This window comes from Bacillus aquiflavi (assembly GCF_019915265.1).
Lineage (GTDB): Bacteria > Bacillota > Bacilli > Bacillales > Cytobacillaceae > Bacillus_BT > Bacillus_BT aquiflavi.
This window is the reverse complement of sequence record NZ_CP082780.1, coordinates 57,672-115,342: the sequence shown is the minus strand read 5'-3', so window position 1 is coordinate 115,342 and position 57,671 is coordinate 57,672. Positions and strand designations below refer to the sequence as shown.

Here is a 57,671-nt window from a genome sequence, read left to right as displayed (position 1 = left end):
AATAATAAAATATTTTCCTTTGCAAAGTTTAACGATTCCTCCTTCATTGCTTCAACTATTTCCCCCTTTTGTTGCTCATTAATAATCAAATTGTGAAAAAGAGTAAAAAACTGACTATCAACTTGAAAGAAGTAGTCTACGTAATAGTTTAAAATTGGCTTTTTATGATCAAAATTTTGCAATTCAAATATTCTTTCAGTTACTTTAATTGAACGTTCATTATCCATTGTAGACCACCTCTGCTAAATCAAATCTTTGGGCGACTCTCATTTCTTCGTCAAACAACTCCTCAATCGCTTTTCGATATTTCTCAATATATATAAATCCCCGCTCGACAGATTCATTTAGTTTATTTATTTCAACACTCATATCCATATTTCTCATCGGAGATATATTTTCATGAATATTTAATTTTGTTATTGTTCGATGATACATCGGAGAAAACCCGTATTGATGAAAAAGTCTTGTATAACTAGATGGGGACTGCTCCATATGGTCAATTTTACGAATTGTATTTGTCCTCCACTGATCATAGCATTCATATATTTCTCGATCGAGTACTTGGATAAAACGACTAACTTGTTGTTTTTTCTCTTCTAACATCGTTTTTCCTTTTACATACATATTAATAGTTGCAGAAATATTTACCCAAAGCTCTCTCTTCCGCCACGAGAAGTAGCAAGGAGCATATCTGTCCCAGCATATTTCTTTCCGTCAAACTGAAAACTTTCGAGCATTTCCGCGATACTATGACTATGACCAATCTGATTCAATATTTTTTTATATTTTTTTAAAGCTTCAAAATAAGCCATCAATGACTCATACTTTTTAAGTCCCTTTAAATAAGTTCCAACGTCTGTTCCGATTACCGCACTCATATATCCCGCATTTAAGGGAAGCTTCCTTACACTATCCATATGTCTAATACTTTTTTCCATATCTAATAAATCTTTCTCGATTCCCGCAAAGATCTCAATTAAATCATTCTTTTGTTCTTTTGTAATATAACCAGCTTTCATTAATTCAGAAAATATTTTATCACTATTGCCCGTGATGATTTGCACTGTTTTGAGTAAATCCGGCAGTTTTTTGTTCACATTTACAACCATTTCGGAAAATTCAGCTTGTTTTTTAAAATAAGTGGCTTTACTTTTCTTTATATTTTCCAAAAGCTTCATATCAATCCCTACTAAATCTTTTAATACTTGGTCGATTCCACCTGCTTTTTTTGAAGCAATTGTATAATCAATCGCATGGCGTTGGAGCTGCATCACAACATCATCAGGAATTTTTTCAATTAACTCTCTTAAGCCAGGAAATTTTTTGTTCGTATCATGTTTAATAATATTTCCGAATTCAAAAAACCCTCTGACAGAACTAGCAGCATATAACGGATCATCTATAGAAATATCTTGGTGAATATTTTTCGCTTTCTCTCCATAAAACTGTAAAGCTATTTTCTCGAGCTTTTTAGGATTAAGAGAGTGGATTTTAAAACGGTCTGTTCTCAAGATTGGATATAATTCGAATAACCTATTTCTAAACTTACGATCAGCAAAAAACAGCTGATAATAATTTGTTTGAGCACCGTTGACACTATACACACTTGTAAATGTATTATAAATTAAATGAGCAGTAGTATTATTATTATGAGCAAGTGAATGGGATAAACCTATTACAGGAATGGGATAATCCTCCTTTTTAGGGTCAATCTCAAAACCAAACTTTTTTAATGCATCCTTTGTAAATTTATGAGTTGCCCTAGCTTGCGCAGCATCAAGCCCTGCAAGCATCGCTTTCAAATTATAATCCCAATCAATTAAACCTTGCGATCCTTCAGATACGACATAAACTTCGTTAATCGTCTTATCTTCAGAAACAAAATGAATCGCAGTACCATCATATCCTGATGGATCATTCTTTAACGCTTCAGATTCTGACGAACTCATCAGCTCAATCGTTGCCGGTAGTCGCTCGCCCGTCTCTTCAATATAAATCCGTTCAATTTCTTGAATATACTTTTCTTTCGGCAAATCTAAATATTCTAGCTCTATAATACGCATACGCATTTCTTTCGTCAGCAATACTTGCGGTTCCATCAGTTTTCCCCCCCTTTCTGTTTTCTCATGAACAAATTTTACCGAGGTAATCCACTTATATGCTTGTTTTAAATCTTTTTCTTTTAATTGTTCACAATTTTTTTGACAAAAAGATTGGTATAATAGATCAATGCCACCAGCATCTCTATCGTTTTGTAAGTAACCTACATAACCATATATATCATCATCACTTTCAGCTTCCTTTTCATCTTGAAAAAAAGATACATATAAAGTTTGCCCATCCCCTTTCACTTCTTCAAAATTTAATTCCGTCCCCATCATTGCTTCTAATGCTCCCTTATCTATATCCTCGTGCCCAGGATTAAAATAACTATAATATTTAACTTGTATATCGGCAAAAATATCAGCGTCTTCTTCCCAAACAGCGATATTTAAAGATTCTTGGTTTTCTCTAGATGCATACGCTCTTTCATTCGTTAACCCTTCCCGTGGAAACGCCATTGTATATTTCCCGTTTTGTGATAAAAATGGGTAGTACCCAGGCATCATTTCTTCTGTTGATTGGAGAAAGCTTCTTGTGGACTCATCTTCAAATGCGCGGCCTTTTGGCAAATCTTTTGGATCCATATCTTTTGGTAACAATGATTGTTCCTTTTTTTCCATTTGACATCCTCCTAAAAAGATCAACATAATCAACATGATGAATGGGATTTTTTTGAGTTTTAGCATACACAAACCTCCAAAATTGGTTTCATACTGATAAATATCGTATCATCATTTATGATAAAATATTTTATTTATTGGTAAAATAGGACTTTATTCACACTGGAGCTATCATTCTTCTAAAAGGAAGGGGGCTTTCTATTGAAATAGGCTGACAGATTGATTGTTGTTGCAACGGGAAGTATACATTGAGGGGGAGGAGCTAAGATGTGGCTTATAGATTAAAGGATAAAATAAATGGCCAAATGTGATGGTGATTTAGTCATATCTTATAATATGAGTGGCAGTACCATCATATCCTGATGGATCATTCTTTAACGCTTCAGATTCTGACGAGCTCATCAGCTCAATCGTTGCCGGTAATCGCTCGCCCGTCTCTTCAATATAAATTCGTTCGATTTCTTGAATATATTTTTCTGGCGGTAAATCTAAATATTCCAGCTCTATAATACGCATACGCATTTCTTTCGTCAGCAATACTTGCGGCTCCATTAGTTTTCCTCCTTTTCTGTTTTCTCATGAACAAATTTTACCGAGGTGATCCACTTATATGCTTGTTTTAAATCTTTTTCTTTTAATTGTTCACAATTTCTTTTACATCTTGATGTATAAATTAAATCGATCCCACCGGCATCTCTATCGTTTTGTAAGTAACCTGCGTAACCATATACGTCATCATCACCTTCAGCTTCCTTTTCATCTTGAAAAAAAGATACATATAAAGTTTGCCCGTCTCCTTTCACTTCTTCAAAATTTAATTCCGTCCCCATCATTGATTGTAATGATATTTTATTGTTATTTTCATATCCTGGATTTAAAAAACCATAATATTTAACTTGTATATCGGCAACAATATCAGCGTCTTCTTCCCAGACAGCGATATTTAAAGACTCATGGTTTTCACCAGATAGATAAATTCTATCACCAGTTAATCCTTCCCGTGGAAACGCCATTGTATATTTCCCGTTTTGTGATAAAAATGGGTAGTACCCAGGCATCATTTCTTCTGTGGATTGGAGAAAGCTTCTCGTAAACTCATCTTCAAATGCGCGGCCTTTTGGCAAATCTTTTGGATCCATATCTTTTGGTAACAATGATTGTTCCTTTTTTTCCATTTGACATCCTCCTAAAAAGATCAACATAATCAACATGATGAATGGGATTTTTTTGAGTTTTAGCATATACACAAACCTCCAAAATTGGTTTCATACTGATAAATATCGTATCATCATTTATGATAAAATATTTTATTTATTGGTAAAATAGGACTTTATTCACACTGGAGCTATCATTCTTCTAAAAGGAAGGGGGCTTTCTATTGAAATAGGCTGACAGATTGATTGTTGTTGCAACGGGAAGTATACATTGAGGGGGAGGAGCTAAGATGTGGCTTATAGATTAAAGGATAAAATAAATGGCCAAATGGATATTTTGATCATATATTATTCGTTAATCGCCTTATCTTCAGAAACAAAATGAATCGCAGTACCATCATATCCTGATCGATCATTCTTTAACTCTTCAGATTCTGACGAACTCATCAGCTTAATCGTTGCCGGTAATCGCTCGCCCGTCTCTTCAATATAAATCCGTTCAATTTCTTGAATATACTTTTCTTTCGGCAAATCTAAATATTCTAGCTCTATAATACGCATACGCATTTCTTTCGTCAGCAATACTTGCGGCTCCATTAGTTTTCCTCCTTTTCTGTTTTCTCATGAACAAATTTTACCGAAGTAATCCACTTATATGCTTGTTTTAAATCTTTTTCTTTTAATTGTTCACAATTTTTTTGACAAAAAGATTGGTATAATAGAACAATTCCACCAGCATCTCTATCGTTTTGTAAGTAACCTGCGTAACCATATATATCATCATCACTTTCAGCTTCCTTTTCATCTTGAAAAAAAGATACGTATAATGTTTGCCCATCCCCTCTCACTTCTTCAAAATTTAATTCTGTCCCCATCATTGATTGTAATGATATTTTATTGTTATTTTCATATCCTGGATTTAAAAAACCATAATAATTAACTTGTATATCAGCAAAAATATCAGCGTCTTCTTCCCAAACAGCGATATTTAAATATTCTTGGTTTTCTCTAGATGCATACGCTCTTTCATTCGTTAACCCTTCCCGTGGAAACGCCATTGTATATTTCCCGTTTTGTGACAAAAATGGGTAGTACCCAGGCATCATTTCTTCTGTGGATTGGAGAAAGCTTCTCGTAAACTCATCTTCAAATGCGCGGCCTTTTGGCAAATTTTCTGGATCCATATCTTTTGGTAACAATGATTGTTCCTTTTTTTCCATTTGACATCCTCCTAAAAAGATCAACATAATCAACATGATGAATGGGGACTTTTTTGAGTTTTAGCATACACAAACCTCCAAAATTGGTTTCATACTGATAAATATCGTATCATCATTCGTTCTAAAATATCATTTCAAAGTAAAGAAACGTCACTCATAAACTGAGTAACGTTTCAGACTATTGACAGACGAGGCTCGTGAACGACTGTTTATCTAGTTATTTATTTTTTTTTTTCGCCAAAAACTATACTTGCCAAGCAACATTAATATAGAAGGAATAAGTAACGGTCGAACGATGAATGTATCGATTAAAATTCCAATTGCCATAATGAACCCAAATAATTTCAACTCATATATCGGCATTGTAGCTAATACTAGAAAGGTCGCCGCCAAAATTAACCCTGCTGAACTGATGACACCGCCTGTCTTTTCAAGTCCTCGTCGAACAGCATCCTTAAATGGCATCAATTTAATCTCTTCCCGTATTCTCGCGATTAACATAATCGAATAGTCGACCCCAAGCGCTACAAGGAATACGAATGAATAGAGCGGCAGTCTATAAGAGATCGCATCTACATCCAAAAATAGTTTAAACAAGAAAATTGAAAGCCCCATTGTCGCAGCGAACGATAATAAAATTGTGCCTACCATATAGATTGGCGCAATGACGGAACGCGTTTGTAAACCTAGCATCACTGTAATTAAAATTGTCATTGCAATCATAACAAGCCAAGTATCATGCGCATTAATCTTAGTCAAATCTGCATTCTTTGCAGTTTCTCCCGCTACGAAAAGCTGTGTATTTTCAAATCCGGCATCCTTTAGTATCGCATCGCTTTCGTCCCTTAATTTATTGACAGTTTCAAATGCTTTCTTCTCATATGGATTACCTTCGAACGTTACCGAAAACTTAGCGCTTTTGCTATCGGCTGTTATCGGATTTCCTTGGACTGTCACTTGATCAATACCCGGTCTGTCTTCAATCTTCTTAACAACTTCTTGAAGCTTTTGCATGTCTATTTCCTTGTCGGAAACAAAAAGTAAATTTCCAGGCGCTAAGTTCCCTTCTGAAAATGCCTCCCCAAGGCGTTCATACCCAACGCGGGATGAAAGATCTTCAGGGAACGATTGAATAAGATCATACGATTCCTCCAAATTGCTTGCATTCCAAGTCCCTAATAAGAGCAGAAGCATAATTGACACCATAAATATAATTGGCTTCTTTATAACTGCATTAGCAACTTTACCCCAAATCGTCGTCTTTTCAACTGTTGCCTCTCCATATTTAGGGATAATCGGCCAAAATGCTTTTCGGCCAAACAATGCGAACATAGCTGGCAACAACGTCAAACCAGCAAGTAACATTACTACTGTCGCAATAATGAATACAGGCGCGAAATTACGATACGGTTCATAAAAGACGAAAAATAACGTCGCCATACTAGTTAAGATTGTACTTCCACTGAAAAAGATAGGTTCCCTCACGCCACGCATCGTAACATGCATAGCCTCATTCACCGACTCATGCGTTTTTAACTCTTCCCGATAACGAGAGAAGATAAGCAATGAATAATCTGTCACAACCGCAAATAATAAAATCGTCATAATTGAGAGAGCTTGGTTCTCCACGTTAAACCAATTCCACGAAGCAGTCAGTCCGATTAACCGATCCACTATTGCATACACAATTGCGGCTCCAAGCAGTGGGATCAGTGTCAACAACGGTGAACGGTAAATGATAAGAAGCAACACTAGGATAAGACCGATCGTTGATAACAATAAAACAACATTTGCCGAGCTAAATAGTTCAATTGCATCAGTTGCAATACCAGCTGGACCTGTCCAAGAGACTTCTACATCATGATCGATTTTTTTATTAAAATCTTTTTTTATTGACTTAATAAATGTATTTAATTCTTTCGCTTCAAGATCATTAGGAATTGTAACAGGAATAAAAAATGTCTTTTTGTCTTCGGATATGAACGATGCACGTTGCTCCGGCTTCAATTTAGTTAATGGAATGACTTTAGCCGTACCATACGGAGACTTCATATCCATTTCTTCCAATGCCGCTGCATACTTAAGGATTGCCTCTTCTGATAAGCCCTTTTCGTCATGAAATACTGCAAATAACGGCATCCCCTCATCTTGCGGAAAATATTTCTCCAACTGACGATCTGCAATAATCGATGCTGAATCGGCAGGCAATCCGCTGTTTTTTAAAGGTTCTGCAAATTCCTTGCCACCCGGAGCTACACCGGAAAGTACAATCATCACGACAAGCCAGATGCCTACGGACCACCACCATAACCGTTTACCTTTTAAACTACTATTACTCATTCGTCACACACCCTTCTCTTCTTATACATTTAAAGCAGCAATATAAAATCCGCTGATTCAAATGAGCCATTTGCACGGATAGCAATCAACTAAAGAATAAAATCAGATCCCAAACGGAAAAGCTAGCATCCTCCATTCGAGAATCTAGTAAAACTAAATAGTCTCGCTATACAAATAAACTGCATCATGATTTCCCCCTAAATTTGACAACAGCTTTATAATAAGAGTCCAACATTAACAAAATATTAACTAAAGGTTACAATTTTCGAAGGGGGAACATTTGGAACTGCCGAATCTGTGTTTTTTGGCATGTAAATACGAACACATACTTCACTATCTTTTTCGAATTAGAAATGATCGGTATATATTTAGCTCATCACCGAAACCTAGGGTTGACAATAAAGCTTCGGATTCATCATCAAAAAAAGCTACATATTTATCTCATTTTATTCTTAGAAATCTTTATGTTTGACAATGAAGCATACTTTTCAAGTAGAATCCCCCCTGACTTTAGGTGATGAATCTATATATTTCATAAAATCCAAGATATTTATCAAATATTATTAAAAATACTTCTTGTTATTTGAAAATATAGTAAATTAGTTTCTTAAAACAAAAAGAGGTATTTATTATGTCTATCAATTTCAATCATGAAAAGAACCGTACATCTTATGCCAAGAGGCAAGTTGATGAAACATGGCTAACGAAACTAAGGGAGCTCGTTAATACCAACATTAAGAAGGTATTAGATATTGTTATGGTGGCGGAATTTATTCAAAAGCGTTAGTGTCTGAAGTAACTGCCGTTGATTTCTCATAGCAAATGCTTAGTGTAGCAAAAAAAAATGGTAAGGAGTACCGAAATATATCTTTTGCCGTTGGAAATGCTTTAGATTCTCGTTTACCTAATGAAGAATACGATATTATATTAGACAGGGCGTTGATTCATCATATTGCTGATTTAAAATCATGTTTAGAAGAGGCTTTTAGATTATTAGTAAGGGCGAAACTTTGATCGTACAAGATCGTACACCTGAGGACTGCTTACTAGAAGGTAATTGTAACCATAGAAGAGGATATTTCGTACCCAGAACTTGCAAAAAAGGAAACATCTCATAGACATACAACTGAAAAAGTAAAAGAGAAGAGTAACTTGTCAATAAAATTGAACGATCACATCACATATGTGTATAACTTTTTATCTTTTATTTTATATAATGTTATCATGTAATTATCAATTTATTTATATTCGGGTAAATAAACAAAAAACGGTTCTTCGCCATTTCCTATATAAATCACTCATTTTCAGGCCTTGTTTAAGTTATAGATTTTCTCTTTGCTAACCAATTCAGAAGGTAATGGAGCGAAAGAAATGAGAAAAACTCCAAAGACACCACGAATCGTCATCGGAGCTCTTCAATCCCATTTTGTCTTTAATAAAAAATGGCAAAAAACAGCTTGATAGCCAGTTTTGAGAGCATCGTTTTTTCCATGCAAAAATGTTAGCTTAGCAATATTTTTATATTTTTTAGCATCTGAATGATTAAGTCTAATATTGTCATAATAGCTTTTTGGAGACTTTCTTCACTTTCTCTTTTTCTTTTTTTTTTCCTTCTGCCGCACCCGGTTGGATAATGAACCCTTCTTTCCCAACAACATGGCTAATCTTCCTTGTCATGTCGTTATTATCGATCGATGAATCTATCAAGAGGGGTGCATCCACAGGCTTTATTTCCCGATACCAATTTCCCTTAGGATAGACAATAACTACACATTTGTCCTGACATCTTCCATTACAACGTGTTCTCGTAGTGTGAATTTGCTGATCAAGATTACGATCTGCTATTTCTCCTCTTATTGCTTGGGTTACTTCCTCCGCACCTGCATGATGACAGCTACTGCCGTTACAAATAAAAATGTGATGCTTTGTTTCACTTAAATTCCAAGTCGCCAACTTTCAACCTCTCCTTTTTATTTTATAAAGTTTTTGTCTTTATTAATTTGATAATTGCCTGCCATGGCATTAAAGCGCAATTATACCTTGCAGGAAGTTCATGAATATCCAAGCTTATCGCAGACTATCGTCGACTTCTTTCCCTTTCACGATCATTTCTTCCACTAGACGAGACAACTTCTCCAATTGTTTAATAGATTTACCTTTCCGATTGTTGTAAACATCGAAGAAGACACCATGCTGATCAAGCACCCCTCACCAATAAATGAGATATCTTCTGCAGTATTCTCTTTAATCTGGCATACATTGTTATAACAGCACCGCATGCAGGATTTTTATCATGTATTTTATGTGAAAAAAAATCATTTCAACGTGGTTTCTCCTTGTTTTGCGTGATTGATGTTCACATTTTTTTCAAAATCGTTAAGGTTCATTTTTTCTCCTCCTCATTGTTAAGTATAACAAAACGTAATCATCACGATTTAAATATACTATTTATTTTACCATTTATGCAATGATGATTGTCTATTTAATAAACTTTATTCTTGATTTTTATAATAACCAATAACATAATAAATAGGAATCATTACGATTAAAAGGAGATAAAATACTATGCGAAAACTTTCCCTACCATCAAAAAAAGAACGGCATCGTTACTTCGGTTCCGTTGATCCTATAAAGGGTACGAAACCTACAAATAAAGAATGTATGAAAGATTTGCAAAACATAGAGCAAGATTACTTTTTCAACATTGATCAAGTAGGAATAAAAAATCTAACGTATCCAGTTAAAATCAACTCTAGCTTACAACCATTTAAACAGCAGTCCGTCGGCTCTTTTACTTTGACGACCGGTTTAAACCGTGAACAAAAAGGGATTAACATGAGCCGCCTTCCTGAAGTCCTGCATAAATTTTACCAAGAGGGATTACAGATGGATTTCTCAACGTTAAAAGACTTGACGAAATGCCTAACAGAACGGATGCAACAAAGAAGCTCCACCATCCAAGTTGCTTTCCCTTGGTTCTTTGAAAGAAAAAGCCCACAAATGGGATTAACCGGATTAATGAAAGCGGATATCCAATTACAATTAACATACGAGGAAGGACTAGATTGGTCAGAAAAAGTAAAAATGACCACATTGACTACTACTCTTTGTCCATGTTCAAAAGAAATTAGTGAATACAGCGCCCATAACCAACGGGGAGTCGTAACGGTGGAAATCGAAACATACAAGCACACATCCTTCCCAGAAAACTTTAAAGAAGAACTGTTAGAAATAATCGAATCCAATGCAAGTGCGAGACTGCATCCTGTATTAAAGAGACCCGATGAAAAGAAAGTCACTGAACAAGCTTATGAAAATCCAAGATTTGTAGAGGATCTTATCCGTCTCATTGCGGCAGATTTGTATCTGACAAACTGGGTGCAAGCCTTTAAAATCGAATGCAAAAATGAAGAATCGATTCATCAACATGACGCTTATGCGCAGATGGAGTATCGGAAAAAAAATCTTTAATGTTTCGCTTTCGCTTTATCTATCCACCTTTTTCTCCCTTAAATAATCATTATTTTATCTTATTTATCCAGCAAAAGGAGAATAAACGAAAAGAAAAGGGGAATTTCTTTTCGTTTTGTAAAAATTGTAGTTTATAATAAGTTCAATCATCTCAAAATAATCATTATTAATTTATTTAAAAGCCATCATTGTTACGGTATAATTCACTTAAGAAGAGATTTAGATTTCCTAGGTACTACCTATTTCAGATAGCTAACTTTCATTTTTACAAATGCGAACTGAAAATTTGTAAACTCTTTTGATCGGATGATTTTTATAGGTTATTTACATAAATAACATGAACTTTTAAGGAGGATGAAGATGGGATTTCTAAGCGGTGTAATTGGAAATGCCTCTACGTACAGTAAGGATGAAGCAACAAAAGAATTAGCTCCGTTATTAGCTAAAAACGAGGAAATTGAAGCTGGGTTTAAATTGATTAGGGATATGATTGTGTTTACGAATAAACGTTTATTGTTAGTGGATAAACAAGGCCTGACAGGCAAAAAAATCGAATATCATTCAATTCCTTATAAAAGTATCATTCATTTTAGTGTTGAAACTGCCGGACATTTTGATTTAGATTCAGAATTAAAAATCTGGATTTCAGGTCTTTCAGAACCTATTACGAAGCAATTCAAAAGAGATGACAGTATTTATGATGTACAAAAAGCACTGGCAACAATGTGCGGTTAAAGTGTTTGTAAGAGGTTTCTCAACAGTTTAACGAACTAACGGGAGATCTCTTTTAAAAATCTACATTAACCCATTTATTTACATAAAAAACAAAGTATAAAAAATAAAGCTGAAAAACCCATTACAAAAACATATTATTTCGGTATGTTATATCTACACCGTTATTTCTTTAAACGGTGCTTATTTAATAAATAGAGCCATTCAACCATAAAATTGTTTCATAGTCATTTATTTGTATGATGGAAAGAATGATTTTGCACAATACTTCAAAATAAAACCTATGGCTTTTCCAACAGAGCAGAGTTGGCATCTTTACCGAATACGCTTTATGTTGATCAATTTAAAGTACTAGAAAATTCTTTACAGCCTGCCTTCTTCTTTGGTGTATGGCGCTTTATTATTAAATCATTGATTATAATAACATTTTTTCGGTTAAATACCTCATCATAGTTCTACCTCAATTATCTATCCGCTAAATTCCGTAAAGTATGATCACCATGATTGAATAAGTCTTTCAACTCATCTAAAAAATCTTAATCGATATCCTTCAATCCAACACTAATTTGATAAACACGAAATGATTCAATAATTATAAATCATCATAGCTTCTATTCATAGTTTTTTCCTAATGCTTATGAAAAACATTGTATAATCTCATACAACTTATCACATAATTAATTTAAAAAAAGGATCTTTACTTAAGCATTATCTTCGAAAACATTTCTCTTTCGTTTAGGCAATGCTTCATTTTCTTTCACTTTTAATATTACATTTATTACCTCAACAATATACTTTGTACAAAGTAATTAATTTATTATAATAAGAGTAGAGAAAGGAAAAGGAGGAGAAAGTATTGGGTAAATTAGAAAATAAGATTGCTTTTATTACTGGCGGAGCATCAGGAATGGGAAAAAGGATGACAGAGCTTTTTGTCGAGGAAGGCGGTTATGTGATCGCCGCGGATATTAATAAAGCAAAGCTTGAAATTGTAAGTCGTCACGATTGTGTAGAAGGTAAAATATTGAATGTTACCTCAGAAGCTGATTGGCAAAAAGCCGTTGATGAAGTCATTTCTGATCATGGAAGAATAGATATCCTCATTAATAATGCTGGGATTTCCAGTGAAAAGCCAATGCATGAGATAACAATTGATGATTGGGATACGATGATGAGAGTTAACAGTTTCGGTCCGTTCGCAGGAATGAAGCATGTGTTGCCACATATGGTAAAACAGCAATATGGGTCGATTGTAAATATTTCTAGTTATACGGCCTTAATTGGAATGGGTACAAACACTTACACTGCTTCAAAAGGTGCTGTTCGAGCGATCTCAAAAGCAGCAAGCGCCCAATATGGAAAGGATGGAATAAGAGTAAATGCTGTTTTTCCAGGGATTATTAAAACACCGATGACAGAAAAGTTAACAGAATCAAGTGAGATTTTAAAGCGATTAATTAGTGCAACACCGCTGCAAAGACTTGGCACAGCGGATGACGTTGCCCGTTCAGTTTTATTTTTAGCTTCAGATGATGCCTCCTATATTACTGGAGCAGAATTAGTTATCGATGGCGGTTTCTCTGCTCAATAAATAAAGTAGGGAAGCCATGAGTATGGGTTCCCTATTTTATTGTATATAATTAAGTTAATTTAAGCGTTCCACCATCTACCATTATCGTTTGACCAGTAATATAAGAGCTGCTTTCACTGCTTAGAAATACAGCTACTTCACCTATGTCTTTTTCCGGATCTCCCATCCGTCCAAGCGGGATACCGCTGACAACTTTTTCATACTGTTCGGGAAACTTCTCTCTCCATTGTTGTACACCTTCTGTTTTTGCAATCGGAGAGATTAAATTAACATTAATTCCGTCCTTAGCCCATTCGTTTGCGACGGTTCTAGTGAGTCCCCGTATCGCTTCTTTTGCTGATGCATAAGAGGATTGATTAACCTGACCAGATATTCCAGCTCTAGATGCAAAATTAATGACAAACCCTTTATTTTTTTTCAGCTGTTCATATGCTGCTTGCATTAAATTCACTGTAGGGTAAAATCCTGTATGAAAGGATAACTCAAAATCCTGTGGTGTCGTTTCAATAAATGGCGCCTGCCTTGATGCATGGGCATTATTGACAAGTATGTCTAATTGACCGAATTGAGCAAGTGCTTCATTGATTATTTCACTAGCAGACTCTCTTAAAGAAATATCTTTTTCCATAAAATGAATCGAGCCAAACTCACTCAACTGACGTTGCGTACTCATTCCTGCTTCTTTATTAATATCAACAATGACAACTTTTGCACCATGTTTAATCATTGCAGTGGCAATCCCTTTACCGATACCGCCGGCACCACCTGTAATTAATGCAACTTTACCTTCTAAGTTCATAAAATCCCCTCCTATTGATTATAATGATACTAGTTAATATACTTTGCGCAAAGTATAAAGCTTATGAAAGGAGAAAAAAATAATGTCTATCCAAATTATTATTCTCGGCCTTTTAGAAACAAATTCTTACCATCCTTATGAAATAAAAAAAATTATTTTAGAAAACAACTGGGATAAACTCATTCCCGTCACAGACGGAAACCTTTATCATGCTATTCGGAAATTGAAGAAGGAAAATTGCATTATTGAGGTAAAACAAGAGCTAATCGTCCAAGCAGAACCGTATATCAAATTACTCCTGAAGGGAAAAAACAACTGTCAGATAAAATATATGAAGTTTTTTACAAACGGATCATGGAGCCTAAATCCCTCTATCCAGCATTAATATTTATTCGGTCTGCTAACGTATGCGTTATAACAGATTTAGTAAAATCGTGGATTTTAGAACTAAAAGAAGAAAGTGAGGGAAGAACTAACTATTATGCTACGATTCCAAATCTTATACAAGAACACTATTGGGGATTAAACGATTTCAATATGAATTGGTTAAGTAAAATTCTCTATGTACTAAAAGATATCATAAATGATGAAGATTAAAACACTCCCTTATTCTCTTTTATCGTAAAGATGCGAGTCTAGTACAATATCAAATTCAACCCTTGGATTTTACCTAGAAAATTGAAACAACTCTATTTTATTGCCAAATGGATCTTCTATTACAGTAAAACATCCTGGTGGATATTTTTGGGGTACAGCAAATAAAGTTTTTACCCCTTTTTCCTTTAGGTTGCTCATTTCAGATATTTTATGATCCGTTTATCAACTTATTATTACTTCTTGCTGTAAAAATATTAGAATCCATATATATCAAATGCTCTGCCTGCTTTATAATTATCAATTGCTCTTTGAATGTACGGAATTATGATTCGTCGAAGTGGTACCATTTCAGTTCATCACATTTGTTTGGTTCCATATTGACAACTTCTCCTTGCCATTTATTTGCGGTTAAAAAGAAGTCGATACGTTCTTCTTTAGCTTTACGGTGCATCACACCCACGATTTTAAAGTCTTCGTAGGCGACATTAATCCCGCCTTCTTCTAAAACCTCCCGTTGTGCAGCAGAAATCACGTCTTCATCGCCATCTAAGTGACCAGCGAGGACGCTATATTTTCCGTCTTCGTAACCTGTGTTGTACCTTCTTAATAGAAGGATTTGATTATCTTTTACTAAGAATATATGTACAGCAGGAATTACTTTAAATCTTTCTTTCATCATGATGAATCACCTCTAAATGAATTTCTACATTATATACATCTTCCTTATGTGTCATTATTACTCAACTTTCGCAGTGTAAAAATAACATATAATCGTTATCCGGTATAAGACATTCAGTACTTCATTATGTTCCTTGACAAAAGTATTTATAAAAGAAAAACACCCCAACCTTTGGTATAGTTTAATTGTCGAGAAAAAAAACTACCAAATAGATGAGGTGCCTCCTACTATGATAGCGAATAATGACCAAAATAATCAACTACCAAATGATTTGAAATCTGCATTTAATGAATTACAGATCCTTAAACACTTACGGAATGCTGGAATTACAAAAGACTTCGGGTTCTCTTGTGCATATCTTTTCAAGCTTGTTTTTTGTTTGATATTTGAACAAAAAAAAATTGGTTTCGTCTACTCGAGAGTAAGAAATCTGAAAACCTTCCCGAGAAAGATACTATTTATCGCTTTTTAAATCATTCCAAATTTTCTTGGCGTCGATTTTTACTTTTACTAAGCACAGCAACTATTTATAAAGTCAATCGCTTGACCAAAAGTGACCGTCCAAAAGTATTGATCATTGATGATTCTTCATATGAACGAAACCGTAGTAAAAAGGTGGAATTGCTTGCGCGCTGTTTTGACCATGCATCTCATAAAATGCGTTTTTATAAAGGCTTTCGTATGCTTACGCTAGGCTGGTCTGATGGTGCTACCTTCATGCCAATTGATTTCTCGTTATTAAGCTCAAAGAAGTCTAGAATAAATGACATCTCGGATAAAGTAGACAAACGCACTTTAGGTTATAAAAGACGTGTAGAAGCACTACAAACTGCGCCAGAACAGATACCATCTATGATTTCCCGAGCACTTTCTGCAGGAATTGATGCTTCTTACGTGTTAATGGACAGTTGGTTTACCCAACAACCCCTTATTCAATCTATCGTGAAACAAGGCATCGATGTCATCGGTATGGTTAAGGCCACGAATCAACGTTATCTAGTAAATGAAAAGCGAGTCGGGTTAAAAGAACTTTACCGCCTAGCGACACCTACATCAGGAAATAAAAACATCTTGCGCTCCATTCGTACAACGATGGCAAATGGTGTCCAGGTAAAAGTTGTATTCGTCCGAAACCGTAACAAAAGAAGTGAATGGTTAGCCATTTTAAGCACAGATTGCACGTTAACAGAGACAGAAATCATACGAATTTATGGGATGCGCTGGGATATTGAAGTCTTTTTCAAGGCTACAAAATCGCTACTAAAATTACAAAAGGAATTTCAAGGCAGGTCTTATGATTCACTTATAAGCCATTCAACCATTGTATTTGCAAGATATATTCTTTTATCATGGCAAAATCGCTGCAGCACAGATGACCGCACACTTGGTGGTATGTTTTTACGAACTTTGTGACGAAATAAATGAGCTTGATTGGGCTGTTGCACTTCAACAACTTATCGAGCTTCTTGAAGATGCCTTGGAAAAAACAAATAAGAAATTCAAAAAGTTAATCAAAAGTCAACTACAACAATGGTTTGCCGGATTGCCTAATTATATCAAGGCGTACCTGCCTAATTTGGGCTGCGAAAGTTGAGTTATTATCAATAAATAATACTAACTAGTCCTTTTTATTACAAAATAAAAGTGGTTCTTACTGAGTTTTGGTAAAAAAATTGATACTGTTAGTTAAAAATCTAAATGTTATTAAGAAGAATTTTATAGAAACGATATTGAATTTCCACTTTCCTTACTAATTTTTATAATACCATTATGCACTTATTAGGACTTTATTTAATTTGACACTTTATTGCTAGTGGTTGAACCAATTTAAACGAGAAATAATGATCATTCTACTGAACAAAACCCAACAATTACGTTTGGCAATCAATTATGAATATTTTTTTAAAGGTATACTTCTTTTTATTTTGGTAAGATCACACCGTTTACACCCCTGTTCATATTGGGTGCAATCCAAGTAAATGATTGTTCCATTCACTAAACGAATGAAAGTCTCTAGAAATATAGTTTTTTAAAAATTAAAATCCCTAAGAAGGAAAATCCTTCATATCACTGTCATGCAGGCATGGTTACCTTATACCGCTCATAATTGAAGCCTTGTCCTTAGCTCATGTATATGACGTAAGTTTATTTCATAAAGCAGCTCTTTATATCATCTTCATCTTCTAATTCCTTTAACAGGCAAGCATCTGTAAATCCAAATTCGGAAATTAATTCTACATAAGCCTCGCTCATTCCCGCATCTCTCATTATATTTAGTGCTTTAACTAAATGTTCCCAATTAAGATTTTCCTTTGAACGAAGCCAAATACTATGCTGATACATAGTTAAATCAACTTCATTTCTTCCATAGGTCTCATTAAGGCTCGATGAGACATCAAAATTCAATCCCTCAAGTTTTTTCACGATTTCATCCGACATCGCCTCGTTAGATTGAATAACTGCTAATTCATCAGCTAAAACTTCCACCATCTCTTTTGCATTATCCAATTGATTAGAATAAATCTCAAGGTTAATTTGTTTTGTTCCTAGTTCGCTGTTAGAATAATCCTTTGTTTCAACGTCAAATGCCAGCGAAACTTCAAAAGGGACATTCTCTAAAATTTTGGAGCCCATGTCACGAAAGAGACCTAGCATCTCCTTTGCCTGTAAATCACTATTTTCATAAGAAGCCTTGAAAAGGATATCTTCATTTCCGCCAGTAACTTCAATATCTTTTATTCCGTGTTGCGCCAGCGCCTCAACCTGCTTTGCGTAATCCTTATCATTTTCCACTAGCCATTCATACTTTTTATCGATGTAATTATCACTATATGAGTGAATCTCTCCTTCCGAGCAATAAGCATCAAAAGTAATTACTGGCTCGTCGGTCGTTTCCAATACTAAATCATAAGATTCACCGCCAAAAAATCCTACAACCCCACTAATGATAATAACAAATATAGAACCATAGACTTCTTGCGGTTTCATATCTATAATTTCAGCTTCAATTCCGTACCGCTCATTAATGTTTTCCTTAACATAATTGGCGATCTTTTTTTCGCTTGAGCAGCCCACTACTAACAAACATATCACGACAAACAGAAGAACTATCTTTTTCATACAAAACCCTCACTCTTTAATTAACACTTCGTTACAACAAAAAGAAAAATTATTTGCAAAAGTGGCACTGCTTACTCGTTAAAGAATCGAACACTCGAGATCTATTAAGATGTATGCAATTGCTTTACCTTTCTTTTTGCTATTTTTACTTTTTTAGATTTCTAAAAAGATTTAATTGATTTACTCAAACTGAATGGAAAACTGTCGGTAAATGGAAAACGAATAGAGCATATGATTCATGAACTTACAACGAGGAATGCGAGCGTTTATCAACAGTCAGAGAGACACTCAAAAGCATCTCTTTTTAACTGTGAACGCTAATCAATTGTATCTTTCATATACTTTTTATGTGAAGGCTCTGTTAAAATTTTATGTTGGTAATCCCATAATATAAAAGCAAAACCTTTATTTGTTAGTTTTTCATTTAGTTGAATAAGCGACAACTGCTGTCGAGTATTGCCTTATAATATTTATTACAATATTTCTTTGGGGTGGGAAATATTATTAATTACCATTCCGATGATAGATTATTTGCACAACGCCAGAAGAGAACGTTCTTATATTAACCATTTTTAAATTTATTCTCTGTTTTATATCAATAAACAACGGTTTGCCTTCTCCCAAAACAACAGGATGAATCGATAATCTAAATTCATCAACAAGCCCTAAATTTATAAAGGTTGTAATGAGACTGGCTCCACCATATAGCCAGATATCTTTACCAGGCTTTTTCTTCAATTTATTTACTTCTTCAAAAATATTATTATTTATAAATATTGCTTGATTATCAGTCTCTTTTCGTGTTCTAGAAAACACATATTTCTCTTTACCATGAACCAATTTCCAAATTTCCTTTTCGGTATCAGAGTCTTCATTTTTTGGAGTATATTGTCCCCATAAATCGTAGCTTTTTCTACCATATAAAATAGTATCAATCTGATTCAAAAAATCAGTGAACCCCATATCAGGGTCCATAATACACCAATCAACTTCTCCATTTTTCCCTTCAATAAAACCATCTAAAGTAACTGCTAAATCTAAAATTATTTTTCTCTGTTTTACGTTATTTGTCATAGCTTTTCATCCTTTTATCATTCAAAATTTCATTTCTTCTGCCCAGTTGAATAAGGATAATTTAGATAATCGTAGAATATTATAAATTGCTTCATTTCAAATACAAAAGACGTTAGTAGAAATTGTTTAATATGCGAATTATGCTTGCGTTACAACGACTATCGACAAATAAGAACCGAGCAAGGTAATTATTTGTAGCCACGCCTTTAAAGCGGTCTATCCATCCATTAGGAGACCATTGAAGTTTTGAATGTGATACAAGCCGTTAATAACGTGTTATGCTAACTATAAGCTTGCATGAAAATATGTGAAAACAAAAAGATTGATTATTTCTGTCATTCTTTCTCAATTAAATTACCAATTGATTCAATATAATAGTCTTATTTAATAAAATTGTTTATTAGTTTCTCTGTTGTAAGTATTGTAGCAAATTCGTTATGCAACGTAGCTAGAGATATAGTGTGTATCGTTTCTGCATCATAATACTTTTCATTTTGGTCCTTCATACCAAAGGCTGCTGTTGCATCTGAAATCAAGTATGTATTGAAACCTAAGTTACCACTCATTCTTGTAGTTGTAGATACACAATGGGGTGTAGTCAAACCAGTTATCACAACTGTTTTTATTCCATTTACTTTTAGAAACTCTTCTAAATTAGTACCAATAAAACTACTATTTACTTTTTTTGTTATAATCATTTCTTCATCAATTGGTTTAACTATTTCTTTTATAGCAAAGCCCTTATTCTGCGGATAAAATAAAGAACTAGGATCATCTGACGTGTGTTGTATGTGTATCACTGTCCATCCTTTTTCTCTCCATAATTTTAGTATTGTACTAATGTTTCCCTCTGCATTTAGATTATTTCGCTCCCCCCATTTTTTATGATCGAAAGCTTTTTGCACGTCTATTATTATTAAGGCTTTTTTCTTTTCATCCATAAAAGAACCCTCCTTGGAATTTTATATTTCTTTAAGATACGATTTTCTTTTCTTATCGGCAAACAGAAACATACCCAGTTTCTTTGCACCAAAAGCTATGATCCCAGTGCTTATAAGTTAAAACTACAACATAGTTGTTCACGATCTTATAATTACCCAGTTCGGCTAGAAAAAATTTGGCATGATTTTTTGAGTCCATCTAAGATTAAAGTTTGCTCAGCGTCACATATTGTGAAAGGATTGGACAGCATCTGTTTGATGGCTATTCAGAAGAAAAATTAATGCTATTGGCTAATTGTGTTAATTTATTCCCCATTATATCACTAAAATCCTTTTCTTTACTCTTAGTCAATAATTTTTGTTAATGTAGCAAGTACATGTCAGATGTTACCCGCTCATTGCGAATGATATTAAAACATCATAACTTCCTGTTGCGGAGATAACCCATCACTCTCCAATTGTTGAGCCTCTTTTACTTCCTGTGAAACTAATAACTTAAACTGATCAAATTTCTCATTAATTTGTTCGATGACTTTCAATATTTTTCCACAAACTCACACGCTGTTTGATTTCAGTAACAAATAGTTATAGATTACCAGATCACCAATGATTACAGCAACATCGGAATAGCACCTTAAAGTTAAACAGTAGCAATTTATAAAAAGAGCGTCGAACCTACAAGGATCAAGGGTTTGTCTTCACTTGCTCAGAGGGATATCCTACAATTAAACAGTTTTCTAACCATCTTCAACCTTTACTATCTCGTATGCCAAATCTAAATAAGCATATAACGCCATACGTATGCTTCACTATCTATTAAGCAAGTGTGAACATGAGAGTTATATTACACGGGTTAGGTCATTCATCCATCGCAACGGCAGACGAAATATATACGGACATCTAACAAGAGGACTAGGAAAAAAGGTCTTCAAAAATTCTATGAATTAATGAAAGACCTCCATATTTAGAGTAATTTTACTGGCGCTTATGACCAATAAAACGACCATGGTTTGATGAAATGTGCTCTAACCCTTGATGCATGTTCTCCTTACATCATGCTGCCCATTAGGTAATAGTGTATCAATGTATGCGAAAAAGCGGTATATCAAGGTTATTGCAAATCCAATGGTATAACGAGATTGTGTCACTCTTTACTTTTTGCATTAGCAAAATTGTTAGCGTGTCTTCCCTTGCAAACATTCCTAACTTTCCCTTTTGAACTAACTTCATACATTTCCCTAAGAACTTGATGCCAATGAAAAATTAGAATCCATTTTCCACTAACCATTTCATAATGCTTTCTTCTCTTTTCTTAATATCGCCATGCTGCTTATCGTATTTACTCATTTTCTTCTCTGCAACAAGATTTCCATCTACCATAAATAATACTCTTTCGGTTTTTGCTGCCACCTTTGCATCATGCGTAACGAGCATGACGGTTGTTCCCTTTTTATTAATCTCTGCAAGAATTGTCATAATATCTGCTGTCGATTTGGAATCTAATGCTCCGGTCGGTTCATCTCCAAATATGATATCTGGATCATTGATCAAAGCTCTGCAAATAGCAACTCTCTGTAGCTGTCCACCAGAGGCTTGAGTGATACTATTATTTGCTAGTTTTTCAATGCCTGTCATTTCTAATAGTTTTTTTGCCTTTTGATATACCGTATTTTTATCCGCATCTTTTGATACAAGAGCAGGAAACATCACATTGTCAATTAGTGAGAGATTCTTTAATAGATTAATATCCTGAAAGATAAATCCCATGTGATTCAGTCGAATCTTCGCCAGTTCTTCTTCTTTTAGTTTGCCGATTTCACGACCTTTAAATTTGACCCTACCAGAAGTAATTCTATCCATACCGCTTATATTATAAAGCAGTGTTGATTTCCCGCTTCCGGATGGTCCCATGACCGAGACGAATTCACCTTCTTCTATCTTCAAGTTTATATCTTTTAAGATATGAAGCTCATTATCTTTTGCTAACTCTACTTTTTTGTTCATACTATTTGCTTCTAATATAATGCTCATGTATATTCCTCCAATGTCAAATATATATCCACAGAGACACCTAGAATGCCTTTGTTTTGGAAATCCATATCGATGCCTTTACGCAGGAAATTTTTCCACCTTCGCAGATACGCTTCTGCCTAGATCTTTTTCGGCAGTTCTAGCTTCTTAAAACGACAGATATATCATCCTCTACTGCTACCTTACAGGATACAGATATAGTAAATCCGACTGCTATAATTAGTGCTAATGGACATAGCAGCCAAGTCTGCCAGACAACATTAACTAATTCAATTTTTGCAGCTCCCATAGAGGACATGGCCATACTTACTAAAAACTCCCCTAAATAATTAGAAGCTAAAACCCCAAATATGATTCCCAATACAAGTATCATTAAAGTACCTGCCATATATTGATGGCTAATTTTTTTAGAAGTTAATCCCATACTTCGCATAATGGCAATCTGAGACATATCCTTTGACAATAACATCCGAAGGAATAATGCAGTAATCAATACAATAATGATGACTGCAATGGCAATTCCACCTATGACAATGGTGCTCATCTGATCAATAATATTTCCAAGAGTCTGTTGTGTATATTCTTTAATATCATTTACTTGTGCAGAGTCATAGGCAGTCTGATAGTAGTTCATTTTCTCTTGAGTATCAACGCCGGGAGCCACATCCATGCTCACAATATACCAAAGAACGGCCTCTTTATTTATACCAAGACTCGTATGTGCCTTTGCTGTTTTTCCGCCATTTGTAATATCTTGATAAATACCAGTTACTTTTAACGTCTTTTCTTTCCCGCCAGCCTTTACTACTACTTCATCTCCTACTTTCTTATTTAATGCGTCCTTTGACGCATTTGCATAAGATAGTGAGATTTCTCCTTCAGCCTGCGGTGCTCTTCCTTCTAGGTATTTTAATGGAAATACGGAAAAATCTCCGAGTTCAATATTAATATAGTCCCAGGAACCTTCCGCATTTTTGACCTGGTATGAACTTGTGATGTAGGCCGCATACTTTTCAACATCGGAATCATTCTTCAGCTCTTCCTGCAGTTTTTTAAAATCTTCTGTTATCGTATCTGTCTTTCGAAGATCGATTCTCATATCGGATTTTCCTATTCCCATGTATGTCGAAAATTCTGGTGAATTCATGGTGTTATAAATATTTATAGGAAGTATGACAATAAACGTACATACGATAAAAATAAAGAACAGTAGCCTGTATAATTTGAATCGTTTCCATACATCCCTCAGTCCCATATAGATATTGGTGCTGAAAAATTTGTTCTTAAGCAGTGGAAAACTGTATTTTCGATTCTTTCCACGCTCCATAATATTTGAACGTAAGGCTTCTACCGCAGAAATCTTATCGATTCTTTTCAGTACTTTCTTACAGTACATCACAATCATGAAATAAATCATTAATGGAGCGATAAGAGAGAGTACATATTTTAAATTTCCTGATAAATCTGATGAGATGTAAAGTCTCATATTACCGTTAAACAGATTTACTACTGCAAAGGAAAGCAGATAGCCTATAATACCTGCTATTACTGACATAATTCTGTATTTGTTAAGATATACTTTCTTTATATCCTTTTTGGATATACCTATTGCTTTCATTACACCGATTTCTCTTAAATCTTCATCAATCGTTGCCAGAAACGTCAGTCTGATACAGAGTGATGCAATAATAATTAACAGAATACTAATAAGTATAATGACCATTGCCACTGCCGCATCTGACATGGCATTAAATATTAAGAAGATCTTTCCTCCGACTGTAGGACCATTTGCTGGGAGTCCAGCTTCGATATAAGCAGTCTGCACAGCCTGGGAATCCCCGTTTTCATTTAGTTTGAATTCGATGAGATATTCTAGTTCGCCTGCCTGCATTTTACGCATTTCGTCATAGTCAGCCTGATTCAGAACAAACCGTTTTGAAGAAGTGAGGGAAGAGTTCATCTCATAATCTCGTGCATAATCTGAAATGACAAACTCTTTTTCATATTCTCCATTTTTCACTGTAATCGTCTCGCCGATTTTTAAGTCATATTGTTGCATGAAATAGATGGGAACCGCGACTTCCCCTTCCATTACATCCAGCTTTTCATTATCGAGATTTAATATAAAATCAAATTTTTAATTCTGTACAACAAATGAAATATCCTGTACAGTTCCTGCCATCGTTTGATCTTCACCAAAATGAATATTACTTCCATCAAACGTTAGAAGAACCATCGTCTCTTGCATCGCTATATTCTCACGCTGTTTTTCGGTAAATTGATCGATTTCATCCTGGTCAAATTCTCCAGAATGCATCTGCGTAATATCAGCTGGGACTGCACGTTCCTGTAGTTCTGACATCGACTGAATCAGATTGGCAATGTTGTTAATAGCACTTGCTGCCAAAATAACTGCCATCGTAATAAATACAAATACGGCCGTCGTTACAATTTTGTTCCTTAGAAAATCGTTCTTTACAATTTTAAAAAACATAATTTTCCCCCTGCCTGCTGCATGCCTTTTCTTCAAAATTTCCCATTATTGAGATAGTTGTTCTGACTGCAAACTGTCTTCTGCACCTTTATGTGTTTCCATTTCACGGATGCCCTTTGATTTAGATACGAATAATGCCGTAATGATGAGACCCAGTCCTGCAAGAATGATTAACAATCCGATTCCTCTTGTTTCACCAGTTCCAATGATTTTTCCAACAGTATCCGCAAGCACTCCTCCTTCTACAAGTGCCGGGTTAAATACATAATCTGCAAGAACTCCTGCAATAACATAAGCGACTACAAATCCTAACTGAGAAATCAAAGAAATAAGTCCCCATGCTCTGCCCTGTTTATCATTATCAATCGATTTTCTTATGAGAACATCAATACATGTAGTCGCAAATGGCAACGATGCAAAGAATAAAAACCCAGAAATAATAATAACCGGAATACTTGTTGTTGCACCAAATCCTGCCATCGTAATCCCAGATACAATAAAGCTTCCTACCATGACATTCACAAAGTTTCTCTTTAGGATTCCTTTGCCAATCAGGATACTGGACACCATCATACCGCAGGCAACAATTGTCTGCAGAATTCCTGTTGTTTTCTCATTGGTAAAGGATAAGATCATTGGTTTTGACAGCACCTGGATAATCCCCATATAAAACATTAAAACAGAAACAAGTACAATTAATAGCATGACTCCTTTGGATTCGACAATAATTAGCCATCCTTCTTTTAAATCCTTGAAAAAATCCAATTCTTTCTTAACCTGTGCCTTTACCGCAAGAGATTTTCTTACAGAAAGAATAGCAATAACCGTTACAACAAAAGTAAGAATATCTATAATAAGTATCACTTCCATACTGGAAACTGCTAAAATTAATCCACCAATAATGGGTGAAATCAAAAACTTAGAAGAGGATGCAATTCCCACCATTCCACTCGCTTGTGCATATTCTTCCTCTGTTAATAAATCCGTAATCGTTGCTTTATATGCTGGGTCTAACAATGCTGAAAATACGGAACTAAATCCCACACAAAGGCAGATTTGCCACACTTGAATATCTCCTGTGAGCATAAGCACGAGCATCACAATTAGTCCAAACCCCGATACAATATCTCCCAACATCATGAGCAATCTTCTATCAAATCGGTCTGCAAGAACACCCGCAGCTGGAGCTAGTAAAATCATCGGCAAAAGTGCTGCCATTTCCACCATTGCGACATCCACCGCTGAATGTGTCATCTGCCACACATACACTCCAAGACCAAAGGCTGTTAATCCAGAACCGATATTAGATATCAGTTCACCAAACCAGAGAATTAGAAATTTTTTAAACCCACCTTCTATTTTTACCTCATTCACTATATGCAATCTCCTCTCGATACTTTTAATCTGCTATTTTTACTTCATTCACTATAGACAATCTCCTCTCGATCACTCTTATTTGTTTGAAAGCTTTTTTACGATCTGATTGCCTGCTTCTAATCGCTGAAATCAATTCTTCTAAGAAGGAATTTTCTGAATTATTTATTACTGCCTTCATTTTCGCTACCAAACATCTGCATTACGTACATAAGGCTTCCGCTTTCGGTACCAAGCAACCTTTCTAAGTTGAAAATAAACGCATGTATGCGTGATACGCGCTCCTCATTCGTCATCTTGACGATATCATCATCAAAAACGGTATTCATATATGCCACAACCATTTCCATGCATTCGTACGGGAACGGCGTGTTGAACAGTCCTTGCTCAATACCCTCGCGAATTATTCCTGTCAGTATGGGGGGAACGCTGTTAATTATGACCTTTTGTATTTTCTGATGCATAAGCGCGTTCTGCGGTTTATGAATGTGCTCTTTGATTTCCTTGCCACTTCCGCCACTTACGTTTAGAGCCATTACAACACGAATAATGCGCTCATTTAAGGGTATACTCTTGTCTGCGGCAATTTCCTGCGCCACGCTTAAAAAACGGGCACTATACCGCTCAATCAGCGCATCCATTATTGCCTCCTTCGACTTGAAGTGATAATACAGCGTTCCCCGTGCAATTCCTACCTTTTCGAGAATATCTTTTGTACTTGTGCCGTCAAAGCCTTTCTGAGCGAAAAGCTCATCCGCTACGTCAAGTATTTCGTTCCTACGTTCCTCCGCTTCTTTTACAACTCTCATTTTTACATCTCCTTGTTTTCATAGACCGACTGTCTGTCGGTATTAGAATAACATACCATTTTGAGTTGTCAAGAGGGTATACTAAATTTATGTATACATGTTTCTACACTTTTCGCTACTTGTCGAAGCTAGTGGCGCACTCGAACAAAACATGGTCAAGGCTTGGTCATTCATATAATGGAATAACGAAAGATGTATATTTTCATGTCAACAAAATATCAGTAAATCACTTTCACCTTACATACAAATCCTTGATATCAAAAGGATTGAAGGCATTATTCCGCCCTACCTAATTGTTCTATATATCCAATTAATATTTTTAATTGTTCTTTGTATAACCTCTTCTTATCCCTTATATCTTTTATCGTATCATTAGGCCTTTTAAGGTTAAGGTTTGTTATCTTTTTCTATTTTTTCACTACTAATGTTAATATATATTTTGATGTTTACTTTTGCATGAGTGAGAAATCATCATTTACAAAGATTTCGAGAATCAATTCACATGTTAATGGACGACGAAGGAGGAAGAGATCGGATTCAATTTGAAAACGGTCTCTTCCATATTAGACAATATTTGATTGTTCCATGATATGAACAAAAGGAATAATCAAAAGTACTTTTTAATGAATTTCCTTTTTCATTCTTATTAATAAGATAATAATATCTCAGCATTGGCAGGTGTTATTTATTACTGCACAATGTAATTAAGAATGAATGGAGTTTTAAACATGGAACTTTTATACGCCAAAATTGTTTAAAGAAGATTCTAAGAGATTTGATAATGATTATATTTTTGCTGTTATTTTTATTATTGAGCGACTGTTAACAAAATCTGATGGATTAAATTTCATTACAAATATAGAAACACTTATTGAAGAAAATACTGAATATACAGATTTTCATCATCTTGGCTTCCCTGAAAATTGGAAAGAACTATTGGAAAAAGTTAATCATAAAAAAGTTGAATAATAGACTAGAGGGGTTGTCCAATAAGCCCTAAAACAAAGCAGGTGGAGAAAAACAAAACATCTTTTTCTCCACCTGCTTATATAATTTTATTGTTTTTCTTTGAAAGTGACTGGCGGATGACAACTACTTTCAAAGGATTGTGGGCCATTGCTATCTATTCTTTTCAAGCATAGACAGCTCACTTTCTTTCCATGTTTCAGTTGATTCTATTTGAAGAACTCCCCTTTTTTAGATGTATCCCCCGTCATCCCAATACTTTTCTCAGTTAATAAATTAAGTATCCTGCACATGTAGCTTTTTTTCATTAAACTCCTCAAAAGTTTGCTGAATGACATCATAATATTGTTTAGACTTAAAACGTGCTAAATCCCCAACAACATAAAATTCTTTTTTCGCTCGAGTAGCTGCCACATTTAATAAGTTCGGCTTCATACACGACCAATTCGCCGCTCCATCTGTTTGAGTATCTGTACCCGTGACAAAATAGACAATATCAGCTTCTTTTCCTTGAAAAGTATGCACTGTTCCAATCGAACGATCAACCCATTTGCTAATATTAGCGATTTCTCCTTTCAGTTGCTGTTTCAACAAGTTTTTAAGTCCCTCTTTCACCGCGGTGAATGGTGTAATGACAAAAACACTTGGCGTAGAATCTTCTCCATTTAACGTGGCAAAATAACCTCTTATTTTCTCTACTATGAAATTGCCTTGCTCTTGTACATACTGAGCTTGTACAGCATTACCAGTGCAGTCATACCAATGCCCTTCACCGATTTTTTTTCCGGCTAACACCATTTTATTCTGATAAGCAATTCTGTTTGCAATAGAGAACATTGGTTCAATGCAGCGACGATGGACCCAAAGTGGAATGCCGATACGTTGGCGATCCTCACCTTCCCCTTTATACGTCCCGACCGGATTAGCAAAGTCCGCTAAGGTTTGGACAGACGCAGCCGTGCCAATATAGGCATCAGAAACTTTGAAGGCTCGGCGAATATCATGCAAAATTGTTTCATCTATTGAAATAACCGGCTCAATTTGTATCGGATCTCCGACGATAATCGCACGTCTCGAGCGCTATAATGCTCCAGCCGATTGTTGTGGACTAGCTTGACCAGCTTCATCTACAATTAAATAACCGATAAAGTCTTTTTCCACTCCTCGATACATTGAAATAAAACTGGCAAATGTTGTACTTATTACTGGAAATATCAAATGCATGACATTCCACATATTGGCCACGTACTTTTTATTTTCATCAATGTTCAAATTAATATTTTGTTTATTCGAAAATACAGCTAACGCCGCTTTAATTGACTTCGCATTTATCATTAAAAATGTTTTATGTACTTTTAATGCTTTTAAAAACAGGAGACCTCGTTCAAAGTTTAATTCATCTGTTTGCCATAAAACCAATTTTTGACGTTCTTCATACATCTCTTTTTTCCAAAAATCCTCGGTCGGTAAAACTAATTGTTGATTGTTGTATCTTTCCTTCGATTCAGCGAGTTCCGCTAACCTTTTTTTAAACTTTTGAGCTTCTATTTTTAATCGTTCAAGTTTTCGTAGGTGATCATGAGAACTTTCCACTAATCGCTTTTGCTCTTCAATGAGTAAATGAAGTTCTTGTCTTATTTTCTCTTCTTCTTCATTACTTTTTTTTTTTTTAGAAAGTTGAATGAATTTCTCCCACACTGTAGGCGTTGGCAAATTACTTAACTGTTCATTCACCAGTTGCTTTTGCTTTTCGACTCTACCGATATTTTGCTCAATTTGCTGCTGTTTCACTTCAGTTTTCTCTAATTCGATAATGGTTTGCTTCTCATTTACAATCATGTCCTCTACTTGCAACATGAGCTTCGCAAACTGTTGTAACTCCTCTTTTTTACGCTCAACCGATTGTCTCAGTGCTTTGAATTCGCTCACTACCTCATGCCACCTATTATTTGGCAAAGGCTGTTCAAGTCTCTCCACTAATGATATTAATTTTGGTTGTCCTGCTTTAGCTCGCACACCGTTTAAAGCTTTATTTACAGACGTTATATTCGATGAACGACCTAATGCTGCAGAAAATAAGCCCCACGTTTGTCCTTCTTGAATAACCTCTGAAGATAAATCTGAAAATAAATCCAAAGCAATCGCTTCTTCACCATATGCTCGTTCACACTGGTGCTGGTAATATAAATCTGCTCCCGAACGAGCAAGCTCTTCACGGCACTCTTTTTCAGTCGGCTCTTTACTATCACGAACAATTGAACCCAACTTCGGTAAATCCTTGGATATATTCTCAACAGCTCCGTTGTTACTTGAAGCGACAACTATTGAATACTTCGCAATTTTCTCATCCAATTCATACATATTATAATTAAATTTATCTATTTTAAGCTTTCCCATTTTACTGAACGCTCTTGTTGGATCCTGATAAGAAACCATCTGGATCGTCCGATCTATAATAATTTGTGCAAAAACGTCTTTCAATAACGTTGTTTTTCCTGTTCCAGGCGGTCCATTCACCGAACAAATCTTCTCGTTACCATTCAAAATTTGATTTACTGCTACTTGTTGCATTAGCGATAGCCTGTGTCCAATTGGAGACGGCCATCGTCCTAAAGATAAATTTTCAGGAAATAACATCTTCTGAATCGCATTTTTATTTTCATCAATATCTAGCACTAATGGCTTTCCTTCAATAAATTGTTGCAGAGTCGAATTTGGACCTTTTTTCAAAATTCGTTGTAAATCCTCTAAATAAAAACTATTAAACTGTGAAGTTCCTTGAGGTTTTTTCTTATTTTCTAAGATAATCTCAACATAACTGAAATTTGCATTCTTATAAGGGGCACTAAAATATTGGTAAAAAATTCGACGAAGTTTTTGAATCCCGTCAAGATGAACACCATTACTAAAAATAGAATTTTCAGCTTCTTTTACTCTGTTTTTCGCCTCATGATACCGTTCAATAAACGTATCATAATGAATCAATGTAAGCCCGAACTATAAAAATATGCGCACCTTCTGGTGCGCATGACAATTAACCGTATTTCATGATCTTTTTGGTCAAAATACGGCTAATTTCATTTATTTACTACATTTATTTACTACATTCTGCCTTGATCATTTTCGACCATGGCATATATTGATCTAAAATTTCAGGGTTCTGATGGATACTACAATTTGGTAGATCGGTCAAAAGCTTTTTTATATATTCGTAGAAAAATCGATGCCGTTACTTTTGGCTGTTTCTGCGATACTCAAACAAATGGCGTTGGCTTTTGCCCCAGCTTCGCTGACCGAAAATAGCCAATTTTTTCTTCCAATGACATTGGGTCGGATGGCATTTTCCGCGGGATTATTATCAATTTCAATCCGGCCATCATATAAGAATGCCTTTAATCCATCAGCTCTATTAAGTGTATATTCTGCCGCCTTCGCAAGGGCATTTTTTCCGAAGAATGGCGATGTTTCAACCCAGTTAAGGAATTCCTCCACTATTGGCTTTGAAAACTTTTTGCGTTTTTTTCTACGTTTACTCGGGGACAAATGTTTAAACTTCCTCTCGAGCCGATACAAATCATCGCAATACTTCACACCAATTCGGCCATTTTTGCTGTCTGCTTTCAGCCAATAACGCCGAACATGAGCCCAACAATTCGCAAAGCTGATTCCTTCAATTTTGTCATATGCAGAATAACCATCACAGATAATCGTTCCTGAATAATCTTCAATAAAACTTTCAAGAACTGAACGTGCACGTGATAATGAACTTTGAAATAGAACTATCGTTGGCCCCTGGCAAGGTATACTTCGGTAGACCCAGTTATAGGCATTGGCTTGACCCGGTTTACCGTCAGAACGATTGATAATTTTTGCATACGTTTCATCAATATGTAAAACGGATTTTGCCATCATGATCGTTTTCATTCGTTCATAGATAGGAAGTAGCCAATCACCTGCTACACACGAATGACCCAATTGGAAAGGTTTTTGTCATTCGTATCCAGTCCATAACGAACCCATTCCTTCACCTGACGGTGAAGGGGTAAGTACTGCACAAATTTATCATAGATAACTTTGGCAAGTACACTGGGACTAGTAATACTGCGTTGAATAACTGGTTGTGGTGCTTTCCCACGTTTTATTTGCGCTGGTTGGGATGAATCCCCCTTACATTTTGTACACCCATAAGCATGTTCAATGTGTTGAATTTTCTTCATCCTTGCTGGAATGAATTCTGCCTCTTCACGTACGATTGTGCTGCCGATCTCAATCATTTGCCCTTGGCAACACTCACAGATTGTATTTTCTGGATGATGATGAATGTCATCTACTTCAATGTCATCATGTAATGAATCGTTTCTTTTTTTCTTTTGAACTTTTCGTACAACAGTATAAGAAATCGTCTGTTGGCTTTGTTCTTCTGTGTGCTCAGAATCGCTAAAAGACGAATCATCATCAAATAAAGAGGCTTGCCCGTCTGGCGCATTGTATTTAGATTTCTCCGTTTTAGAACCATATAAAGCTTTTGTTAGCTGGCGAACTTGCTGTGATAGAGAATCAATCTTCTTCATTAATTCTTTATTTTGCTGGTTCGAATGAGCCAATTGTTCTTCGAGTAATTGAATTAATTTGTCCTTTGAAGAAGAGTCTTTTCCCACAATGTTCACCACTTTTCGTCCATTTTCGTACTCCTATTATAATCATTTTAAACCTTGAAATAAAGGAAAAATAGGTAGAAAAAGTTCAGAACGCGCCTTTTGGCGATGGTTGAATGGCCTTTGGCTGCTGAATGGATAACCCCTCAAGCAACCACCTGAGCTCCTTCTGAGATAGATTACGAACTGCTTGTTCATCTTTAGGCCATTGTAGCTTACCATTGTCCAGTCGTTTATAGAGCATGGCGAAGCCATCCCCATCGAAATACAGACATTTATATCTATCTTTCTTCCATCCGGCAAATAAGAGAATATAGAGTCGCCATAGGGGTCTAATTCAAAAAAATCTTGAATTAGAGTAGCCAATCCGTCAATCCCCTTCCGCATATCCGTTTTCCCACAGATAATATAGATATTTTTCACATCCGTATAATCATGTTTCACCAATGTTTCAACTCCCTCATGATTGCTTGGATGACGTGCTCCTCTACGCCGTTGAAGAAGGCAATTTCCGCAGCTGCTGTTTTAATCATGCAAGCAGGTTTTGAGGAAAGCTCAGCTGGAACTGAACTAGAAGAATTATTGTTTTCGGTATGTAATGTAACGGGGACAATAGTCAATTTTTGTTGTGGCATTTGAAAAGCACCTCCTTTTTTAATAGATACGCTTATCGTACCAGGAGGTGCTTCTATTTTATATGCGTTGTTTTGAATTCGGGCTTACGAATCAATTGCTTTGTTTGAATATCGTGAATGATCAATTGCACATGTGGAATAAAAATAGAGTCCTCAACGTATTCTCCCAATTCATTTACCTTAAAAGCAAAACTGTAACAAAGCTTAGAGTTTCGGTTTACAATTTCTTCATCACTGTTAAAAAAGGTCCGAAACAATTGAACAAGATGATCCTGTTCATAACAGTCCAAATAATAACTAAACGTAAGGGTGTATTTTTCCTGATTCGCAGGTCGGACCGTCTCCCACAAATTATGAGAAACGGCCAGTGGATTCACACGCTTTCGATCTTGACGATCCTCAAAATTGTAACCTTTAATCTTATCATTAAACGAAGGGACTTCACCTGGTAAAATCGATTCTAAAAAAGCCCAAGATTCAATAATATTTCTCACAATGACACCTCTTCCGTAATTGATGATAGACTCTTCCTTCTAGGCAAGCGCCTTTACAGGGATACCTTGCTCCTCCAAGCAAGAGAGTTATTTACATACGCGACAATGATTTAACTACAACAAACCATTAGAAAAATCGTATCCCATGAAAGAAGCGAGACATCTAACCTGCTTTTAAAAATCATAGTGTTCCAGTTTGATTGCCCCCACTAGATCACCGATTTTATATACTTTTTTTTATCGTAGCACAATTTATGGAATGTTCACATGATTCACAATTGAAAAAGGGCCTCTCCGAAGCCGCAAGCGGCTCAAGAGAGGCCCTCTCATTATTTTGATTTATTTAACAAGATAGTATAGCGGCTAAATTACATCATACCGCCCATCTTTGAGGGGATATTTTATATAAACATACCACAGCAAAAGTACGATATTACAAGCATTTTTCTATCTTAATATTCCATAACATTCAATGGAAATTAAAAAGTAGTTAGCAAAAAGTTAGCATTACATATTATTAGGTCTACATTTTTTATAGACACAAACTAATACTGCTGGTCTTAGTCGACACAACACTTGAACCTTTAATATATCTATGGTTTTAATTGCTATGTGTAAAAATTGTAAAATCATTTCAAGCCATTGACTGGAACCTTTTCACTTTAAATACTATTGGAATAAATTTCGTTTTTAATATTTATTCTTTTGGTATTTAAATTATATTTTGCAAATTTATAACGTATATACCTAGATACTTCTTCTTCATGAGTAGACATTATTATCTGTTTTTCCTTAAATTCATTTCTAAGTATCTCAGTCAATGAAGCAATGTTAATTTCATCCATTGTTTGAACTGGATCATCTATCATAATTAAATCGATAGACTTCTCTCCATATACTTTGTTTAAAGCTAATGTAAGTGCAATTGCTAAACCAGATAACTGTCCCGAAGATAGATAGTTAATAGCATCATGATCAAATTTCATATCGGAAACAAATCTGATACTTTTTTGGCCAAAATTGTCACTTTCGCTTATGAATAAGCCACAGCCTTTTTGATAGTTTTGTATAATCTTACCACTGTAAATATAAAATGGTATTTCAATATCTCTAATGATGTTTTTCCAATGATCAAGTATTCTTTCTTTATATATATCTATAATTGCTTCGAATTTTTGCTGAGCTAATATTAACTTACTCAATTTCACAGATAAATAATCAATTTCTTTCTGTAGATTATTTATACTTTCAGTACTATTATAATAATATTGATACTCTATATATTGAACTTTTTTAATTATATCCTCCAAGACGATTTTAAAAACTTTCTTAAGATCATTCTTGAAAACTGAACTCAATATTTTCACATTGTTTTTATGGTTAGAATAACTATCTACCACAGGTTTTATCTGTTGTAATAAGTATTCGATAAGTCGCGATAACCTTGTTTCTAAATCATCATCTTGCTTTTTGAATCCATTGTTTAAAAATATATTAATATCCAAATTGTTATTTTTACACCATTGAACAAATTGATTTATAGAGGATTTATTAGGTATAGCACTAACCAATTCTTTATAAAAGCCTTCATCCACAATATTATCTTCTGTCGATAAGTATCCTTCTATTAATAACAAAGTATTATTAACATATTTAAAGAAAAACTCATTATAAAATTCATCATATTTTTTTGTATATTCATCTAACATTTCTAAAAACCGTGTTTTCTTCTCATCAATTGAAGCAATCAATTGTTCATACGATTTAAATTGGCTTCCACACAAAGGGCATTCTGTATTTTCGAATTCCTCTTTAATTTTATTAAACTGAACTAATAATGATTCCCTCGTAAGATTCAACTGATGAATTAACTCAGAAACCTCACTCATTCTTGATTTATAAACTTTCAGACTGTCTATTTCATTTAGAATGTCATCAGTATTTATCGAAGTGTCTAATATGTTGTTTAATTCCTTGAAATAAGTAATATTTAAGTTATCCTTCAAATTCTCTTTACTAAGTTTATTTTTTATTCTTTTTAATGACACTTCATTATCTCTTAATTTTTTTATTCTTTGGTAATTTTCAAGTTGATTATATGTAAGGATAGTTTGTTTAAGAAGTGTTTTATTTTCTATAACTTTATAAATATAATTATTAAATTCAGTATCCCTAAATTTTTCTCGATCTTTAACAAGAATATATATTTCTCTTAGTTCCTGTAAGAACTTATCTCTACTTTCTTTATTTACTATCGTTAACTCTTTATCCCACTCTTTAATATTTTCCTTTTCTTCCAAAAGTGAAAAAAACTCTACTTCTTTTATGTTTTCAGATCTTATCTCTTTTAACCCATTTCTCAATAATTCTATGGTTTTTTTTCTATCAGCTAATAATCCTTTTGGTCCATCTATTTCTCTTAATTCACTGGTTATTTTGTACTTCAATTTCTCTAACTTTTCTAACTCTTTTTCCTCTTTATATGTATCAAATAATTGCGAAATATCATCCATTCTATCTTTAGCATCCTGCTTTAAAAATAAAGTGTTTTCTTCTTGTTGCACATAATAAAATAGACTAAAATATCTTTTTAAGTTGTCTATCGATAGAATGCTTCCAATTTCTTCTTGGGTAATAATTTTTCCTTCTTCAATAGGTATATTAAAGTCGGATAATAGATATGTTTCAAAAATATCCCAGTTATCAGGCTTTTTATCTACAGCTTTAAAGCTATTTTTAGAATTAATTCTTTTGCCAATAATCAAGTTCTCAATCTCACCTGAAAATTCGACTTTGATTTCAGTGTCTACATCATGATTATTCGAAAATAGAACCTCACGGTATCCATACCGCCCATCAACTGTGTTCTTTATTCGACTTATTACTCCTGTTAATATTAATTCTATAGCATCGAAAATAGTAGTTTTACCAAATCCATTAGGCCCATCTAATACAATCAAGTCTTTTCTTGAAAAATCCAATAACAGCTCTTCAATATGCTTAAAATTTTTCAAATAAATTCTACTAATTTTATATCTATTCATCACTCAATACCTTCCTCTATTAAAGTAAGAATATTGTCTGATATTTTCTCATTATTTTCATCAAGGTTAAGTAGGGTATCTTTAAATGTAAATAGTTCTTTTTGTTGCAATTCTTCATTTATTACTGCACTTAGATCTTCCATTTTTTCTAGTCTCTTTTCAAGCCTTAAAAAAGGTATTTTAATCATTAACTTTGTGCATATTTCATATAAAATGGTAGTGTCATTTTCTTCATTCTTTTTAAAAGCTAAAAACTTATTAGTATCATTAATAGTTCTATTTAATATGCTATTGGAACTTTCGTCCTTTCCTCCGAATAACTTTTCTAATTGTTTATAGCTATCCATATTATAAGTAATTACATATTTTTTAAAGTAATAAGGATCCTCTTCAATTTCAAATATTTTATCAGTTATATTTTTTGTTTTACTAGTGGTCGTATTCACACAAACAATCATCGATAGATTTTTATCCATTTTTTCATCGTATCCATTTTCTAATTTCTTTATAGAATTAAAATATGTCGGCACTTCATTAGATAAAAAATCTTCCTTTATATCATCCACATACAATACTAAATAATAATTTACAGCATACTTACTGTTATTCACCCAAAAATCAACAAGGTTCCCTTCGAAGGGAGTTTCTAATTCAATATTACTAAAACCATTATCATAAAATATTTGTCTTATTATCTTATTCAATTGATTATTTCTCCCTTAGCGTTATTTAAATCTATTAGGCTAATATTTTTAATTTTGGTGATCCTATCATGGTAATCGTTTGATCTTTGCATCTCTAAATCTTCTGGCTCGGGGACATTTGAATGAAATTTAGTATCCTCTAACGTATCCATATTGATAGAAGTTGTAATAATCTTATCTACTTCATTTAATAATTCTGGATTTGCATTATTTAAGATAGCTTTAGCCAATTTTTGATTTCGAACTGGATGATTTTTATCAATTATTGTTGATGGTAAGTATGTAACATTTATTCCTTCCTGATTTTTTTGATTGTAGACCCACATATTTTCTTCCAATTCCTTTTTTACTTGTTTTGTTATTTCGAAGAAACCATCATTTAATCCTGTTCGGTTTAAACATTGCTGTATCATTTTTACAATATGGTCAGGATGATCTTTATTAACTTCATTGTTTGGTGTAATTTTTAAACAAAACTCTAAGAACTGCTCATCACCCAGTTCATAAATCTGTTTAATTATTTTATTTACTAGAAGTATTTCTTCAGACGATATTGTTTCCATTTGATATTCTTCTTGTAAATCATCTAAATAACTTTGAGAAATACTATTAAATTCATTCTTTAAAAAAAACGCTACATATTCATTACTAACTGATTCAAAATTATGTTGCACTACTTTTTGAATTTCTATAAAATTAATTGATACTTTTTCCACTTTATTTCCCGATTGAATATCAATTTGTCTCTCTCGAATATTCTTATCTATTAAACCTAATAAAAAGTGATACGCTCTATCCACTCTTGTCTCTGTAGCTGCAGTTCCAATAATTTGTTTTAATCTAGCTTTAATAAGTTCTTCTATCTCTTCAAGTGAACAAAAATAATTACCATTTTCGTACTCATATAAATCAAATTTTTCAAACAAATCATGATACTTTCCGGACCCAATAACTTTATCACGACATTCTATTGGACTAGCATATTTTTTACCTTTTGGTTTAGCTTTACCTGTCTCCTTTTCATTCATTGTATACGTTAGTAATTTTTCCTCGAGTTTTTCAAAGTTTGTTAATTTTTGCGTGACATGTAAATAAGCATTTTCGAGCTCTTTTATTTCTAACAATTTTGCTAATAATAACCAAGTTGCTTCTTTGTATGATGATGTAGCTGTGTCTGACATTGTTTTTACTTGGTGTATAGAAATATATCTTCCCTCTTTTTTAATAGAAAAATCTTCAAGCCATTCTAATTCTATCTCAAATTTTTCTATATCTCCTTCAGGGATTTCCTCCATCAACTTTAAAGCTACATAAATCGCTACTTTACCTTGATGATTATAACCGTTCCAACTAGGACTGGCATCAGTAGTATATGGAGCCATTACCTCGAGCATGGTCATTTCTTTTACCTCCTTTTTAAAATAGTATTTCTAGTTAATCTATAAAACTATGTACTTATTAGTTATCTAATTTAATTTTCTTCTACAAATTCTATCGTGATTTTCTTTAATCGTTTATTGTTATATTACAATTTCTTTACAATAATCATATCAAGCTATTCATTATGTAACAAGTTAATGACTAACTCAATAAAATAGTTTGTTACTAGAATTATGTAAGTATCCTCTTGTTTAGGTGAATTTTTGATTGCTTCACATATATAAATTATGTCCTCTCTCTAGGTATTTCAGTTTCATTTTTAGCTAACTCATTTATTTAATTTATTCTTATCTTTTAATGTCATATTACTGCTGGAATACTTCTTTCTTAAACTTATGTTTAATGCAAAATAAAAGTTAAGAGTATTGCAACCAAAATGTTAGAAGGTTGCACATATAAAAAAGGCTTGCCAGCCCTCTCAATATACCCTACCGTTATTGGTGTCTAATCAATTAAAGGTGGGGGGATGAAAGGATGCTAGCAATGCCTGAAATTAATCATATCAAAAAATTAAGGAATATAAAATCCTTGTCAATCAACGAAATCTCAAAACGCACTGGTTTTAGTTGGACAACTGTCAAAAAGTATGCAGATGAAGATCAGTTACCTGAAGAAAACGTAGTTGTAAAAAAGGGGATGATGTATGAGGAAAAGTGGGGAGAAATTGTCATTGATTGGCTAGTTGAGGATTATGCACTTAAAAAGAAACTAAGAAGGAATAACACGATTCTGTTTAAGCAATTACAGAAGTTAGATTTTCCCGGTTCTTATCGAACCGTTTGTAACTTTATCAAAGAAGAATGGAAAGAAAAAAAAATGTTGGATGAAGCGGATGAATGGAAAGTAGAATACGAAAGACTGACTCTCCACCCGCTGAAGCTCAAGTAGACTTTGGAATTACAGAGGCAATCGAAGATGGCAAAGTGAAAGACATACATTGTTTAGTGATGAGTTTCCCGTATAGTAACGGGGGGTTTGCAGTTCCTTTAAGGGCAGAAAACCAGGAATGTTTTTTTTGGAGGTCTTAAAGTACTTTTTGATGAAGCAGGTTTTGTACCAAGAAAGCTTCGTTTGGATAATCTTTCGGCAGCGGTTGTTAAAGCAAGAAGCCGGAATCAAGAAACTATTTTCACTGAGGCATTTCAACGTTTTGCGAGTTATTACGGATTTGAAGCACAAGCCTGTAATCCGAGAAAAGGAAATGAAAAAGGACACGTAGAAAACAAGGTTGGATATGTTCGTTATAACTTTTTCACTCCATCCCCCGTCATTAAAGATTTAATTCACTTGCGCGAGTTGTTATTTGAACATTCTAAACAAGACCATCAACGCCTTCATTACAAGAAGAAGCTCGTTATCGCAGATTTATTGGAGGAAGAAGGGAAATTTGGATTAGCTTTACCTGAAGTAGATTATCCAGTATTTAAACAATCAATGGTAACAGCTAACAAATATGGTGAAGTCCGTATTGATGGAGCATTGATTCATGTGCCTAGAAGTTACCACTATAGCAGTTTATATTTGATTTTGTATTGGGATCACTACAAAGTTGTTTCTACAAATGGTGAGCTCCTCTCTAAAGGACCCCGACCGTATATGAATCAAACGAGAGAAATCCCATGGCAATCTATATTAAAAAATTGGAGCTGGAAGCCACGATCCATTGTATATTCTCGGTATTTTCCTTATTTGCCTGGAAGAATTGCACATTACTTAAATATCGAATCAATAACACTAAGAAAAGAGCGTGTTGAGTGGTTATTAAGTCTAATTCTAAATCATGACATGCAAGAAATAGATGAACGATTCTATGAATTATTACCAGAAGAAGTTTACGGTGATTCTACGAACCACCCTTATGATGTGGACTGGAATATCTATGATTCCCTCCAACCCATGAATGATTCTCCTGCAAAGAAGGCTGTGAAGCATGTCTGACTTGATTAAAGAAAGGTGTAAGATGCTTCGTTTAGCATACGTTTCCGACCTGTATCAGAAGATACCCTTCGAGAGTCCAAAACAGTATCTAATGGAATTATTACAGCAGGAGATCGATTTAAGAGAACTAGCAGAAGGTGAACGTTTAATCAAAAAAGCAAAATTTATGAATGAAAAAGAGTTTAACGAGTACCAATGGGGTGAGCACATTCACTTTCCGCCAAACATTAATAGAGAAAGTCTTGAATCCCTTTCTTTTATTAAAAAAAAAGAAAACGTAATTTTAACTGGAGCCCCCGGAACAGGAAAATCACATTTAGCCACTGCATTAGGTCGAAAAGCTTGTAGAAGTGGATATGAAGTCCGTTTCTACCGAGTCGCCGATTTAATAGAGCTATTGGAAAAATCATGGGCCGAAGGTCGATTTCAACTTTTTCGTAACAAGTTTACTAAAGTCGATATGATCATTCTAGATGAAATGGGATACGCGCCTTTTAGCAAGGACGGAGCGGAATTATTATTTCAAATGATTTCCGATTGGTATGAACAAAAGAGCCTTGTGATTACGTCAAATTTGGAGTTTAGTCAGTGGAATAAAGTATTCGTTGACGCACGCTTAACAGCTGCCTTGGTCGATCGAGTGATTCATCACGCTCATATTTTAAGTTTTACAGGTGATAGTTATCGCGTAAAACATGCTTTATCGAATCGTTAATACAAAGAAAATAAGGGCTGGCAAAGTTCTAAACTTTTCGTTGCATTTTTATAAACTTTTTACTTGCAAAACACAACTTAATAGTTGATCGTATTCTTTATTAATATTTTCAAGTATCTTTTCTTGATTACGTTTAATAGTTTCTAAATCATTTTGAGAATAATCATCAACAATTTCAGCACTATCAATCAATAAAGCTTAAACAGTTTTATATCCATAGTTATCAGCTTTATTTCTTTTTCTTTATTTGTTGGGGAGAAAGCTTTAAAATGTTTTAAGTCTTACCAACAAAAACACCCCCTAAATTATTTATTTTTTCCGAGAGATAAGCGACAAAATCGAGCATAGCGACACTAAAGGTTTAGGATTTAATCCTAACAAGACGAAAACTTGTTTTCGGGGAGTGTGACCACACTCCCGTAGCTTGCCCTCCAGCAATTTATCTAGTTTTATGCAAATAGTTCCGTGCAAACACTAGCGTTTTATGACGCAGAAAAAAACGAAGTCTTTTTGTCGTGAAGAACCCTTCATGTACACTTAAATCGAGTAGGAGGGGGTGATTAGCCCCCGACCTCTCACACCACCGTACATACGGTTCCGTATACGGCGGTTCAATTAAGATGAATAACGCAAAGTTTCGTAACGAATTTGCAGACTTTTCAGCCCTTGGCTTTCCCAGTAGGAATTGTCAAGGGTTCTGTGTAATATGGGGCTTTTTGAAATGCGCCAGTATCCTTTCCGGGTATTCCCCCACTCATATGCTTTTCCGTATGGGATGTTTAAGCGAGTGAGGTTTCTGATTCTTGTCCGAGGTTTCTTCCAATTCTTCCATAGACACATTCTCAATCTTCGTTTAATCCAACTATCTAACAGCTTGAAGATACTTGGTGTATCTGCTAGCGCAAAATAACCACACCATCCAATTAAATATTGGTTTAATTGCTTGATTCTGTATTCCATAGAGTATGGCATCTTTCTAGAGGTAATTTCTCGTATTTTCTTCTTCATTCGTTGGAGACTTGTTTTCGCAATGCGAACCTTAGGTTCTTTATGAAATGTAAAGCTAAAACCCAGGAACTTTCGTTTCCATGGTCGGTCTACTGACGATTTTGTTTCATTTACTTTTAATCGTAGTTGTCCTTCAATGAATCGCTGCACACTTGCCATTGTTCGCTTTCCTGAACGTTCACTTTTTACATAAATATTGCAGTCATCTGCATAACGAACGAATTTATGTCCACGTTTCTCTAACTCTTTATCAAGCTCATCTAATACGATGTTTGAAAGAAGTGGACTTAAAGGTCCACCTTGAGGTGTTCCTTTATCTGTACTCGAAACGACTCCGTTTATCATGACACTAGCTTGAAGATATTTGCGGATCAGTTTTAAGAGTGGTTTATCTTGAATTCTTTTCGCTAATGTTGCCATTAGTCGGTCATGATTGACTTTGTCAAAGAATTTTTCTAAATCCATATCTACTACCCAGCGATACCCCTCTTTTATATACCCTTTTGCTTTTCGGACAGCGTCGTGGGCGTTCCGATTTGGTCGGAATCCATAACTGTTATCCGAAAATGTTTTGTCATATTCCTTCGATAATATCTGCGATATGGCTTGTTGAATTAAACGGTCTGTCACGGTAGGGATGCCTAATAAGCGCACACCGCCGTCTGGTTTCGGGATTTCGACTCGACGTACTGGTTGCGGTTCATAGGTTCCCGTTAGAATCTGCGATTTAATGGTTGCCCAATTTTCGAGGATGTGCTGACGTAAGGTTTGTACGGGCATCATGTCTACTCCATGGCTTCCCTATTCGCTTCTACTCGCTTTAATGCTCGTATCATGTTCTGCCGTTCCAGAATTTGATTCAACATTACCATTTCGTTCCTTCCCGTGAATAGCTTATCTTCTTTTGCCCAGTTGGACTACACCCTCCGCAAATACCCTCGTGGGATTCACCACTACTTTCTAAGCGTGAGGTTTCTCTGTTTTCTGTGTTCATTCATCCAAACTGGAAAGCCAAGGGCTATTCTTTCTTAATTGTTCAGTCCTTCCAAGTTGTTCTAGACCAACTCGTACTATGACCTCTGCTGACTTCTGACAGTTCAGTTACTTGTCACCAAGTAGGTTATGAAGGGAACTTCACGTTTCTGTCAGACCTCCCCGGGTAAGCGCATCCACTTTCACACCATCTATCCGCCTCATTTACTTGATATGACCTTCGACAGAAAGAGCTTTATTTTGTTTGGCAAACTCACTCAATCATATCTAGCCTTGTATGAGATTCGTGTTCGTGTTCGGATCGGATCGGTGTTTTGCCTCCAGCTTCCTTCAGATTCCATGTCACCACGGACACCCTTGCTCTTGGCTAACCTCTACTTCTGTCTTCGGGGTTCGGGACTTGCACCCTATAGTTCATGCGCATGCCGGGCGCACCAAAAAAGGTCGACCTTTCCTATCTCGGAAAAATCGACCTAATAAATATGGTTTATATTTTTTGTATCTCATGTATTTTTCTCTTACCCACATACTGAATCACTCCCTTACTTTATAATGTCTAAACTACCTAATTTAGTTACCTGTTCGCTCAGAAATCGTTTTACAGACTGTTTAACCTCGTTTTGATAGACTTCATCTGTTTTATCCTCTAAATATGCTTGAAAACGCTTCTAGCTCCTTTAAATCGATCACAGCTTTCATTTTTTATCACCCCTTCATTTTTTGTATTTACAAATAGCCATTTGCAACACTTCATCAATTTCGTTTTCTCCATCAACGTATGTTTGCAATAAAGCCCAATTTTTTTTCGTTAATGGTTCAGATCCAAGAGCATTAATCGCTAAGGCATCAGCAACAAATTTCGCTCGTTGTTCTCTTGTTGAATTTGCAATAAGATATTTATCCATGCTCATTATTTATCTCCTTTTATGATCTCTGCACCATCTAATTTAATCACTTGTTCATTTAAAATCTCTTTACAGCCTGTTTAACCTCATTTTGATAAACATCATGAGTTTTATCCTCTAAATAGCTTAAAAACGTTTCTAACTCTTTTAAATCAACAATAGCTCTCATAAGGTCCTCCTTAAGCAATATATTTCGCACTTAAAAGCGTTAAACAATTTTCCTTTCAACACTTCTCCACATCCATTCTTCACCACTTTCTATTTTCAACCGACTGTTAGCTGTACCAAATATCATTACTGTCTTAATTTCTCTCCAGATATAAATTCCCTCCTTCTATAATCAGATCCATTCATCACAATTACATCTGTACTCTCCATCATTCTGGAAAAGTTTCGTTCTCCCACATGATTCTTTAATTCCTTACTATTAAAATTCGTTGTGTAAATGGTTGCTTTTCCAGCACGGTCATCCAGTATTTCGAATAATTTTGAATTAGACCATACTGTGCGTTGCTCAGCTCCTATGTCATCAAGCACTAATAAATCTACACGCTGTATAACTTGTAATAACTCCGCCTCTGTTATCCCTTCCTTATTGTATGTCTGCTTAATTTTTGTCAACAATTTAGGAAGTGATAAAAACAAACATTCATATCCTTGTTCCATCAGTTTTTTAGTAATAGAGACAGATAGATGACTTTTTCCAGTTCCATAACTTCCTGTAAATAAAAGATTTTGTTTTTTATCAAAAGAATCGATATAGGATAAGACTAATTGTTTAGCTTCATATAGTTCAGCACTAGTTGCTTCAAAGTTATCTAGTGTTGCTTGCTTTAGTGAATCATTTATTAAAGAATAATAATTAAAATTCAATTTTAACTTTCTTTTTTTTTGTAGATAAGAAGCCTGTATAGCCTGTTCTGCAAGTTCTATATCCTCACAGATACACCCATAATCAGCAATAATCCTTTTCCCCTTCTAGGTCCGATAGGTATTATAAGCTCCTTCTGCTCGACTTGTTGTTTACATCCTTCACAAGTATATTTTTTTATTATTTTTTGCTCTGGACTTGCCATATACCTTTTAGCAAACTCCATTCCTTAATACCCCCTAATAACCGTAATTATAGCCATGATCAGCAACTATTTCTTCATGCTCCTTTAACTCGAAAGGCTTATTTTCATTAATTTCTATTTCTTTCAGAGTAAAAAGCGACTCTTTTTCCCAATTACGAAGTATTCCTTCCACATACTTTAATTTTCGGATATCTCTTTCACATGCTATATTTAATGCTTTTAAAATGACCTTATCAGGTTCTTTAAATGGAGAACTATCTAACCACAACAACAACTGTTTTTTTGCATGGGTATTAACTACTCCAAACCCATTTTCATTACAAAATTGAATTAGTTGATCAAGATGTTCTTGTTCTATATTTATCTCTATATTTTTTTCTACCTCTATATCTTTCTCTATCTCTATATCTGGTGGACACTTGTCTTCCCTTTGTCCTTCCAATAGCTTTTGGTTTTGTTGTCGCTGTTTTCGGGTCAATCTTTGTTGCTGTTTTCTTGAATGCACCAATACTTTGAGAACCTATCATTTCTTCTACTTGCTTTAAATATATTTCACCGTTTTCTAAGATTTCTACTAAGCCAATCTTAGTTAATAATTTCATAGCAACAAGGACTGTATCAGAATTAGTTTTTGTAAGTTTAGCCAATTTATTATGATCGTAAGGTATTAACATTTGACCAACTTTCCTGATTAATATTCCATTAGTTCTTAGAGATTTTAAACATAATTTTAAATAGAATAAGGAATATTCTTTCCCATTTGGTTGCTCCTCTAACCAATCAATTGCATCTTCTTCAAAAAAATCCTCTTTCAATTGCAACCAGTAAAACCTTTTATTTTTTTCATATTTTGCCAATCTATCAATCTCCTTTTATGAAACAACCCTATAATTGCTTACATCAAGAAATAAACACTACTGACTGATATTTTCATAGAATCATTCCTTTCTTTTGTATCGGATAATGTCACCACCATTATTTCTAACTGCCACATAATATTTATCCATATACTTTTCTACTTCTTTGCGATTAAATAACCATTTTGAACCCAAACGAATACTCGGAAACTCTTCATCGTACAATAAATGTTCGACAATCGTATTCCACGACATGATTAAATAAGCGGATAGTTGTTTCGAATTCATAAAAAACACGTCAGCTTCTAACTTTTCCAGCCTTTCTTCTACTTTTTCAAGATAAAGATCCTTCAATTGTTCTTCATCAATTTCAAAATGTATCATTTGCATCTACTCCTTTTTATAGATTTTCACATTTGTAAATATAATTGTGAACGACTGTATTTTACAACAATATCAAACTCAAAGCAAACAATATTCACAAAAAAAATTACATTTGCAAATATTTTTCAAGCTATGCTATTCTTAAATTAAAAAATCAAAAAAGAGGTAAAACAAATGACTAAATATGATTTTCTGGAACATGAATTTAAACTTAGAAGCAACATGGAAAAAAAAATTAAAAATAAAATTTTTGGAGAAGAACTTAAACGTATAAGAAAATCGAAAAAAATGACTATTAATGAATTAAGTGAAAAATCTTCTGTCTCATCTTCTTATATCTCTCAGATTGAAAATGGGAAGAGAGATACTCCTACACCAGAATTAATTAAAAAATTAGCTCATGGATTATCAATCGACTATTATCATTTGATGAGAATAGCTGGATATTTGAACCCAGATGAGGATAACTTTATTACCCTAGAACAACTAATTAAAGAAGTTCCGAATGAAGAAAAAATAAATGACATGATTGAACATAAAAAGAAAATTGGGAATAAAAGTGAAAAGAAAGTCAATTCTACAGAGGATTCCAAATTCTATAGATTTCTTAATGAAAGGCCAGAAATTAATTATGATGGTCTGAATCAAGAAGAGTTAGATAATCACTTTAAATCTTTTCTAGAATTCAATGCACATGCAGGTCATTATTTAAAGTATCTTCGAATTTTTAATGCTATCAGCCAAAAGGAGATGGCAAATTTATTACAAATCAAAGAAGAAACTTACACCTCTTTAGAAACAACGTTAAGAGAAGATTCACCTTATTTAGTAAAACATAGTGAAGATATTGGAAAAATACTAAATGTATCTAATTTCTTGGATTGGTACAAGTTCATCAGAAGACAAAAAGAATTAGGTTATAACAATTACGGGACAAAAAGAAAGGAAAGCATATATACAGAAATCTCTCTGAATGTAAAGAAAGTTGAAAAGAAAATAAATAAGTCTGGGCATGAGTATTATGTGGAATATTCTGATGAAGAATTAAAAAGAAGACTTTTTGACTTAGATCACTTATTAAATCAGAAAGAACACGAGGTACTTTATAAAGATAGAGTTCTAACAGAAGAGGATATAGAAAAAATAAAAAACATGCTGAATGTCATTTTCGATTAATATGTCTTAATGAAAGGAGGTGAAAAGATGGCTTACATCCATAAACGTGGCACAAAATGGGCTTATATCGTCAATATAGCTAGAGATTCCAAAGGCAAACGTAAACAGATAACAAAATCTGGATTTAAAACTAAAAAAGAAGCTCAACTTGCTGCCAATAAAGTAGAAAATGCTATTGCTAATGGAACACATTTATTTGAATCAAATATCACATTTGAAGAGCTAACAAATGAATGGTTTGAACATTATGCATCACAGGTTAAAATCAGCAGTGTCAGAGCTAGAGAATACGCTGTAAAACATCTGCTAGATGTGTGGGGAACTGTTCCAATAAAGAAAATCACAAAACATATGTATCAAACGGAACTTGATAAACTCAATAAGAAATTTAGCAGAAATTATATTGATAGCATTCATACTTCAGCAAATATGATATTTAAGTATGCTATAAGAAAAGATTTGCTCAATAATAGCCCTTCTTCTTCCTTTGTCATGCCCAAAAAGCAAGTTACAGTGGAAGAAATTGAACAAGAAAAGATACAAGAAAAATTTCTTGAGTTACATGAACTGAAAGAATTCCTTTCTATAGCTAAAAAACATGGGTTAAGTATGGATTATTTAATGTTTACTACATTAGCATATACAGGCTTGCGATTAGGTGAACTATTAGCTTTGAAGTGGTCGGATTTAAATTTTACCGAATGTACAATTCGCATTTCCAAGACTTATTACAATCCAAATAATCAAAAAGATAAATTTCAATTGCTAACTCCAAAGACAGACAAATCAATTCGTACAATTATGCTTGATAAAGACTTAGTAAATTTATTTAAAATACACCGTAAAGAACAGATAGAACTTAAAATGAAAAATCGAATGTTATATCAAGATCAGAATTTCATCTTTGCGGAAAGTACAGGATGTCCAAGAGTAATGAAGAAGGTTGCTATCCGTTTACAACGTCTTATGAAGCTGATGAACACAGATAAACACATTACCCCACATGGATTTAGACACACGCACACCTCTCTTCTTATAGAAGCTGGTGCAGGTGTTAAAGAAATCCAAGAACGATTAGGACATTCAGATATTAATACAACGATGAACATCTACGCACATATGACCAAAAATATAGAAGAAAAGACCTCCCAAAAGTTCAGTGAACTAACGAAAGGTCTTCTCTAAAAATTTTATTGTATGGCGTATCAAAATAATGGAAGTTAGCAAAAAGTTAGCATTTTGCCACTAACTAACCCTCAAACCCTTTAATATCAAGGGATTCAGGCGGTTATTACATCATGCCGCCCATTCCACCCATGCCGCCCATACCGCCCATATCAGGCATTGCAGCTGCATTTTCTTCTGGTTTGTCAGCAATTACTGCTTCAGTTGTTAAGAACATTGCTGCTACAGAAGCTGCGTTTTGAAGTGCAGAACGAGTAACTTTAGTTGGGTCAACAATTCCAGTGTCGATCATGTTTACCCATTCGCCAGTTGCTGCGTTGAAGCCGATTCCAACTTCTTCTTTCTTTAAACGCTCAACAACAACAGATCCTTCAAGACCAGCGTTGTGAGAGATTTGACGTACTGGCTCTTCCATAGCACGTAGAACGATGTTTACACCAGTTGCTTCATCGCCAGTTGCTTCGATTTCTGCTACTTTGTTGTAAACATTTACTAGAGCTGTACCACCGCCAGAGACAATTCCTTCTTCAACAGCTGCACGAGTTGCGTTTAAAGCATCTTCAATGCGAAGCTTGCGCTCTTTTAATTCTGTTTCAGTTGCCGCACCAACTTTAATTACAGCAACTCCGCCTGCTAATTTTGCAAGACGCTCTTGTAATTTTTCACGGTCAAATTCAGAAGTAGTTTCTTCTAATTGAACACGAATTTGGTTTACACGAGCACCAATTTTGTCAGTTGCACCAGCGCCTTCAACGATTGTTGTATTTTCTTTCGTTACAACAACTTTTGCAGCACGGCCTAGTTGTGAAATATTAGCTGATTTTAAGTCTAATCCAAGATCTTCAGTGATCACTTCTCCGCCTGTTAGAATAGCAATGTCTTCAAGCATCGCTTTACGACGATCACCGAACCCAGGAGCTTTAACAGCTACTGCATTGAAAGTACCGCGAAGTTTATTAACAACTAATGTTGCAAGCGCTTCACCTTCTACGTCTTCAGCGATAAGTAATAAAGGCTTGCCTTGTTGAACAACTTGCTCTAATACTGGTAAAATTTCTTGGATATTTGTAATTTTCTTATCTGTAATTAAAATATATGGATTTTCAAGGATCGCTTCCATCTTATCAGAATCAGTCACCATATATGGAGAAGCATAACCGCGGTCAAATTGCATACCTTCTACAACGTCAAGCTCAGTTGTAAAGCCTTTTGACTCTTCGATTGTAATTACTCCGTCGTTACCAACGCGTTCCATTGCTTCTGCGATTAATTGACCAACTTCGTTGTCGTCAGCTGAAATAGAAGCAACTTGTGCAATTGAATCTTTTCCTTCAATTGGCTTAGAAATGGCTTTTAATTGTTCAACAGCAGTTTTTACTGCTTTTTCAATTCCTTTGCGAACTCCCATAGGATTTGCGCCAGCTGTTACGTTTTTCAAGCCTTCACGGATCATTGCTTGTGCAAGTACAGTTGCAGTTGTTGTTCCGTCACCAGCAACATCGTTTGTTTTGCTTGCTACTTCTGCAACAAGCTTTGCACCCATATTTTCAAATGCATCTTCTAATTCGATTTCTTTTGCAATTGTTACTCCGTCGTTTGTAATAAGTGGAGAACCGAATTTCTTCTCAAGAACCACGTTGCGTCCTTTAGGTCCAAGAGTTACTTTTACCGCATTTGCAAGAGAATCTACTCCACGAAGCATCGCACGGCGAGCTTCTTCGCTGAATAAAATATCTTTTGCCATTGTATAACAACCTCCTCAAATATTTTTTAAATTTGATTATTTATAAGGGATGTTCCATGCAAATAATTACGAATTAGCTAATTACAGCAAGGATGTCACTTTCACGCAAAATTAAGTACTCTGCACCTTCGTATTTTACCTCAGTACCAGCGTATTTTGAGAAGATAATGCGATCGCCCTCGGAAACTTCAGGAAGAACACGCTCTCCATTTTCAAGTACACGACCTGTTCCAACAGCTACAATTTTACCTTCTTGAGGTTTTTCTTTTGCAGTATCTGGTAATACAATACCGCTTGCAGTTTTTTCCTCAGTTTCAACTAGCTCAATCACAACGCGATCACCTAGTGGTTTTAACAAGTTAAACAACCTCCTCAATATGTAATATTTTGTTATTTGTTAGCACTCTCATCTAACGAGTGCTAACACAATTATTATATTAAATAAACCGAAACTTTTTTTCAAGTATCATGCTGTTTTTTTTTTAAAAAAAAAAGTTGGTTTATTGTGAGAAGTAAACGATAAAATATGTCACCATAACATTTTATATTTAGAAAAAATGATCCTTGGCATTTGAAACTTGCTGCCTTTAACTAGTAAAATAGAAAGAGTGGACTATGATACAACTATGTAGATTTATTTGGCTCATTCGTATGATACTATGGTCTCAAGCCTAGAATAACCATATTGTTTCATACAGCCTTTAAATAAAAGCTTTGTAAAAGGAGGTCGACAATTTGAAAAAGGAGTATTGGTATATTTTAATTATTTATATCTTCATGCAGCTCTCGAGTATTTTCGGGGCTCCGCTGTTTACAGCGATTGCAGCTTTCTATAAAAAAGACAGTAATGCCTCACAATTAAAAATGATTGGTTTATCATCCTGGGTTGTGTTTAGTTTTACGATCACACTGCTTATCGTTCTCTTTATTTTGCGAAAAGAAATCAAATATCCTCAATATGAACGGAATGCAACTTCTACTGGAGTCTCGATTGCATGGGCATTTGGCGGCGTATTTTTAGCCATGTTTGCTCAAGCTGTCGCTGTAGCGATCGAATTGAAACTTGGAATTGAAACAGGCTCACAAAATACGGAAGATATTGTTTCAGCAGTTGAGTATTTCCCATTAATGATTGTTGTTGTTACTATTTTAGGGCCTATATTAGAAGAAATTGTTTTTCGCAAAATTATTTTTGGTTCGTTGCAGAAACGGTTTAACTTTTTTATTTCAGCTTTTATTAGCTCAATCATATTTGCTTTAGCTCATGTTGACTTTAGCCATATTATTATTTATACAGCAATGGGCTTTACATTTTCCTTTTTATATGTAAAAACAAAACGTATTATCGTCCCAATGTTTGCCCATATTGCGATGAATACACTCGTACTAGTTGTTCAATTTCTTGCGAGTAATGAATTGGAAAACTATATTAAATAAACGTCTTTTTTGGAGGATTTTACATGAGAGCGTCACCGCTATTTACTGGATTCGTCTATATTTTCCTTGGAATATTATTTACCTTCTTTGCTATTCAAAATGTAAACCAACAAGGATGGGGCTTTTTCTCTTACTTACTTGTCCTCCTTGCAACAATTGATTTTGGGGCAGGCATTAGAATGACCGCTTTTCATTTTATAACGAAGAAGAAAAAAAATAAGTCAGACTAAGTATGATCTGACAAGCGTTTTCAAAATAAACTTCCCTATAATCTGGAATAGTCCTGTTAGGGCTGTTTTAGAATATTCACACAAACCTCATATTCAAAATCGTTACTTGTACTTCGTTATAAACTCATGTATGACTGTTCTATTCGCTTCCGTCTTGACTGACAAGCGTTTAAAAAATATCAAAATATTAACATCATATAAAAGAATAAAGAACGTATTTAATACGTTCTTTATTCTTTTAACTGTTGTTCATATAATCTTTCTGCCTCTTTCACTTTCCTATAAGAGAAGCGAGAGATCAGAATACTAATTTCATATAATATAAATAATGGAATCGTTACCATCAAATGAGACAACAGCTCTGGTGGCGTTATAAAAGCTGCAATGACTAATAACACAAAGTAAGCATATTTGCGTATTTTTGAAAGAAACATTGGTGTTACGATACTCAGTCTTGTTAAAAACATAATTACAACTGGCAGCTGAAATAACAGCCCGAACGGAATTGTTAATTGAAATAAAAATTGAAAATATTCATTAATCCCAATTACTTGGTTAATATCTAAACGATCAGCAATTCGTTTCATAAATTCTACAACAAACGGAAAAAGAATAAAATATGAAAAAGCTAGTCCGCTCAAAAATAATATTACGGAAATTGGGATGTAGCTAAGCGTTACTTTCCGTTCCCTCTCATACAGACCCGGACTAATAAATGCCCAAAGCTGGTATAAAATAAGGGGCAGCGTCAAAACAAATGCAGTGATAAAAGCAAATTGCATATAAATTTTTATCGGGTCTGTAAGTCGAAAAGCGTTCATTGTCAGTTCTTTTGCTTCATCTGCCTCTTGTAAATATACAATGAGAGGCTCCGCTAAGAAAAAGCTAATGATAACAGCAATGACGAAGAAAACGACTACGAGTACAAGTCGTTTTCTTAATTCATGTATGTGTTCAAAAACGGTCATATCTCTTTGACTCATCACATGTTCATCCTAACCTTACTTAACATCAGTCTTTTTCTGTTGTTTATCATCATCGTCATCGTCTGCTAAGCCTTTTGTCGCATTTTTAAACTCACGAAGTGTATTTCCAGCTGCTTTTCCAAGCTCTGGAAGCTTTTTTGGACCAAAGATGATTAAAGCTATAACTAAAATTAATATGAGGCTTCCCATTCCTATATTCATCATTTTGCCTCACCTCCTACCTTTTATTTTAACTGTTTTTTTCATATACAACAAGCTTCTATTCGTTTAAATCTAGTATATCCTTTCCGGAAATATTTTCTTCATGATTAGGATAATGCTTTAAAAAATAAACGAGTGATTGAAGCTCTACAGCCAAATCAATATGGTGAACTCGAAGAGACGGAGGGACAGTTAATCGAGCAGGAGTAAAATTTAAAATTCCTTTCACATTCGCTTGTACTAATCGATCTGTAATCGTTTGTGCAGCTGGAGCTGGGACGGTTAAAATCGCAACCGAAATATGATCATTACTAATCCGTTCTTCTAAATCGTCCAAATGATAAACAGGAACATCTCCAATTAAAGTTCCAATTTTATGATGGTCTATATCAAAAGCAATCGAGATTTTAGTATTATTATTTTTAAGAAAATTATAATTTAAAAAGGCCGTTCCTAAATTTCCGACACCGATTAAAGCTACCTTTGTAAGCTCGTCCTGATCTAACGTTTTACGAAAAAATGATAATAAATAATGAACATTATAGCCGTATCCTTTTTTACCTAAGGCGCCGAAATAAGAAAAATCTCTGCGAATTGTCGCTGAATCTACTTTTACTGCTTCACTTAATTCTGCCGATGAAACTCTTTGTTTTCCTGAAGCGTGTAAATTTTGTATGAATCGATAATATAATGGCAACCTTTTTGCTGTTGCTTGCGGAATTTTATTTGTTTCATTTTGCATTGTGATCCCCCGCTTCTTTTCATTAGTCTATTATTTCCTTTCTGATAAAATCCCCATTTTTTCCTCCTGTTTTTTCAACAAGATAAGTTGGACCAATAACCATTCCTTTATCCACAGCTTTACACATGTCATAGACAGTTAAAGCGCAGACTGAAGCGGCTGTTAACGCTTCCATTTCTACTCCCGTACTCCCTTTCGTTTTAACAAAAGTTGTAATAATTAATGTAAATTGTTGTTCTTTTTGTTTCCATTCAAACGAAACATCTACACCTGTCAGTGAAATCGGATGGCACATCGGAATCATATCCCATGTCTTTTTGCTCGCCATTATTGCTGCAACTTGAGCAACAGCTAATACATCCCCCTTTTTTACCTTATTTAATGTGATATTATCATATATTTCCCGATTCACTGTAATACTTGATCGTGCGACCGCAGTTCGAAAGGTTTCTGGCTTTTTGCTTACGTCAACCATCTTTGCTCTTCCTGCCTCATTAAAATGAGTGAATCCTGTCATCTCTCTTTCTCCTCTCATTATCTTGATATTACACTATTTTCATTTTATTGTCTGTAAAACTTTGTACCTTTTTTCACAATGTTATCTGTTTGCCGTTAGGAAAGGAATACGTTACACTATTTTTATGGTAATAGAGGTGAGATAGCATGATATTATTACAAATAAATCAAGTAAGCAAATATTTTGGCGCTGATCTTATTTTATCGAATATAAAGTTAGAAATACAATCTAAAGATAAAATTGCTCTAGTTGGCAGAAATGGCTCAGGAAAATCTACTCTTTTAAAAATAATAGCTGGACAACTTTCATACGATAGCGGGGAAATCATAAAACCTAAAAATGTAACGATCGGTTATTTAGCCCAAAACACAGGGCTAGAATCGACACGCTCAATTTTGGATGAAATGCTTTCGGTTTTTGAACCATTAATCCAAATAGAACAAGAGCTTCGCCTTTTAGAAAATAAAATGACCCATTTAGACAAATCATCCGAATATGAACAAGTTTTAAAAGAATATGATCTATTGCAAGTTCAATTTAAAGAGCGAGGCGGATATCAATACGAAGCCGATATTCGTTCAGTTCTTCATGGACTTAACTTTGGGAAATTTGACTATTCTACAAAAGTATCGAGCTTAAGCGGAGGACAAAAAACACGGCTTGCCCTTGGGAAGCTTCTTTTAACAAAACCTCATATTCTTATTTTAGACGAACCGACGAATCATCTTGATATTGGAACATTATCATGGCTTGAAAATTATTTACAAAATTACGATGGTGCCATTTTAATTGTTTCTCATGACCGATATTTTCTCGATAAAATTGTGAATCAAGTTTATGAAATTTCTCGTAAACATATAACAAAATACAATGGCAATTATAGTTCTTATTTAGTTCAAAAAGCTGAAATTTATGAACAGGAATTAAAGCAATACGAGAAACAGCAAGTGGAAATTTCAAAATTAAAGGATTTTATTCAACGCAACATTGTCCGTGCTTCCACTACGAAGCGGGCACAGAGCCGCCGCAAGCAGTTAGAACGAATTGATGTACTTGATCGTCCGCTAGGCGATGAAAAATCAGCCTCTTTCAGGTTTGAAATTGAAAAACAAAGTGGAAACGAAGTCTTAAAACTAACGGAATTAGCAGTTGGCTACAACGGAAAAAAGATTACTGAAAATATTGAGGTGCGAATTACACGCGGAGAAAGTATTTCATTAGTTGGTCCAAACGGTATTGGCAAATCAACATTATTAAAAACGATAGTCAATAAAATTCCCTCACTTGCAGGTCACATTCAAATAGGTTCAAATGTAAAAATCGGTTATTACGACCAAGAATTAGCTGATTTAACGTCTAATAAACTTGTGTTAAATGAAATATGGGATAATTATCCAATAAAAACAGAAAAGGAGATTCGAACAGTGTTAGGTAATTTCCTCTTTTCTGGTGATGATGTTTTAAAAACCGTTTCCACTTTAAGCGGTGGGGAAAGAGCGAGGCTTGCCTTAGCTAAGCTCATGATGGAAAAGGCAAACTTTCTTATTTTAGACGAGCCGACAAACCATCTCGACTTAGAAAGTAAAGAAGTGTTAGAAAATGCCTTGCTTGAATATCCTGGAACGATTTTATTCGTTTCCCACGATCGTTATTTTATCAATCGGATTGCAACGAAAGTGATTGAATTACACAACGATAAAGCGATTGAATATATTGGAGATTATGATTATTACTTGGAAAAAAAGCAACAGCAACTAGAAATAAAAGCATTAGAAGCGGAGCAAGAATTTTCTTCAAAACAGCAACTGATACAGCCAAAGTCTTCTTTTGAACAACAAAAAGAAATAAAACGGCTTGAAAGACAACGAAAAAGACGGATAGAAGAGTTAGAGATCGTCATTGAATCCTTAGAGGAAACAATTCAAAAAAATGAACAATTATTATGTGATCCTGACATTTATCATGATCATGAAAAAGTAGCTAAGATTAACAAAGAAAAGTAAGAAGCTACTGAAAAGTTAGAAATATTAATGAATGAGTGGGCTTCACTTTCAGAACAATAAATTCAGAATAAAAAAAACTGGGGTTATTTTCCCCCAGTTTTTATTTTGCAAAAACATATCCACAAAAATATCCACAGTTATTCCTTTTTTAATAAAGACTCACACGAATTTTTCCACATTATCCACAGATAGCATATGGTTTTATCCACATAATCAACAATTTAAGATAAAAAATAGACTTTATCCACAAGTTAATTGTGAATCGTTATATCCAAACCTGGATTTGCATTGAGAGCAAAATTTGCCCGTTGACCTTTTTCAAATAAAACGGTTCCCGCAGCTGCAATCATAGCTGCATTATCTGTACAAAGTGATAACGGTGGAATAATTAATTCAACTTCTGACAGCTCGGAAAACGCTTCAGTTAATGCGGCACGAAGTCCTTTATTAGCGGCAACCCCACCGGCTAACAATACTTGTTTTACAT

General features: G+C 34.5%; 57 protein-coding genes and 4 pseudogenes (2 of these 61 cut by a window edge). 16 read left to right on the top strand and 45 right to left on the bottom strand.

The features are described 5' to 3' along the window. The 8 genes from K6959_RS00640 to K6959_RS00605 form a co-directional block, all read right to left on the bottom strand. Nucleotides 1-227, bottom strand: the 5' portion of a protein-coding gene (locus tag K6959_RS00640; RefSeq protein WP_163243432.1) for a hypothetical protein. Its footprint begins 115 nt before the window's first position; the window shows 227 of its 342 coding nt (coding positions 1-227); the start codon lies at nucleotides 225-227; the stop codon falls past the left edge of the window. Continuing rightward, a complete protein-coding gene (locus K6959_RS00635) occupies nucleotides 220-603 on the bottom strand; it encodes a hypothetical protein (protein ID WP_223087339.1) in 384 nt (127 codons plus the stop codon). The genes K6959_RS00640 and K6959_RS00635 overlap by 8 nt, the downstream gene beginning before the upstream one ends. 41 nt (nucleotides 604-644) lie before the next feature. Continuing rightward, nucleotides 645-2,723 (bottom strand): DUF6792 domain-containing protein, encoded by a 2,079-nt coding sequence (locus tag K6959_RS00630; protein WP_223087338.1) that lies wholly within the window; start codon nucleotides 2,721-2,723, stop codon nucleotides 645-647. A gap of 318 nt (nucleotides 2,724-3,041) precedes the next feature. Continuing rightward, on the bottom strand, nucleotides 3,042-3,275 hold the full coding sequence (locus K6959_RS00625) for a DUF6792 domain-containing protein (RefSeq protein ID WP_163243588.1): 234 nt from the start codon (nucleotides 3,273-3,275) through the stop codon (nucleotides 3,042-3,044). Next, a complete protein-coding gene (locus K6959_RS00620; RefSeq protein WP_163243589.1) occupies nucleotides 3,275-3,898 on the bottom strand; it encodes a hypothetical protein in 624 nt (207 codons plus the stop codon). Before K6959_RS00620 ends, K6959_RS00625 begins: the two co-directional genes overlap by 1 nt. Before the next feature lie 327 nt (nucleotides 3,899-4,225). Then, nucleotides 4,226-4,474: a DUF6792 domain-containing protein gene (locus K6959_RS00615; protein WP_163243590.1), complete on the bottom strand. Its 249-nt coding sequence runs from the start codon at nucleotides 4,472-4,474 to the stop codon at nucleotides 4,226-4,228. Next, nucleotides 4,474-5,097 carry a hypothetical protein gene (locus tag K6959_RS00610; RefSeq protein WP_163243420.1) on the bottom strand — a complete coding sequence of 208 codons (624 nt, stop codon included), beginning with the start codon at nucleotides 5,095-5,097 and terminating at the stop codon, nucleotides 4,474-4,476. The genes K6959_RS00615 and K6959_RS00610 overlap by 1 nt, the downstream gene beginning before the upstream one ends. A 213-nt stretch (nucleotides 5,098-5,310) precedes the next feature. Beyond that, nucleotides 5,311-7,437, bottom strand: coding sequence for an MMPL family transporter (locus K6959_RS00605; RefSeq protein WP_223087336.1), 2,127 nt, complete (start codon nucleotides 7,435-7,437; stop codon nucleotides 5,311-5,313). Between the two features lie 631 nt (nucleotides 7,438-8,068). On the opposite strand from K6959_RS00605, the gene K6959_RS00600 reads away from it, so the two are divergent. Further along, complete coding sequence (locus tag K6959_RS00600; protein ID WP_163243418.1) at nucleotides 8,069-8,224, top strand: hypothetical protein; 156 nt, start codon at nucleotides 8,069-8,071, stop codon at nucleotides 8,222-8,224. Between the two features lie 35 nt (nucleotides 8,225-8,259). Further along, a complete protein-coding gene (locus tag K6959_RS19730; protein ID WP_163243417.1) occupies nucleotides 8,260-8,451 on the top strand; it encodes a class I SAM-dependent methyltransferase in 192 nt (63 codons plus the stop codon). Between the two features lie 543 nt (nucleotides 8,452-8,994). Here K6959_RS19730 and K6959_RS00590 read toward each other — a convergent pair. Further along, nucleotides 8,995-9,390: a (2Fe-2S) ferredoxin domain-containing protein gene (locus K6959_RS00590; protein WP_223087335.1), complete on the bottom strand. Its 396-nt coding sequence runs from the start codon at nucleotides 9,388-9,390 to the stop codon at nucleotides 8,995-8,997. A gap of 114 nt (nucleotides 9,391-9,504) precedes the next feature. Continuing rightward, the gene (locus K6959_RS00585; protein WP_163243415.1) at nucleotides 9,505-9,642 is read right to left on the bottom strand and encodes a hypothetical protein; all 138 of its coding nucleotides are present in this window, start codon (nucleotides 9,640-9,642) and stop codon (nucleotides 9,505-9,507) included. Nucleotides 9,643-10,002: 360 nt separating this feature from the next. Between K6959_RS00585 and folE2 the strand changes: the two genes are divergently transcribed. From folE2 to K6959_RS00570, 3 genes are all read left to right on the top strand, one after another. Further along, a complete protein-coding gene (gene folE2 / locus K6959_RS00580) occupies nucleotides 10,003-10,908 on the top strand; it encodes a GTP cyclohydrolase FolE2 (protein ID WP_163243414.1) in 906 nt (301 codons plus the stop codon). Nucleotides 10,909-11,268: 360 nt separating this feature from the next. Next, the gene (locus K6959_RS00575; protein WP_163243413.1) at nucleotides 11,269-11,643 is read left to right on the top strand and encodes a PH domain-containing protein; all 375 of its coding nucleotides are present in this window, start codon (nucleotides 11,269-11,271) and stop codon (nucleotides 11,641-11,643) included. Between the two features lie 853 nt (nucleotides 11,644-12,496). After that, nucleotides 12,497-13,231 (top strand): SDR family NAD(P)-dependent oxidoreductase, encoded by a 735-nt coding sequence (locus K6959_RS00570; RefSeq protein ID WP_223087333.1) that lies wholly within the window; start codon nucleotides 12,497-12,499, stop codon nucleotides 13,229-13,231. Between the two features lie 49 nt (nucleotides 13,232-13,280). Here K6959_RS00570 and K6959_RS00565 read toward each other — a convergent pair whose 3' ends face one another. Further along, nucleotides 13,281-14,030, bottom strand: coding sequence for an SDR family NAD(P)-dependent oxidoreductase (locus tag K6959_RS00565; RefSeq protein ID WP_223087331.1), 750 nt, complete (start codon nucleotides 14,028-14,030; stop codon nucleotides 13,281-13,283). A gap of 82 nt (nucleotides 14,031-14,112) precedes the next feature. On the opposite strand from K6959_RS00565, the gene K6959_RS18580 reads away from it, so the two are divergent. Then, the gene (locus K6959_RS18580) at nucleotides 14,113-14,415 is read left to right on the top strand and encodes a PadR family transcriptional regulator (protein ID WP_246234935.1); all 303 of its coding nucleotides are present in this window, start codon (nucleotides 14,113-14,115) and stop codon (nucleotides 14,413-14,415) included. Nucleotides 14,416-14,949: 534 nt separating this feature from the next. On the opposite strand, the gene K6959_RS00555 is transcribed toward K6959_RS18580, so the two are convergent. Then, nucleotides 14,950-15,306, bottom strand: a complete 357-nt coding sequence (locus K6959_RS00555; RefSeq protein WP_163243410.1) for an NUDIX hydrolase — start codon at nucleotides 15,304-15,306, stop codon at nucleotides 14,950-14,952. Between the two features lie 229 nt (nucleotides 15,307-15,535). Here K6959_RS00555 and K6959_RS00550 point away from each other — a divergent pair. Continuing rightward, nucleotides 15,536-16,900: pseudogene (locus K6959_RS00550) on the top strand (IS4 family transposase). Nucleotides 16,901-17,451: 551 nt separating this feature from the next. Here the strand turns inward: K6959_RS00550 and K6959_RS00545 are convergent. The 10 genes and pseudogenes from K6959_RS00545 to K6959_RS00510 form a co-directional block, all read right to left on the bottom strand. After that, the gene (locus K6959_RS00545; protein ID WP_163243159.1) at nucleotides 17,452-18,426 is read right to left on the bottom strand and encodes a hypothetical protein; all 975 of its coding nucleotides are present in this window, start codon (nucleotides 18,424-18,426) and stop codon (nucleotides 17,452-17,454) included. A gap of 504 nt (nucleotides 18,427-18,930) precedes the next feature. Next, nucleotides 18,931-19,500, bottom strand: a complete 570-nt coding sequence (locus tag K6959_RS00540) for a dihydrofolate reductase family protein (protein WP_163243160.1) — start codon at nucleotides 19,498-19,500, stop codon at nucleotides 18,931-18,933. 21 nt (nucleotides 19,501-19,521) lie between these two features. Further along, nucleotides 19,522-19,776 (bottom strand): annotated as a pseudogene (locus tag K6959_RS00535) (hypothetical protein); the annotation flags it as partial. 104 nt (nucleotides 19,777-19,880) lie between these two features. Next, entirely contained in the window at nucleotides 19,881-20,441 is a 561-nt protein-coding gene (locus tag K6959_RS00530) for a cysteine hydrolase family protein (protein WP_163243161.1), read from the bottom strand. A gap of 410 nt (nucleotides 20,442-20,851) precedes the next feature. Further along, entirely contained in the window at nucleotides 20,852-20,980 is a 129-nt protein-coding gene (locus K6959_RS18575; RefSeq protein WP_258561198.1) for a hypothetical protein, read from the bottom strand. Between the two features lie 724 nt (nucleotides 20,981-21,704). Continuing rightward, nucleotides 21,705-22,472, bottom strand: a complete 768-nt coding sequence (locus K6959_RS00525) for an ABC transporter ATP-binding protein (RefSeq protein ID WP_163243162.1) — start codon at nucleotides 22,470-22,472, stop codon at nucleotides 21,705-21,707. Between the two features lie 139 nt (nucleotides 22,473-22,611). Continuing rightward, nucleotides 22,612-24,564: an FtsX-like permease family protein gene (locus tag K6959_RS00520; protein ID WP_262421844.1), complete on the bottom strand. Its 1,953-nt coding sequence runs from the start codon at nucleotides 24,562-24,564 to the stop codon at nucleotides 22,612-22,614. Nucleotides 24,565-24,609: 45 nt separating this feature from the next. Further along, entirely contained in the window at nucleotides 24,610-24,966 is a 357-nt protein-coding gene (locus tag K6959_RS18570; protein WP_262421843.1) for a hypothetical protein, read from the bottom strand. A 45-nt stretch (nucleotides 24,967-25,011) separates the two neighbouring features. Beyond that, complete coding sequence (locus tag K6959_RS00515) at nucleotides 25,012-26,340, bottom strand: MFS transporter (RefSeq protein ID WP_163243169.1); 1,329 nt, start codon at nucleotides 26,338-26,340, stop codon at nucleotides 25,012-25,014. A 161-nt stretch (nucleotides 26,341-26,501) separates the two neighbouring features. Continuing rightward, a complete protein-coding gene (locus tag K6959_RS00510; RefSeq protein WP_163243163.1) occupies nucleotides 26,502-27,149 on the bottom strand; it encodes a TetR/AcrR family transcriptional regulator in 648 nt (215 codons plus the stop codon). Nucleotides 27,150-27,899: 750 nt separating this feature from the next. Between K6959_RS00510 and K6959_RS00505 the strand changes: the two genes are divergently transcribed. Beyond that, the gene (locus K6959_RS00505; RefSeq protein ID WP_163243164.1) at nucleotides 27,900-28,118 is read left to right on the top strand and encodes an Abi family protein; all 219 of its coding nucleotides are present in this window, start codon (nucleotides 27,900-27,902) and stop codon (nucleotides 28,116-28,118) included. Between the two features lie 273 nt (nucleotides 28,119-28,391). Here K6959_RS00505 and K6959_RS00500 read toward each other — a convergent pair whose 3' ends face one another. The 9 genes and pseudogenes from K6959_RS00500 to K6959_RS00460 all read right to left on the bottom strand — a co-directional run bounded on the left by K6959_RS00500 (nucleotide 28,392) and on the right by K6959_RS00460 (nucleotide 39,047). Beyond that, entirely contained in the window at nucleotides 28,392-29,123 is a 732-nt protein-coding gene (locus K6959_RS00500) for a DEAD/DEAH box helicase (RefSeq protein WP_163243165.1), read from the bottom strand. Between the two features lie 72 nt (nucleotides 29,124-29,195). Continuing rightward, on the bottom strand, nucleotides 29,196-31,100 hold the full coding sequence (locus K6959_RS00495) for a DEAD/DEAH box helicase family protein (protein WP_223087329.1): 1,905 nt from the start codon (nucleotides 31,098-31,100) through the stop codon (nucleotides 29,196-29,198). Between the two features lie 109 nt (nucleotides 31,101-31,209). After that, a pseudogene (tnpC, locus tag K6959_RS19960) lies at nucleotides 31,210-32,773 on the bottom strand (IS66 family transposase). An 85-nt stretch (nucleotides 32,774-32,858) separates the two neighbouring features. Continuing rightward, nucleotides 32,859-33,041 (bottom strand): transposase, encoded by a 183-nt coding sequence (gene tnpB / locus K6959_RS18555; RefSeq protein WP_262421945.1) that lies wholly within the window; start codon nucleotides 33,039-33,041, stop codon nucleotides 32,859-32,861. 169 nt (nucleotides 33,042-33,210) lie between these two features. Next, nucleotides 33,211-33,405: a hypothetical protein gene (locus tag K6959_RS00480; protein WP_163240371.1), complete on the bottom strand. Its 195-nt coding sequence runs from the start codon at nucleotides 33,403-33,405 to the stop codon at nucleotides 33,211-33,213. Between the two features lie 53 nt (nucleotides 33,406-33,458). Then, nucleotides 33,459-33,899, bottom strand: a complete 441-nt coding sequence (locus K6959_RS00475) for a hypothetical protein (protein WP_223087326.1) — start codon at nucleotides 33,897-33,899, stop codon at nucleotides 33,459-33,461. 662 nt (nucleotides 33,900-34,561) lie between these two features. Then, complete coding sequence (locus K6959_RS00470; RefSeq protein WP_223087324.1) at nucleotides 34,562-36,943, bottom strand: ATP-binding protein; 2,382 nt, start codon at nucleotides 36,941-36,943, stop codon at nucleotides 34,562-34,564. Next, nucleotides 36,943-37,647, bottom strand: coding sequence for an ABC-three component system middle component 1 (locus K6959_RS00465; RefSeq protein ID WP_163239535.1), 705 nt, complete (start codon nucleotides 37,645-37,647; stop codon nucleotides 36,943-36,945). Before K6959_RS00465 ends, K6959_RS00470 begins: the two co-directional genes overlap by 1 nt. Beyond that, nucleotides 37,644-39,047, bottom strand: a complete 1,404-nt coding sequence (locus K6959_RS00460) for an ABC-three component system protein (RefSeq protein WP_223087322.1) — start codon at nucleotides 39,045-39,047, stop codon at nucleotides 37,644-37,646. Before K6959_RS00460 ends, K6959_RS00465 begins: the two co-directional genes overlap by 4 nt. Nucleotides 39,048-39,561: 514 nt before the next feature. On the opposite strand from K6959_RS00460, the gene K6959_RS18550 reads away from it, so the two are divergent. The 3 genes from K6959_RS18550 (at nucleotide 39,562) to istB (ending at nucleotide 41,740) form a co-directional block, all read left to right on the top strand. Continuing rightward, complete coding sequence (locus tag K6959_RS18550) at nucleotides 39,562-39,975, top strand: hypothetical protein (RefSeq protein ID WP_262421840.1); 414 nt, start codon at nucleotides 39,562-39,564, stop codon at nucleotides 39,973-39,975. Nucleotides 39,976-40,158: 183 nt separating this feature from the next. Beyond that, complete coding sequence (locus K6959_RS18545) at nucleotides 40,159-41,025, top strand: hypothetical protein (protein ID WP_262421839.1); 867 nt, start codon at nucleotides 40,159-40,161, stop codon at nucleotides 41,023-41,025. Further along, the gene (gene istB, locus K6959_RS00450) at nucleotides 41,018-41,740 is read left to right on the top strand and encodes an IS21-like element helper ATPase IstB (RefSeq protein ID WP_223087321.1); all 723 of its coding nucleotides are present in this window, start codon (nucleotides 41,018-41,020) and stop codon (nucleotides 41,738-41,740) included. Before K6959_RS18545 ends, istB begins: the two co-directional genes overlap by 8 nt. A 615-nt stretch (nucleotides 41,741-42,355) precedes the next feature. On the opposite strand, the pseudogene ltrA reads toward istB, so the two are convergent. From ltrA to K6959_RS00420, 7 genes and pseudogenes are all read right to left on the bottom strand, one after another. Beyond that, nucleotides 42,356-43,620: pseudogene (gene ltrA / locus K6959_RS00445) on the bottom strand (group II intron reverse transcriptase/maturase). An 834-nt stretch (nucleotides 43,621-44,454) separates the two neighbouring features. Then, the gene (locus tag K6959_RS00440) at nucleotides 44,455-44,652 is read right to left on the bottom strand and encodes a hypothetical protein (RefSeq protein WP_223087319.1); all 198 of its coding nucleotides are present in this window, start codon (nucleotides 44,650-44,652) and stop codon (nucleotides 44,455-44,457) included. A gap of 288 nt (nucleotides 44,653-44,940) precedes the next feature. Beyond that, nucleotides 44,941-45,519 carry an ATP-binding protein gene (locus tag K6959_RS00435; RefSeq protein ID WP_246234916.1) on the bottom strand — a complete coding sequence of 193 codons (579 nt, stop codon included), beginning with the start codon at nucleotides 45,517-45,519 and terminating at the stop codon, nucleotides 44,941-44,943. A gap of 56 nt (nucleotides 45,520-45,575) precedes the next feature. After that, complete coding sequence (locus tag K6959_RS18540; protein ID WP_246234919.1) at nucleotides 45,576-45,743, bottom strand: hypothetical protein; 168 nt, start codon at nucleotides 45,741-45,743, stop codon at nucleotides 45,576-45,578. A gap of 13 nt (nucleotides 45,744-45,756) precedes the next feature. Beyond that, nucleotides 45,757-45,996, bottom strand: coding sequence for a DnaD domain protein (locus K6959_RS18535; protein ID WP_181734483.1), 240 nt, complete (start codon nucleotides 45,994-45,996; stop codon nucleotides 45,757-45,759). A 64-nt stretch (nucleotides 45,997-46,060) separates the two neighbouring features. Further along, nucleotides 46,061-46,579, bottom strand: coding sequence for a phage replisome organizer N-terminal domain-containing protein (locus K6959_RS00425; protein ID WP_218944051.1), 519 nt, complete (start codon nucleotides 46,577-46,579; stop codon nucleotides 46,061-46,063). A gap of 81 nt (nucleotides 46,580-46,660) precedes the next feature. Further along, complete coding sequence (locus tag K6959_RS00420) at nucleotides 46,661-46,963, bottom strand: helix-turn-helix domain-containing protein (RefSeq protein WP_163243340.1); 303 nt, start codon at nucleotides 46,961-46,963, stop codon at nucleotides 46,661-46,663. Between the two features lie 174 nt (nucleotides 46,964-47,137). Here K6959_RS00420 and K6959_RS00415 point away from each other — a divergent pair, with 174 nt between their 5' ends. Further along, nucleotides 47,138-48,139 carry a helix-turn-helix domain-containing protein gene (locus tag K6959_RS00415; RefSeq protein ID WP_223087317.1) on the top strand — a complete coding sequence of 334 codons (1,002 nt, stop codon included), beginning with the start codon at nucleotides 47,138-47,140 and terminating at the stop codon, nucleotides 48,137-48,139. 27 nt (nucleotides 48,140-48,166) lie between these two features. Continuing rightward, nucleotides 48,167-49,324, top strand: coding sequence for a site-specific integrase (locus K6959_RS00410; RefSeq protein WP_163243342.1), 1,158 nt, complete (start codon nucleotides 48,167-48,169; stop codon nucleotides 49,322-49,324). Between the two features lie 106 nt (nucleotides 49,325-49,430). Here K6959_RS00410 and groL read toward each other — a convergent pair whose 3' ends face one another. Together groL and groES are read right to left on the bottom strand one after the other, a co-directional pair. After that, nucleotides 49,431-51,068, bottom strand: a complete 1,638-nt coding sequence (gene groL, locus K6959_RS00405) for a chaperonin GroEL (protein WP_163243343.1) — start codon at nucleotides 51,066-51,068, stop codon at nucleotides 49,431-49,433. A 73-nt stretch (nucleotides 51,069-51,141) separates the two neighbouring features. After that, nucleotides 51,142-51,426 carry a co-chaperone GroES gene (gene groES / locus K6959_RS00400; protein WP_163243344.1) on the bottom strand — a complete coding sequence of 95 codons (285 nt, stop codon included), beginning with the start codon at nucleotides 51,424-51,426 and terminating at the stop codon, nucleotides 51,142-51,144. Nucleotides 51,427-51,803: 377 nt separating this feature from the next. Here groES and K6959_RS00395 point away from each other — a divergent pair, with 377 nt between their 5' ends. Further along, the gene (locus tag K6959_RS00395) at nucleotides 51,804-52,505 is read left to right on the top strand and encodes a CPBP family intramembrane glutamic endopeptidase (protein WP_163243345.1); all 702 of its coding nucleotides are present in this window, start codon (nucleotides 51,804-51,806) and stop codon (nucleotides 52,503-52,505) included. 23 nt (nucleotides 52,506-52,528) lie between these two features. Continuing rightward, nucleotides 52,529-52,735 (top strand): YdiK family protein, encoded by a 207-nt coding sequence (locus tag K6959_RS00390; protein WP_163243346.1) that lies wholly within the window; start codon nucleotides 52,529-52,531, stop codon nucleotides 52,733-52,735. A gap of 230 nt (nucleotides 52,736-52,965) precedes the next feature. On the opposite strand, the gene tatC is transcribed toward K6959_RS00390, so the two are convergent. From tatC to moaC, 4 genes are read right to left on the bottom strand one after another with little or no spacing between them, the layout of a single operon-like run. Continuing rightward, the gene (tatC, locus tag K6959_RS00385) at nucleotides 52,966-53,718 is read right to left on the bottom strand and encodes a twin-arginine translocase subunit TatC (protein ID WP_163243347.1); all 753 of its coding nucleotides are present in this window, start codon (nucleotides 53,716-53,718) and stop codon (nucleotides 52,966-52,968) included. 18 nt (nucleotides 53,719-53,736) lie between these two features. Beyond that, nucleotides 53,737-53,925 carry a twin-arginine translocase TatA/TatE family subunit gene (gene tatA / locus K6959_RS00380; protein WP_163243348.1) on the bottom strand — a complete coding sequence of 63 codons (189 nt, stop codon included), beginning with the start codon at nucleotides 53,923-53,925 and terminating at the stop codon, nucleotides 53,737-53,739. 55 nt (nucleotides 53,926-53,980) lie between these two features. After that, nucleotides 53,981-54,664, bottom strand: a complete 684-nt coding sequence (locus K6959_RS00375) for a redox-sensing transcriptional repressor Rex (RefSeq protein WP_163243349.1) — start codon at nucleotides 54,662-54,664, stop codon at nucleotides 53,981-53,983. Between the two features lie 22 nt (nucleotides 54,665-54,686). After that, the gene (gene moaC / locus K6959_RS00370) at nucleotides 54,687-55,181 is read right to left on the bottom strand and encodes a cyclic pyranopterin monophosphate synthase MoaC (protein WP_163243350.1); all 495 of its coding nucleotides are present in this window, start codon (nucleotides 55,179-55,181) and stop codon (nucleotides 54,687-54,689) included. Nucleotides 55,182-55,327: 146 nt separating this feature from the next. Here moaC and K6959_RS00365 point away from each other — a divergent pair, with 146 nt between their 5' ends. Further along, nucleotides 55,328-57,184 carry an ABC-F family ATP-binding cassette domain-containing protein gene (locus K6959_RS00365; RefSeq protein WP_223087316.1) on the top strand — a complete coding sequence of 619 codons (1,857 nt, stop codon included), beginning with the start codon at nucleotides 55,328-55,330 and terminating at the stop codon, nucleotides 57,182-57,184. A 251-nt stretch (nucleotides 57,185-57,435) separates the two neighbouring features. Here the strand turns inward: K6959_RS00365 and tsaD are convergent, their stop codons facing one another. Next, nucleotides 57,436-57,671: the 3' portion of a tRNA (adenosine(37)-N6)-threonylcarbamoyltransferase complex transferase subunit TsaD gene (gene tsaD, locus K6959_RS00360; RefSeq protein WP_163243352.1), read on the bottom strand. The gene runs 787 nt beyond the window's last position; the window shows 236 of its 1,023 coding nt (coding positions 788-1,023); the start codon falls outside the window, past its right edge — the gene reads right to left on this strand; the stop codon is at nucleotides 57,436-57,438.

Bases quoted from the DNA above. Each gene is read 5' to 3' on its own strand.
- K6959_RS00635 (WP_223087339.1), bottom strand. From the start codon at position 603: ATGTTAGAAGAGAAAAAACAACAAGTTAGTCGTTTTATCCAAGTACTC.
- K6959_RS00630 (WP_223087338.1), bottom strand. From the start codon at position 2,723: ATGGAAAAAAAGGAACAATCATTGTTACCAAAAGATATGGATCCAAAA.
- K6959_RS00625 (WP_163243588.1), bottom strand. From the start codon at position 3,275: ATGGAGCCGCAAGTATTGCTGACGAAAGAAATGCGTATGCGTATTATA.
- K6959_RS00620 (WP_163243589.1), bottom strand. From the start codon at position 3,898: ATGGAAAAAAAGGAACAATCATTGTTACCAAAAGATATGGATCCAAAA.
- K6959_RS00615 (WP_163243590.1), bottom strand. From the start codon at position 4,474: ATGGAGCCGCAAGTATTGCTGACGAAAGAAATGCGTATGCGTATTATA.
- K6959_RS00610 (WP_163243420.1), bottom strand. From the start codon at position 5,097: ATGGAAAAAAAGGAACAATCATTGTTACCAAAAGATATGGATCCAGAA.
- K6959_RS00605 (WP_223087336.1), bottom strand. From the start codon at position 7,437: ATGAGTAATAGTAGTTTAAAAGGTAAACGGTTATGGTGGTGGTCCGTA.
- K6959_RS00600 (WP_163243418.1), top strand. From the start codon at position 8,069: ATGTCTATCAATTTCAATCATGAAAAGAACCGTACATCTTATGCCAAG.
- K6959_RS19730 (WP_163243417.1), top strand. From the start codon at position 8,260: ATGCTTAGTGTAGCAAAAAAAAATGGTAAGGAGTACCGAAATATATCT.
- folE2 (WP_163243414.1), top strand. From the start codon at position 10,003: ATGCGAAAACTTTCCCTACCATCAAAAAAAGAACGGCATCGTTACTTC.
- K6959_RS00575 (WP_163243413.1), top strand. From the start codon at position 11,269: ATGGGATTTCTAAGCGGTGTAATTGGAAATGCCTCTACGTACAGTAAG.
- K6959_RS00565 (WP_223087331.1), bottom strand. From the start codon at position 14,030: ATGAACTTAGAAGGTAAAGTTGCATTAATTACAGGTGGTGCCGGCGGT.
- K6959_RS18580 (WP_246234935.1), top strand. From the start codon at position 14,113: ATGTCTATCCAAATTATTATTCTCGGCCTTTTAGAAACAAATTCTTAC.
- K6959_RS00555 (WP_163243410.1), bottom strand. From the start codon at position 15,306: ATGATGAAAGAAAGATTTAAAGTAATTCCTGCTGTACATATATTCTTA.
- K6959_RS00545 (WP_163243159.1), bottom strand. From the start codon at position 18,426: ATGAAAAAGATAGTTCTTCTGTTTGTCGTGATATGTTTGTTAGTAGTG.
- K6959_RS00540 (WP_163243160.1), bottom strand. From the start codon at position 19,500: ATGACAAATAACGTAAAACAGAGAAAAATAATTTTAGATTTAGCAGTT.
- K6959_RS00530 (WP_163243161.1), bottom strand. From the start codon at position 20,441: ATGGATGAAAAGAAAAAAGCCTTAATAATAATAGACGTGCAAAAAGCT.
- K6959_RS00525 (WP_163243162.1), bottom strand. From the start codon at position 22,472: ATGAGCATTATATTAGAAGCAAATAGTATGAACAAAAAAGTAGAGTTA.
- K6959_RS00520 (WP_262421844.1), bottom strand. From the start codon at position 24,564: ATGGAAGGGGAAGTCGCGGTTCCCATCTATTTCATGCAACAATATGAC.
- K6959_RS18570 (WP_262421843.1), bottom strand. From the start codon at position 24,966: ATGTTTTTTAAAATTGTAAAGAACGATTTTCTAAGGAACAAAATTGTA.
- K6959_RS00510 (WP_163243163.1), bottom strand. From the start codon at position 27,149: ATGAGAGTTGTAAAAGAAGCGGAGGAACGTAGGAACGAAATACTTGAC.
- K6959_RS00480 (WP_163240371.1), bottom strand. From the start codon at position 33,405: ATGCCACAACAAAAATTGACTATTGTCCCCGTTACATTACATACCGAA.
- K6959_RS00470 (WP_223087324.1), bottom strand. From the start codon at position 36,943: ATGAATAGATATAAAATTAGTAGAATTTATTTGAAAAATTTTAAGCAT.
- K6959_RS00460 (WP_223087322.1), bottom strand. From the start codon at position 39,047: ATGACCATGCTCGAGGTAATGGCTCCATATACTACTGATGCCAGTCCT.
- K6959_RS18550 (WP_262421840.1), top strand. From the start codon at position 39,562: ATGCTAGCAATGCCTGAAATTAATCATATCAAAAAATTAAGGAATATA.
- istB (WP_223087321.1), top strand. From the start codon at position 41,018: ATGTCTGACTTGATTAAAGAAAGGTGTAAGATGCTTCGTTTAGCATAC.
- K6959_RS00440 (WP_223087319.1), bottom strand. From the start codon at position 44,652: ATGAGCATGGATAAATATCTTATTGCAAATTCAACAAGAGAACAACGA.
- K6959_RS18540 (WP_246234919.1), bottom strand. From the start codon at position 45,743: ATGGAGTTTGCTAAAAGGTATATGGCAAGTCCAGAGCAAAAAATAATA.
- K6959_RS00420 (WP_163243340.1), bottom strand. From the start codon at position 46,963: ATGATACATTTTGAAATTGATGAAGAACAATTGAAGGATCTTTATCTT.
- K6959_RS00415 (WP_223087317.1), top strand. From the start codon at position 47,138: ATGACTAAATATGATTTTCTGGAACATGAATTTAAACTTAGAAGCAAC.
- K6959_RS00410 (WP_163243342.1), top strand. From the start codon at position 48,167: ATGGCTTACATCCATAAACGTGGCACAAAATGGGCTTATATCGTCAAT.
- groL (WP_163243343.1), bottom strand. From the start codon at position 51,068: ATGGCAAAAGATATTTTATTCAGCGAAGAAGCTCGCCGTGCGATGCTT.
- K6959_RS00390 (WP_163243346.1), top strand. From the start codon at position 52,529: ATGAGAGCGTCACCGCTATTTACTGGATTCGTCTATATTTTCCTTGGA.
- tatC (WP_163243347.1), bottom strand. From the start codon at position 53,718: ATGAGTCAAAGAGATATGACCGTTTTTGAACACATACATGAATTAAGA.
- tatA (WP_163243348.1), bottom strand. From the start codon at position 53,925: ATGATGAATATAGGAATGGGAAGCCTCATATTAATTTTAGTTATAGCT.
- K6959_RS00375 (WP_163243349.1), bottom strand. From the start codon at position 54,664: ATGCAAAATGAAACAAATAAAATTCCGCAAGCAACAGCAAAAAGGTTG.
- moaC (WP_163243350.1), bottom strand. From the start codon at position 55,181: ATGACAGGATTCACTCATTTTAATGAGGCAGGAAGAGCAAAGATGGTT.
- K6959_RS00365 (WP_223087316.1), top strand. From the start codon at position 55,328: ATGATATTATTACAAATAAATCAAGTAAGCAAATATTTTGGCGCTGAT.